Below are 57671 nucleotides of genomic sequence, written 5' to 3' on the forward strand. Positions count from 1 at the left end.
CAGTCCGCAACGCCGCCGCCGCCTCATCGACCAGGTCGATCGCCTTGTCCGGCAGGAAACGGTCGGCGATGTATTTATCCGATAATACCGCAGCGGCAACCAATGCACTGTCGCGAATCTGCACGCCGTGATGCACTTCATAACGCTCTTTCAGACCGCGCAGAATGGAAATGGTGTCCTCCACCGACGGCGGTTCGACCAGCACGGCCTGAAACCGGCGTTCCAGCGCCGCATCCTTTTCGATGTATTTCCGGTATTCATCCAGCGTCGTCGCGCCGATGCAATGCAATTCGCCGCGCGCCAGCATCGGCTTCAACAGGTTGCCGGCATCCATCGAGCCCTCCGACGCGCCGGCGCCGACCACGGTATGCAATTCGTCGATGAACAAAATCACGCTGCCTTCCGCCGCAACGACCTCTTTCAACACCGCTTTCAGCCGCTCTTCAAATTCGCCGCGGTACTTCGCTCCGGCGATCAACGCTCCCATATCCAACGCGATCAGCCGACGGTTGCGCAAGCTTTCCGGCACATCGCCGCGGATGATCCGGCGCGCCAACCCTTCGACGATCGCCGTCTTGCCGACGCCGGGTTCACCGATCAATACCGGGTTGTTCTTCGTCCGGCGGGAGAGGATCTGCACCACCCGGCGGATTTCCTCGTCACGACCGATTACCGGATCGAGCTTATCCTGTGCCGCCAGCAAAGTCATATCCCGGCCGTATTTTTCCAGCGCTTCAAACGTCGCTTCCGGATCAGCGCTGGTCACCCGCTGGTTGCCGCGGATGGTCTGCAGCATCTGCAGCACGTTTTCGACGGTGATCTTCTGATCTTTCAAAATTTCGGCCGCCTTGCCGCCCCCATCCAGCAACGCCAGGAAGAGATGTTCGACACTGATGTATTCATCGTGCATCTCCTCCGCCTTTTTCGCCGCCACAATCAGCAACTGACTGAATTCACGGGAATTGTAGATTTCACCATTACCGGAAACTTTCGGCAAACTCTCCACCGCCTGATCAATTTTCGCCGTCAGGGCGCTCCGGTTGACATTCAGCCGGTCCAGCAACGAACCGACCAGGCCGTCCGGCTGTTTGACCAAGGCGGACAAGACGTGCAGATTATTCAATTCCGGGTTGCCGTTTTCAATCGCCTGATTGTGCGCGGCCATCAACGCCTCCCGGGAACGCGTCGTAAATTTTTCCATATTCATAGTTTATCAGCTCCTTTCAAGCCAGCCTCTTCTTTTTTCCCATTCCAAATCCTGATTGCCGTCCGGCGATTCGGCAGCCGCCGGACGGCAATCAAAACTTGAAACGGGCTTCCACCATATCGGCGGAAGCCCAATGCCATCCGGGAAATTGCCTCATCATTCCACTTTGATCCGATGAATCTTGGCGGACTCCGATTTCGGCAGATGAATTTCCAACACGCCCTCGTCAATTTTGGCGGTAATGCCGGACACGTCGATCTCATCGGAAATCTGGAACCTGCGTTTGAAACGCAGTCCGCGCCCTTCACGGGTCAGGATGCTGTCCGCCGTCGCCGTCAACATATGATCCTTGACGTCGAGCGCGACACTCTCCTTGACGACGCCCGGCACATCCATCAGCACCTTGACGCCGCCGCCCTGTTCGATGATATCGACCAACGGCGTCGTTTCAGCATATTCCTGCGGCATCGCCGTCACTTCCACGTCCTTCTCCACTGCCACATCCTTCTCTTCGGCCGGTTTCTGTTTTTCCGTCATCATAACACCTCCATATTCCGTCAATGCTTTATTGATTGATCTTGATCGTCATCGGTTTTTCTTCTTCCTGGCGCGGCAGGGTCACCGTCAAAATGCCGTCGGCATATTTGGCGCTCACTTCCGCCGCCTTGACCCGGCTCGGCAACTTCACCGTCTCTTCGAAACGGCCGCAGGCGCGTTCACGATGCAGATATCTTTCGTTGTCGGAAAGCTCTTCGCACTGCCGCTCCGCCTTGACCGTCAGAAAATCACCGACTACCGACACGTCGATTTCAGCCGCCTTGTAGCCGGGCAATACAAATTTCGCCACCGTGGAATCTTCATTCTCGTCCAGCGTAATCCGCGGATAGCTGACCAGACGGCGATTGACGCTGTCGCCCAGTTCGTCCAGCAGCCCCCAGAACCCTTTCTGCAATTCGTTCACGGTTCTCCACGGCGTCAGGACACCCCAGTTGTCATTCAATTTAGCCAACATAAAACACCTCCAATTTGTTTACCGTCATAAACGGATGATTGATGATTGCTTCCGCTGAGAAATTCAGCAGAACCTGTGCCAATTTTTCAAAACAATGAAAAATCGAGACAATCCGACCGGGTTCGCCGGAAAATTCACCATTTATAAAGGATACCTTCGCAATTCTCTTCTGATCTACAATCTAAAACACTTTTTCTCCATTGTCAAATGGAATTGCCGAAAAATCAGACAGTGACATTTTGTCACTATTAAAAGCACTTCAATACAGTGACATTTTGTCTCTTTCAGTTTCAGAACTTGCCGCTTCAGCCGCGGCGTGATATAGTATCGCCGAACTCATTGCGGAGAGAATTCGAACTATGACAATCGCAGTATTAAAAGAGCTGCTGCGGAGTTGGCGCTCCATCAAAACCAACAAATGTACGGTATTGACGGTGTTTCTCGTCGTCTTTCTGCTGGGAGAAGCGCTGCCGCTGTCGACCGCGTTCAAGGGAACGATGGAGATGCTGTTCTTCATCGGCATGCTGCTGGCTCCCTACTTCGTCAGCCACAGCCGGAAAATTTTCATCGCCACCGTCATTGCCGGCATCCTGCTGCTGGTCCCCAAGCTGCTGGTATCATTTCATCTCGTTTCGTTCAATTCCGCCGAACAGCATCATTACGCTTTTTTCTGCCTGGGGGTTCTGACGCTGTTCGAACTGCTGCTGACGGCGTTTCTGATGGTTTCCTCGCTGCGGCATCGCGAACAACTGGTCTTGATTCCGAGCTGCCTGCTGGCCTTCCTGCTGGTGGCGGTGATGTTCGGTGATGTCTACTTCCTGCTGAACGCCCTGTTGCCGGGCGCCTTTCTGTTCAACGGCCAGCCGTTTCCGCCGACGGCGAACGATTTGTTCTATTTCAGCATGATCACGCTGACCACCTGCGGTTTCGGCGACATCACGCCGCTGCATCCGCTGGTGCGTTCCCTGGCCGGCCTGGAAGCGGTTTGCGGCGTCATGTTCGTCGCGCTGTTCATCGGCCGGTTGATCGGCGGAAAAACCGGGCGCTGGTGACCTTTTCTCCGGGAATCCGGCTTCCGGCGATTGCATTTCAAATGATTTCGGATAAATTTATTCTGTCTTTTCGGATTCCGGCAGCGGAATGCCGCCAAAAGCAGTTGCATGATTGCAGAAATCTAACCTACGAGGATGCCAGAAAAAGCATGGAAACGATACGATCCATTTCAGTCCGGCTCGGCAATTGTCTGCTCCTGAGTCTGTACTTCTGTTTCGGGGCGATTGCCGAAGAAGCAACCCCGCCTTCCCGGCCGGCGGCGGCGCCGATCACCAGTGAAGAACTGATGCAGAAGATGGATGCGGCAATCTTCCACGATCCGTCGCAGCCGATCCGGTCCGCCGATCTGTTGATCGCCGGCGATTATCTGATTTTTATCAAATACCAGGATGGCAAATCCCGGATGAATATCGCCGACGAGGCGATTGTCATCCATGACGGCAAGCAGTGCACCGTCAACGGCCAGCCGTCCGCCAACAATCAAACCCTGCTGGACCAGTTGATCTTCCGCTTCCGGCCTTTGCCGGAATTGCTGTCCGGCCTGACCGTGACGGTGAAACCGGAATTGCTGGAGCGCGACGGCCGGAAATTCTATGAACTGAGCGCCGCCTTCCCGACCGGCGACGATCTCGTCGTCACCTTCGAAGTGGATACCGCCACCTACCTGCCGGATCAAGTCATCATTGCCACGCCGAATTACAGCAGCACGGTGACGTTGAACGACTATCGCTGGGCCGGTCGGGGCGAGGTGAAATTGCCGGGACGGACGGCGACGCCCGATTCCACGTCGCTGTTGCTGCAGGCCACTTTCGACGAACCGTTGCCGGAGTGGTATTTCCAAAACGATGCCGTTCCGCCGAAAGCGGCAACCAGCCTGGCCATGCTGGAAGCATTGATGGAGCGGCACCTGCCGGGCCGGAAACTACCGGACGGTTATCTGGACCTGATTCCTTATTATCCGGAAGTCAATCCGGGACTGCGCATCGTCAACGAAGGCGGAAATTTGACGATGTACAGCATTCAGAATGACAATTTGACGCCGTTCACCGGTCAACAGGATTTTCTGCCGCACGTCATCCTGGGAATGGCGGCGCCAAGCGAACTGTATCCGGAACTCCAACTCGATCCGGAACCGGTCCTGATCAACGATGTTTACTGTTACAAACTGTCGATTTCCGAAGCGGAAGACCATGCCATCTATCTGGCCTGCGACAACGCGCTGCCGCTGCGGGAACACTCCAGCATGATCCGGAACAACGTTTTCTATCACCGGCAGGCCGGCCTCACGCTGCCGGCCTTCACCGTCATCACCGACGAGATCACCCTTTATCCGTTCCGCAATGTCTGGCAGCCGGCACGGCCGGCCATTACGATGCCGGCCGCGCCCTGACCGGCGACCGGAAATTACAGGCGCAATTCGTCCCACAAAGCCTGCAGCTTCTGGACGGACACTTTTTCCAGCGTCCGCACCTCCGGCGCGAACTGCGCCAAACGGAGTTCCTGCAGCGCCAGAAAAAAACAGACCAACTGCGGCGAGCGCTCCGGATGTTCGACTCCGAGCGCCGCCAGATGAAAACGTTCGATCAACGGCTCCAGCGGCTCCAGTTTCGCGTCGTCCTTGTGCGGCGCACTGTTGATCCGTCCGGCCCGCAGCCAGGCGCCGCGCAAATAACGCGGATAGCGCTCCAGCGCAACTTCACAGCGCAGAAAGCCCGGACGAAACAGGAATTTCAACTGGCGGAGCAGATCCCGGCAAACGCCCGGCGTGGTACGTTCCATCTTCCTGATCAGCGCCATCAGCGGCGCATATTGCTCGTGCAGCGCCACCAGCATTTCCTGATGTTTCATCGCCGCGGCCCCAAGCCGTTCCCGGGCCAGTTCCCGGCGCGTCCGGTACGCCTCGCCGGAACGGATCGACCAGAGGTCACGGCCGCCGAAAGCGGTGGAAATCGACCAGTCCAGCAAATCGTCCAGATAGTTTTTCCCGGGATCCGCTGCAAAAAAATCCAACCGCAAGGCCGGCGGCAATTTAAAATCACGCCTGATAAATTTGATCAGATTGGCCTGCTGCAATTTGAACAACCGGACAATTCCCGCCCGGTGCATTTCCTGCGCCTCGGCCAGATCCAGAAACAATTGCCGGCCGACCGCCGTTTCCTCGTCAACCACCGCCGGATAAGCCAGCCGTTCGGCATCCGGCGGCAGGGACACGCTCTCCGGCATCGCGGCGCCCGGCCAATCGTCACAACCGGACAACACCCACATACCGACGCCGGCGACCGCCGCACTCAAACGCGAACCGCACCGGGCCGCCGCCGGCACTTCATCGTGTATCGCCACCACCCGGCCTTCCCGATTCAGCTCCGCCACCCGCAACGTCAAATACTGCGGCAGTCGTTCCGGCGAAAACTCCCGTTCCAGCACCGGACGGCCGACCCGCGCTTCAAGAAATTCGCTCAGGGTGGTCAACAAACCGGCGCCCGGACGCAATTTTCCCTGCCGCCAGACGGCGATGTATTCCCGGGCGCACCCGGCCAACGGCATACAGCGCTGCCGCAGCTCCTTGGGCAGCGATTTGAGCAGCAACTCCACTTTTTCCGGCAGATAGCCCGGCACGCCGTACTCCAGTGCGGCGGCATCGAGCAAATTCAATTCCGCCGTCGGCACCAGCAGTAAAACACCGTCCTCCTTCTCGCCGGGTTCAAACGCATAACGCAGCCGGAAGCGGTGCCCGGCAAAGGTCATTTCATCCGGATACTCTTCCGGCAGAACCGGACGCAACTGCACCTGCATCGCCGCCGCGTCCGGCATAACCAAACGCCGCGCCAGTTCCGGGTCGGCATCCAGCGCCTCCTCCAACGCTTTGATCGAACAGATTTCCGGTCCCAACAGTCCGGCCAAATGCTCGTACATCGCTTCGGTATCCAAAATCGTCCCCGGCCGCCGCACTTTGATTTCCAGCGCATTCAGGCGCTCCAGCAAACGGCGGTGCCGCTTGAGCACCCGATGATCAGAGTGATAATCGCCGGTCAGCAAGCCTTCCCGGAGGAACACTTCCCGCGCTTCGGCCGGCCGTAATTTGCCGTAATGCACCCGGCGCCCATTGTGGACCAGCAAACCGCCGAACGTCACCTGCTCTCTGGCATAGACAAAACCGCTGGCCGGATCGAACTGCACGTTGCTATAAACCGGCGTACACAAGTGCGGCGCCGCCTGTTCGATGAATTCCGGTTTGATCACCGCGTTCTGCCGGGCATAAATCCGGGTGGTTTCCACCAGCGCGAAGGTGACGATCCAGGCCGGCACCGGCTTCTGTTTGAACAACGCCGAACCGGGAAACAGGTAGAATTTCCGGCCGCCGGTCCCGCGGTAATAAAGGTATTCGCGATCGAAACAGCCGACATTGCGCGGAATGCCGGCCAGGATGGACAGATGGATCAAATCCGCCGAAATCCGCTCGAAAACCACTTTCTCGGCCGCCGCTTTCCAGCGGCACTCCCGGACCGCGTCGGTCAGGTCGCCAACCAGGTTGAACCATTCCCGGATCCGGTTGTAATTGAGAAAATTGCGCCGGCACAGCCGGCGCAATCCACCATATGACAGGCCGCCGCGCAACTCCTGCTGCAGAAAATTCCACAATTTCAAAATGCCCAGAAAATCGGACCGCTCGTCCCGCCACTGCCGATGGGCCTGATCGGCCGCCTGCTGCTGGTCGGCCGGCCGTTCGCGCGGATCGAGAATACTCAGAAAAGCGACGATGACGATCATTTCCGGCAACACCTTGCGTTTCTCCGCTTCCAGAATCATTCTGGCCAACTGCGGATCGATCGGCAAACCGGCAATCGTCCAGCCGTTTCTGGTAATCCGGCCATGGTCGTCGATCGCGCCGATATCCTCCAGCGTCCGCACCCCGTCCCGGATCAGATTGGCCGGCGGCGGGTCGAGAAACGGAAACTTCTCAATCCGCGGCAACCCCAGCAGCGCCATCTGCAGAATGACGCCGGCCAGCGAAGTCCGGCGGATTTCCGGATCGGTATACGGCACACTGCGCTGCAGCACCTCTTCCGAATACAGATAGACGCAAATCCCTTCGCCGACCCGGCCGCAGCGGCCGCGGCGCTGCCGGGCGCTGGCCTGCGAAATCTGCTCAATCTGCAGCTCTTGGATCTGGGTGCGCGGATTGTAGCGGCTGATGCGCGCCAGGCCGGAGTCGACGACATAATGAATGCGCGGAATGGTCACGGAAGTTTCCGCCACGTTCGTCGCCAGAATGATCCGGCGCTGCCGGCCGGGCGAAAAAATCTTCTGCTGGTCGCCCATGCTCAACCGGGCGTACAGCGGCAGCACTTCAGTATTCGGATAACGCCGGCCACTCAACACATCGACGGCATCGCGAATCTCCCGTTCACCCGGCAGAAAAACCAGAATATCGCCGCTGCGGTCGAGCTCGCTGACAAACTCCACCGCCCGGGCGACCTGTCCGGACAACTCCTCATCCTCCTCCGGCGGCAGAAAACAATCCTCGACCGGATAAGTGCGCCCTTCGACGGTCACCACCGGCGCCCGGTTGAAAAAATCTGAAAAATGACCGGCGTCCAGCGTCGCCGAGGAGATCACCACCTTCAAGTCCCGGCGGCGGCGCAGCAGATCCTTCAAATAACCCAGAATAAAATCGATGTTCAAGCTGCGTTCATGCACTTCATCGATGATCAAAGTATCGTATTGCAGCAAATCCGGGTCGTGACGCGTTTCGGCCAGCAGAATGCCGTCGGTCATGAACTTGATCACCGTCGCTTCGCCGGTACGGTCGTCGAAACGCACCTGGGAACCGACTTCCCGCCCCAGTTCCACCTGCAGTTCGGCAGCCACCCGCCGCGCCATCGCCGTCGCGGCCAGCCGGCGCGGCTGCGTGCAGCCGATCCGTCCGGCCCGGCCACGCCCCAATTCCAGCGCGATTTTGGGCAACTGCGTCGTTTTACCGGAACCGGTACTGCCGCAGACAATCACCACCGGCGAACATTCCAGCGCCTCCTTGATTTCGGCGACCTTGGCCGTCAGCGGCAATTCCGGCGGATACGCCACCGGCAACCGGTCGGCATACTGCCCGAGATTACGTTCGACCGCCTGCTGCAGCCGCCGGACGATCGCCTCACGAAGCGACGGTGCCGCCTCGCCGCGCCGCAACTGCGCCCGGTACTGCTTCAAATCCCGTTCCAGCCGACGCCGGTCAACCAAACGAATCCGGTCGAACTGACCGGAGATTTCCCGCTCAAATAAAAAATGTTCCGTCCTGTCGTCGTCCATACCGGCTCCAACCATCGTTTCTTCAATCGAGCCATTACTATAAATGGTAAAACCGTCTTGTGCAATACCGCCGGCCTCCATCATACACAAAGGGTGCCGCGAAAACATCCTTCCGCGGCACCCTTAACTTCCAGGAAAATCAATTCCGCTTATTTGGCAGCCTTCTCATTCTTCTGGAGCACTCCGGCCTCCAACAGCTTGTCGATCAGCTGCTGCATGGAGTTGAAAGCATTCAAAAAGCCCTGCGGCGGCATGATGATGCGCTCGTTGATTTCGGCAGTCGGCTGTTCATTCTCCTTCGGCTGCAGCGTCACGAAATCGAAACGAACCATGCCGCCCGCGAAATGAATCTGTCCAATGCCGTCTGCGTAAATTTCTTTCTTGCTCATCAATTTCTTCTCACTTTCTTTACTGATTAACCATCCGTATCATTTCATACGAACCCAAAAACATCCACCAAGGGAAAGCCCTCCCGAACCAAGCGATGCGTTATATTATATATAACACCATGCTTTCAACTTGCAACAGCAAAACGGAAAACTTTTCGCAAATATTTCTTTCATGCCGGACCGGACTTGCCTTCCCTCATTTCAGCTTCGCCCCGCTGGCCGGATCGATCAGATAAAACTCCTCATAATGCAGCGCCGGATCAGCCCGGAAACTCAACGTGTTCTCATAACGCTCCTCCAGTTCGTGAAGCAGCGAAGCATCCTCATTTTTCAACCGGTCCAGCACCTCCGGATGCATCAGCACCCGCACCGCCATCCCCTTGTGCCGGCCGTTCTTCATCAGCGCATTCAACTGCCGCTGAATTTCAACGCTCATCGACATCGCCGACTTGACCCGGCCGGAACCGTGGCAATACGGGCACGGGTCGTACACGGTATCCTTGACGCTCTCATGTTCGCGCTGCCGGGTCATCTCCATCAAACCGAGTTTGCTCAGCGGCAGCACTTTCGTCTTGGCCCGGTCATCCTTGACCAGTTTTTTCATATATTTGAACAACTCTTCCCGGTCTTTCATCGACCGCATGTCGATGAAGTCCAGCACCACCAGTCCGCCGATGTTGCGCAGCCGCAACTGCCGGGCAATCTCCTCAGCCGCTTCCAGATTGGTCTGCAGAATGATTTCCGGCTGGTCGCCGTTGCGCTTGCCGCGGCCGGTGTTGACGTCGATGGCGATCAGCGCCTCAGTCTCGTCAATGCAGATATAACCGCCGCTCGGCAACTGCACTTCCCGGCGAAAGACGTCGGCCAACTGGGTTTTGACCCTGTAATGGTCGAAAATCGGCTCCGCCCGGTCGTAACGGCTCACCTTAGCCGCCATCCGCCCGCCGCCGAATTTCTTCAGCGCGTTGTAAATATCGCGATAGGCATCGGGATCGTCGACGATGATCTGGGCGATGTCCTCGGTCATGAAATCCCGCACCGTCCGTTCGATCAGATTCGGTTCGGCGTACACCAGCGTCGGCGCCCGGCGTTTGTTGACCGCCTCTTCCGCCCGGCGCCAATAGTCCAGCAGCAAATCCAGATCGCGCTTGAAAAAAATGCTCTTGCGCCCTTCACCAACCGTCCGGCAGATCAGGCCGATCCCTTCCGGCACCTCCAGCGAGGCGAGAATCTTCCGCAGCCGGGACCGCTCCTGTTCATTGTCGATTTTGGTCGACAAACCGATGTGGTCGGAATACGGCAGCAGCACCAGATAGCGGCCGGCAATCGAGATATTGGTCGTCACCCGGGCGCCCTTGGTCCCGATCGGTCCCTTGACGACCTGCACCAGCAGCTCCGTCCCGTTCGGAAACAATTCCGGAATGTCCTGCACGGTCATCTTGTGCTGGCGGCGTTTCTCCCTGGCGCGAATCTGGGAAGCGCGCGCCGAATCATTCTCGCCGCCGCGCCGGGAAGCGTTGTTCCGGCCGGTCTTTTTGACCACCTCTTCATGGCCGACTTTGGCGGATTTCTCCAACAGTTCGTCCCCGCCCGGCAGCATGTCCCAATAGTGCAGAAACGCATTCTTGCCGGCGCCGATATCGACGAACGCCGCCTGCAAAGTCGGTTCCAGATTGATAATCCGGCCGAGATAAATCGAACCGACCCGCGGATCGTCCTCCTCGCGTTCCAACTGGTATTCTTCCAGCCGGCCATTGCTCAACTGCGCAAACCGGCGTTCCAGTTTCTCGCAATTGAGAATAATCGTCTTCTTCGTGGGTGTCACCATGATTCATTCACTCTATAATAAATTGTTAACAGCAAAGCACCCACCGGCAGTCCCCATGCCGCCGGCCTCCAGTGCTTTATTTTTCTATTCCACCATCACTTCGGCCCGATCCAGCCGGCAGCCGTTCAAAAACGCGGTCGCCGGCATCGCCTTGCGGCCGGTCGGCACGATTTCGAGCAGCTCCAAAGCGCCTTCTCCGCAGGCGACAATCCAGCCGCGTTTGGGATCCGCCAGCAGAATTTCGCCCGGCCGGCCGCCGTCGAGCGACAGGACATTCGCCCGCCGCACCGTAATCGTCAGCGGTCCCTCCTCCAGCAGCAGATTGAAATGAGCGCCCGGCCACGGATGATACGCCCGCAGCAGCGCTTCGATGTCGGCGGCGGAACGGCGCCAATCGATCAGGCCGTCGGATTTTTTGATTTTTTTGGTCTTGCTGGCCGCCGCCTCTTCCTGCGCCCGCGGCGGATAAGTGCCGTCGACAATGCCGCACAAGGTCGTTTCCAATTCGCCGGCCGCCAGCAGCCCCAGTTGGAATTCCAGCGCATCGGCCGACTCATTGCCCCGCAATTCCAACGGCAGAATCCGAAAGACGTCGCCGGTATCCAGGCCGCGGTTCATCCGCATGTAAGCAATTCCGGTCATGGCATCGCGATTGGCAATCGCCGCCGCGATCGGCGACGCGCCGCGGTATTTCGGCAGCAGCGAAGCATGCACGTTGACGCAGCCATATTCCGGCAGGTTCAAAAGCTCGTCGCGCAAAATCTGGCCGAACGAGACGACCAGCACGATGTCCGGCGCCAGTCCGCGCAGCCGGGCGATAAATTCCGGCGCATTGACATTCTCGATCCGTTCCGCCCCCACCTGGGCCAGGTCCGCCGCCTTGCCGACCGGCGTGGAGATCAGTTGGCGCCGCCGTCCCGCCTGCCGGTCCGGCTGCGTGGCGACGCCGAGCAAATCCAGCGACGGCGCCGCGATCAGCGCGTAAAGGATCGGCACGGCGATCTCACCGGAACCGAGAAAGAACACCCTCAATTTATCGCTCATTTTTATCAGAAAAATCTCTTTACTTATTAGAAAATCGAACTAGAATATATCGCGTGAACGATTATTTTTCCAACCCGGTTCATTTTTAATCAACAAGAAGCGACCAAAATGACCAAAACAGCCATCGCCATCGGCGGCAATACCGGAAATGTCGCCGCCACGTTCGCCGCCGCCATGCGGCTTTTGACCGAAGCCGGTTTGCGGCAACTGCGCCATTCCAACTGGCTGCGAACCGCGCCGGTCGATTGCGCGCCGGGAACCGCCGATTTTCTGAACGGCGCGCTGACCGGCGACTGGCCGGGCGACGCCCGAACGCTGCTGCGCTGCTGCCAAGCGATCGAAGAACGCTGCGGCCGGCCGGCCGAACACGGCGTCAATCAGCCGCGCACGCTCGATCTGGACTTGATTCTGTTCGGTGAGGAGTGCTGTCACAGCGACGAACTGACGCTGCCCCACCCCCGGGCCCGTCAACGCCGTTTCGTGCTGGCGCCGCTGGCGGAAATCGCCGCCGACTGGCGCTTCCCGGACAGTGGCGAAAGCGTCGCCGCCTGCCTGGCCAGGCTGCCGGCGGAATCGGCATGATCCCGCAACCGTTCAGCGCTCCCATTTCCGGAAAATCGGATCGTCCGGCCGGAAAAAGAGCCGCCAGACGCCTCGCGGCCGCCAACGGCCGCCATGCCGGCGGGCGACCGGAATTTCCCGCCAGAACAACAGAGCATCCTCGCCGAATTTCCGGCAGACCAGCGGCCGGAAACTGCACTTGAGCCAGCCGAACGGCGCCGCCGTTCCCCACCACCGCCGCTTCCAGCCGGCCAGCGTCAGCCGGCACCGCCGCCGGCAGCGATTCCAATGAAACTGGCGCATCCCGGCCGGACCGTTCCGCATCCGCCGCTGGCGACGACCGCGCTGAAAGGCCTCAACACGGCCGAAATAGTTTTCCGCCGCCACCGGTTCCGCATCGACGCAATCGTTGTTGTCCCCCTGGGTCACCGCGCCATCCGGCCGCCAGCCGACGATCCGGTGGACAATCTGCTTGCCGGCCGTATTCCGGAAACAAATCACATCGCCGCACCGCAGTCGCTCGAACGGCACCGTAGCCAGAACAAGCACATCACCCGGCCGGAAAACCCGGCGCATGCTGTTCCCGCAATAGTGATAGCCTCCGGCCGGCCGGCCGGCCTTCACCGGAAATCCGTTCATCGCAGTTTCCAGCGCCGGATGTTTTCACGGGCATAAAACCCCGGACAGAGTTTGACGAACCAGAGGAAGAAACAGTACCACCACGGATACAACAAGCTGCGGCGGCCGCGCGTCCAGGCCCGCCAGACCCGTTCGGCAAATTCCGCCGCACTGGCCGCCGCATTGCCGGGCGTCTCCGGCACCGGCCGGCAACTGTGCGAACGCGAGGAAAATCCGGTGCTGATCCGGCCGGGGTAAACGGTCATGACCCGCAACCCATGCACCGACTCCTCCACCGCCAGCGTCCGGGAAAAAGCGGTCAGCGCAAACTTGGCGGCGCTGTACGCTCCCATGCAGGGCACCCAGGCCAATCCGGCCACCGAGGCGATGTTGATGACGCCGCCCCCCCTGGCCCGCAACGCCGGCAGCAGCGCTTTGGTCAGAGCGACCGGCGCGAAAAAGTCCACCTCCATCAGCCGCCGCAAGGCCGCCGAATCCAACTCGTCCCAGGTGGCGTAAGCGCCGATACCGGCATTGTTGATCAAAAGATCGACGGTGAAATTCCGCCGCTGCAACTCCGCCGCCAACGCCGCCGCGCCATCGGGGTCGCTCAAGTCGGCCGGCAGAAAACAATCCAGCGCGTCCGGATCCGCCGGCTCCCGCCGCGCCGCGCCGATGACCCGCCAGCCATCGCGGCGGAACCGGGCCGCCAGCGCCGCTCCCAGGCCGCTGGTGGCTCCGGTGATCAAAACAGTTTTTCCTTCCGGCATTTCGACAATTCCTCAAATATTCAACGTGATAATTTCGTTGACATAACAATAAACCAGCACGCCGGCCGTCAGCAAAAGCAGAAACACCGCCACCGCCAGGCAGGAGGCCAACAAATTGCGGCCGATGAACAAAAAGGTTTTCTGCAGCGGATTGGCGTTGGCCGCTTTCGGCGCGAAACCGCCCATGAAAGCGGTAATGTCCTCCCGCAGTTCATCGACGCTCTGGTAACGATTTTCCTGATAACGCTCCATCGCTTTCAGGCAGATCGCTTCCAGCGCCGCCGGGATCGGCCGCACCGGGTTTTCCAGTTCGCTCGGCGTCTTGATATTGCCGCGGATGGTCGCCTTGAGCACCTCCTGCACCTCCTGCCCGGCCAACGGCGTTTCAAACGTCAGCATCGCATAGAGGATGCAACCCAACGCATAGATATCGGTGCGCTGGTCCTTCTGGCGATTGCGGCCGGCCGCCTGCTCCGGCGCCATATAACCGGGCGTTCCCCGGGCCACGCCGTCCCGGGTCTGGCCGGCGCTGAGTTTGCCAGAGCGGCACGCCGGCGCCGCGCTGTCCAATTCCGGCGCCTCGATCGGCTTGGCCAAGCCCCAATCCAGCACCTGCACTTCGCCGAATTCGCCGACATGGATATTTTCCGGCTTCAAATCCAGATGGATAATCTGCTGGGAGTGGGCAAAACCGATCGCATTGCAGATCCGCAAATAAATCCGGAGCAATTTGGAAATATCATATTCCGCCAGCGTCTCCTCGTCGCGCTGCCGCAATTTGCGCAGAATCGTCGCCATCGTCCGGCCCTGCAGGTATTTCATCGTAAAATAAGGCGCGCCGCCGGTATCGACGCCGAAATCGTGCACCGGGACGATATTCGGGTGTTCCAGCCGGGCGGTGATCTTCGCTTCCTGGACGAAACGCAAAATGTCCTGCACCTTGCGCTCCCGGTAATCCGGCATGATCGCCAGCGCCACTTCGCGCAACGTATCGCTATCGTAGACAAGCAGCACCGATTTCATGCCGCCGAAGCCGATCGTCCGCAGGAACTTATAGCGATCGCGCGGTTTCACCGGCAAATCCCGCAGCACGTCCCGCACCGACAATGCCGCCGAATCGGCCGGCGGCGCCAGCTCCTCCAGCGTCACCGTGCGGGTCGACTGCACCGGCTCCATGATCTGTGTTTTTGACGCATCGTCCTGCATCGCTCAATCCTGCCTTCTATCCGTTTCCCTCCGGCCCGAAAGCATCCCGGAGACGAACTGTCACCGGCGGCAACCCGTTTCCTCTTTCGCGACCGCAACCGGTGACCGGCGTTTGCCGTTATTTGGCGGCGGCTTTTTTTCTGGCGCCTTTCAAGGTCAACACCGGCGATTTTTCGCCGCGCACGACCGCGCCGTCGATGGCGCAGCTTTCAACATCCTGCCGCGACGGCACCTCATACATGATTTCCAGCATCAACTCTTCCAGCAGCGAACGCAATCCGCGTGCGCCGGTGCCGCGCTGCACCGCCTTTTCCGCCAACTCGTCAATCGCGTCGCCGGTGAAGGTCAGCTTGACATTCTCCATCGCCATCAGTTTCTGGTACTGTTTGATCAACGCATTGCGCGGTTCGGTCAAAATCCGCTTCAAATCATCCTTTTTCAACGGCGACAGATAGCTGATCACCGGCAACCGGCCGATGAATTCCGGAATCAGGCCGAAACGGATCAGGTCCTCCGGTTCGTAAAAAGCCAACGGGTTGTCGGCGGCATCTTCCGCCGGCCCGATGCCGGAACCGCTTTCCGGGTCCACCAGCCGCTTGAAGCCGAGCACCTGCTTGCCGATCCGGCGCTGGATAATTTTGTCCAATCCGATAAAAGCGCCGCCGCAAATGAAAAGAATGTTGGATGTATCGACCTGCAGATACTCCTGCTGCGGATGTTTGCGGCCGCCCTTCGGCGGCACGTTGGCCACCGTCCCTTCGATGATTTTCAACAGCGCCTGCTGCACGCCTTCGCCGGACACGTCGCGGGTGATGGAAACATTTTCCGTCTTGCGGGCAATCTTGTCGATCTCGTCGACATAGATGATGCCGATCTGGGCGCGTTCAATGTCGTAATCGGCCGCCTGCACCAGCCGCAGGATGATATTTTCGACATCCTCGCCGACATAACCGGCCTCGGTCAGCGTCGTCGCGTCGCAGATGCAGAACGGCACATCCAGCAGACGCGCCAGCGTCTGGGCCAGCAGCGTCTTGCCGGAGCCGGTCGGGCCCAACAGCAAAACATTGCTCTTGTCCAGCATCACCTCACCGTCCTCCGCCTCGACGGCTTCCCGCTCCAGCAGCCGGCTCTGCAGCCGTTTGTAATGGTTGTGCACCGCGACCGCCAGCACCTTTTTGGCATGCTCCTGGCCGATGACGAATTTATCCAGCTCCTGCTTGATCGCCGCCGGATTCGGGACGATCAACTGGCGCACGGTATCTTCGATGACCGTATTGTTCTTTTTGTCGCGCCGGCTGCGGTTCTTGCCGTAAATCATATCCACACACGCATCGACACAATGCTGACAGATCAACGAACCGTCCTGGCCGGCCACCACCTGCCCGGCGCCGGGCTCCTGAACCGGCCGGCCGCAGAAGGAACAGACCGGGCCTTGCTTATTATTGGCCATAAATCAACAATTCCAATTTATTTGACATTATTCTTCACGACACCATCGACGATGCCGTATTTCACCGCCTCTTCGGCCGACATGAAGAAATCCCGTTCGGTGTCTTTCTCCACTTTCTTCAACGGCTGCTTCGTATGGCCGGCGATGATCGCATTGAGCATCTGCCGCAGCCGCAGGATCTCTTTGGCCTGGATATCGATATCCGCCGCCGTTCCCTGGGCGCCGCCCCACGGCTGATGAATCATGATCCGGGAATTGGGCAAGGCATACCGTTTGCCGGCGGCGCCGGCGCACAACAGCACCGCGCCCATGCTGGCGCACTGGCCGAGGCAATAAGTTTTGACATCGCAGGAAAGAATTTGCATCGTGTCGTAAATTGCCAGCCCGGCCGTCACCGAGCCGCCGGGACTGTTGATATACAGATCGATGTCTTTTTTCGGATCTTCCGCCTGCAGGAACAGCAATTGGGCGATGATCAGGTTGGCGACATCGTCGTCGACCGGCGTCCCCAGCAGAATAATGCGGTCCTTCAACAACCGCGAATAGATATCGTAACCGCGTTCGCCCTGCCCGGTCTGTTCGACCACCATCGGCACCAACATGGAATTCTTGCTCATTGTCAGCCTCTAAAATTATATTTCAATTTGACCAATCCTCCGCCGGAATGCGCTCCAGTGGCCGCCCGACGTCACGTTTTCTCCTCGAAAAAGCCGTCTTGCACGGCATAACGGCCCGTCACTAAACATATAGCAACGGGCCGTCGAGATCAAGCGTCGAACCGGTTTTTTCCGGCGATTTCAAAAGCACGCCCCATCCCGGCGAAATGCCGCGGGCCGATACCGCTTTTGACACCTGAGGTAATCCGCCGCTTCAGTTGGCGGAAACATCCGCCTTGGCGGCGAGGAACTCCCACACTTTACCGTTCAGGATATCGAGTTGCAGCTCATCCATACCGCCGGATTTTTCCAGCATTTTCCGGAAATCCTTTTCCTTGTATCCGTAATAACGGCTCATATTGCGAATCTGCATGTCGACATCATTGCGGGTGACGACAATCTTCTCCGCCTGGGCAATTTTGCGGAAGATAAAGGTACGGCGCAATTTTTCCGCCGCCTGTTTCTCGGCCTCCTGCTTGTGCTGGTCCAGCTCGGCCTTGAACTGTTCGCCGTCCGCTTCGGTTTTCACCTTTTCCTGCGCCATCGACCGCAGAATCTTTTCACTTTCATTCTGCAGGACGCCGGCCGGGATGGTGAACTCCGGCACCTGCGCATTCAATACTTCGTAAACTTTCTCCAGCACTTTGCCGTGCCGGGTGTTCTGCGCTTCATTTTCCATCGATTTCTTCAACGATTCACGCAGTTCCTCGATCGAATCGACTTTGACCTTCTCGCACAATTCGGCGTCCGACAACGGCTGACGGCGCTGGATGCCGTTGACTTTCACCGTATACTGCACCGTCCTGCCGGCCAGCTCGGAATCGCGCCAATCGGCCGGATAGGTGGAGGCAAAGGTATATTCTTTGCCGACTTCCGCCCCGGTCAGCGCAGCGATGGCGCCCGGCAGAAATTCCGGCTCATTGAGCCACAGCCAGTTCTCGTCGGATTTGACCTGGCGCTGCAGCGCCGGCGATGCCCCTTCCGGCAACTCGAAATCGCTGGTATAGCTGACTTTCAGCATATCCTCGGCCTGGGCCGGACCTTCGATCTCGGCATAATTGCCGTACATCTTGCGATAATAATCCAGCCGTTCCTCGACGGCGGCCTCTTCCACCTTTTCCTCCGGCACCACCACCCGCAGCCCGACGTATTCGCCGGTCGAAACCTCCGGCGCCAGGTCCGCCTGCAGCGTGAACTTGAATTCGGCATCCAGTTTGAGCTCTTCCGGCGTATCCGCCATCGAACAGGCGACGATTTCCAAAGATTTGTCGGCGGATAATTTGTCGAATGCGGCACTGACCAGCCGGCGTCCCAGCTCTTCCTTGACTTCCGACGCATAACGCTGCATGATCATCGACGCCGGCGCTTTGCCTTTGCGAAAGCCGGGCAGCGACACCATGCCGGCAATCTGCCGGGCCGTCTTGGCTGCTTCCGCCTTGATCGCCTCGGCAGCGATGGTGAATTCAAATTTCTTCTGGCACGGCGCGACGTCAGCCGCCACCATCGTCAGGATATCGGAAGTGCTGTTAGCCATCTTTGTAAGAAATCCTTTCAAAATCAAAATGTTCTCAATAAATTTCAAAAAGTCTAAATAGCTAATTTACAATGAATTTTCCGATTTTCAAACTGCTTTTACGCTCCCAGCCAAACTTTTCGCTAAAAACCGATTAAAATCCCGACGCCGGACAGCCGCAACGGAACCGCTTTCCGTTCGATTGGCACGAAATAAAAAGGAACCCGTTCCGGGGCAGGAACGGATTCCTTTCGCAAAAGAGAGAAACCAGGAAATACACCTGTTGAAAGAGACCGGCAACGGTAAAATTTTGTTCCGGGCAATGCCGGCAAATTCATGAAGAAAATATTTTTTCCGCAATCCGGCATCCCGCGGGCCGGAAATAAAAGATCCCCGTTCCCCTGGGAAGGGAAACGGGGTCACGGGAAAAAGGGAAACGAAAAAGAACACATCTGTGAAGATAGACTGTTGAAAATCGTTTTTGTTCCATGTCAATGGGCAAAAAAAATCTTTTTCCTGCCGAAATAACGCCATGAGCAAGCTTTTTGCCTCGACAGCTCACGCCGCAAGCGCCCGCACGGGCCGGGCACGGGCCAACCGGCGAAATCCGCCGGCCGCGCATTTCAAGGCTGGCCTGACAACGACCCCCAAAAACCTGCGTTCAGTACGGAATAAGGCGATTTCACCCTTTGCCGCGCCAAAAAGCCGGCGGAAACGCGCTTTCTCCCGGTTGAAAGTCGACGGCAGTCCATTTATATTTTATACGGATGCACCCCGGACAACCCGGGACGGCATCTTCGGCAATTGGAAAGGCAATCTTGGGATGAAATTATGAAAACTGGCGGACGGATGGCTCTTTACCGGCAATGGGCACTGCTGCTGCTGGCCGGGGTCCTGATCGGCTGGTGGCTGTTGCCGTCCGGTCAAATGGACCGGGAACAGCTCTATGAACTATGGTGCCAGGACAACCTGCGGGAAATCGGCCGCCGACTGACTAATTATGCCGCCGACCATCAAGGTCAATATCCGGCGGACCTGGAATCCCTTGCCCTGCCAACCGACCTCTCTCACTGTCCCGCCAGCCGCGATCACGCCACGGCTGCGAGTTACCGTTACCGGCCGCCGCGGCCGGTAACGGCGGCGATGACGGCGGCCGCCGCTCTTCCGGTCGTCATCGAAACGCCCGGCCGCCATGAAGGCGTCGTCCACATTCTTTTCCTGGACGGCCATGTCGAATCGCGGCCGGCCGCCGAACCGGCGCTGCTGCCGGAACAATTGGGCCTTCAATACGATTATAAACCGGAATTGCGACAAATGCGGTTCAGCCAGTTGCTACAATCCCCGGCTTGTCCTCAACAATCATGCAAAGGAAAGGCAAAATGACGGAAACAAAAGCTCCCGAACGGTCGACAAAAAAGAAATGGTGGCTTTTAGGCATAGGCTGCGGCTGCAGTTTGCTGTTGCTTCTGCTGGTCTCCCTCTTCTGCGTCCTGCTGCCCGCTTTGACCAAAGCCAGGAATGCGGCGGAAAAAATCAGGTGTAAAAATCGACTCATCCAATTAAATAACAGCCTGGCGGAATATGCCGCCGCCAATGACGGTTATCTGCCGGACCGGGCCGGCCAAGCCGGCCTGCGGCAATTGCCCCCGAATGACCAATTGCCGGGCAACCGGCTGGAATGTAAAATTCACGGCTACCGCGGCTATTTCCGGTATCCCGGTCCCCTGGATGATTACAATGCCCCACAGTGGCTCCAGTGCCCGTTGCTGATCGAACTGCCGAACGGCACCCAAACGCTGAATGTTATTTTGCTGAACGGCAACGTCCGGCAAATTCCGGTATCTGAAATCGATAATTTTCTGGAAGCGGTCAACTATCTCAATTCGGAATTCCATTACGAAGCAAACGTGCTCGAACACCTTCAAGCGGAAGCCGGACAATTGGATGCCGCAATGGCCGGGACCGATAACGGGAAAAAGATCGAATCAGGAAAAGGTGAAATATGACGGAGGAAGGGACGCCTGAACCGGCAGGAAAAGGAAGATTGTGGTTTCGCCGTTCAAAACATAACCGATCATCCTGACGTTATCTTCGGAAATAATTGCCCGGTTTCCAGTCGGCCGAAATATTAAAATCAACACAGGAGAAAAAATATGAGTAAATGGATAGCAATCTGTTGTGGCGTATTGATGTCGTCCGCCGTACTGGCGGCCGTCAATACCCGGGAGGAAAGCCGGAAATTTCAACAGTTCGAGCTGAAAGTGCCGGACGTCACGCTGGCGATGCTCTATCCGGATTATTGGATCAACCTGCTGAAAGACCCGGATCTGCTGTTGATGACCGAAGCGGAAATCACGACTTACAACCGCCGGCAGTTCGCCGCCGTTCCGACCCTGGTCGAGTTGAACGATTACCCGGAGACGCTGGAAGGAACCAAACTGCTGGAAGCGATCGACTCGATCAGCTCCACCGACGGCAAAGAGTTGACGCCGGAAGTGGCCAGACAGTTGACCGAAGCCGCCAACCGCCGGGGCATCCATCAGCAGAATCCGGTCCGCTGGGGGTTGATTGTCAACCGCAGCAATGTCCGGACCTTTCCGACCCGGCAATCCTATGTCAATCCGGAAATGGATTCGGAAGTCGATCTGTTTCAGGAAACCTGCCTTTTCATCGGCGAACCGGTGGCCATTTTGCACACCTCCGGCGACGGGCAATGGTTCCTGGTGCAGTCTTACAACTATCTCGGCTGGATTCCGGTCCTCGACGTCGCCGTCGGCGACCGGCAGACCGTACTGAACTATAAAAACGCCGAAGACGTCCTGGTCGTGACCGGCGCCAAGGTGGAAACCGCCATGGTGCCGGACGACGAACAATTGTCGTTGCGCTGCCTGGAGATGGGCAGCCGTTATCCGCTGAGCGACGAAGTGCCGGATTCGGTCAACGGCATGTCGCCCTATTCCGGTTTCGTCATCCGGCTGCCGGTGCGCAATGCCGACGGTACGCTGCAATTGAACGATGCGCTGGTCAGCCGCAGCGCCGACGTCAATATCGGTTATCTGCCTTACACCCGGCGCGAGCTGATCCGGCAACTGTTCAAATTCCTCGGCGAACGTTACGGCTGGGGCCACGGCAATCTGGCGCGCGATTGTTCCGGCTATGTCAACGATGTGTTCAAGGTCTTCGGCCTGGTGCTGCCCCGCAACGGCGGCGAACAGCAGAACGACGCGATCGGCCTGACCTTCGATTTCGGCAAGCTGAACCTTGAGGAACGGGTGGCACTGTTGAAGACCATGCTGCCCGGCGACGTGCTGTTCACCCCCGGACACGTGATGGTTTATCTGGGCACCAGTGCCGACGGCGAACCGTTCATGATCCACGACACCATCGGCATCGCTTTCATGCGGGATGATGTCCGGCAATCGCTCGAACTGCGCGGCGTTTCCGTCACGCCGGTCGTACCGTTGCTGGCCGGCAAACGGCACTATCTGGAATTTTTCCAGACCGGCCGGCGCTTCGTGCTGCCGGATGCAGCCGGAGAAAACCGTCAATGAACCTCAAAACCATCCGCATCGGCCAGCTCTCCGTTCCACTGGTCACTCCGTTCAAAACCGCCCTGCGAAGCGTGGAAGCCGTCGAAGACATCGTCGTCATGATCGAGAGCGACAACGGCCTGGTCGGCTTCGGCGAGGCGCCGCCGACCGCCGTCATCACCGGCGACACGCACGATGCCATTCTCGGCGCCATCCGGCTGCTCGGCAGCCAACTGCTCGGCCGGCCGCTGGAAAACTTCAATTCGCTGTTGAAAATCGTCCGGCACAACCTGGTGCACAACACCAGCGGCAAGGCGGCGCTGGAAATCGCCCTGTACGACCTGTTCGCCCAATACCTCGGCATGCCGCTGTACCAATTCCTCGGCGGCGGGCCGAATGTCCTGAAAACCGATCTGACGATCAGCGTCGACCGGATCGACAAGATGGTGGCCGACAGCCGGAAAGCGGTTGCCGCCGGCTTCGATGCCTTGAAGATCAAAGTCGGTAAAAATCTCGACGAAGACCTGGAACGGCTGCAGGCGATTCACGCCGCCGTCGGCGACGGCGTCAAATTATCGCTCGACGCCAACCAGGGCTGGACGGTCAAAGAAACGCTGTACGCCGTCGGCCGGATCGAGCGGGCCGGCATTCCGCTGGACTTCATCGAACAGCCGGTCAAGGCGCACGACCTGGACGGGCTGCGGCTGATAACCGAGCGGTCGTCGATACCGATTCTGGCCGACGAAGCGGTTTTTTCGGCACGGGACGCCATCGAAATACTGGAACGGCACGCCGCCGATCTGATCAACATCAAGCTGATGAAAACCGGCGGTTTATCGACTGCACTGCAGATCGCCGGCCTGGCTGAACTGTATCACACCGAGTGCATGATGGGCTGCATGCTCGAATCCGGCATCAGCGTCACCGCGGCGGCGCATCTGGCGGCGGCCAGAAGTGATGTCATCACCAGGATCGACCTGGACGGGCCGGCGCTGTGCAGCAAAAATCCGCTGACCGGCGGCATCGTCATGAACGGGCCGAAAATTGTCCTGCCGGACGCGCCGGGCTTGGGCATCGCCGCGGTGAAGAATTTTCAGGAACTTGCGGAACTCAAATAAAATCCGGGGTCTCCCGGCAAACCGCCATCAGAAAGGACTGGATGTTTTCATGAACTGGGAAAAATTGACCGCCAGAGAATTTGAACAGGGTGTCAAGGATTGCGAAGGAGTCTGCCTGCTGCCGATCGGTGTTCTGGAGCGTCATGGCGATCACCTGCCGCTCGGCCAGGATGTCATCACCATTCACGAACAGTGCGTCCGTGCCGCCGAGCTGGAACCGGCGATGGTCTTTCCGTTCTATTTCCTCGGCAAGATCGCCGAAGGACGGCATCTGCCGGGAACGATCGCGCTGAAATGCGAATTGCTGATCCCGGTGCTGGAAAATATCTGCGACGAAATCAGCCGCAACGGCCTCAAGAAGATCATCATCTGCAACGGGCACGGCGGCAACGGCGCTTTCCTGGCGTTCTTCCTGGACATGATGCTGGAAAAATCCAAGGATTACATGATCTACAATACCTTTCCCTATGCGCCGGCAGTCGAAGCCCGTGCCGAACTGATCCGGGCCAAAGTGGACGGACACGGCGGCGAGGTGGAAACCAGCATGACCATGGATATCGCCCCGGAACTGGTCAAAGAGCCGCGACCAGCCGATTTCGGTCTGCCGCTCGGCCGTCTGGCGGCGTTTCAGAAACTGCGCATCCGGACGACGGTCGACTGGTATGCCGACCATCCGTGGCACCTGGCCGCCGACCAGACGCCCGGCAGCGCCGAAAAAGGCCGGCAAATCAACCGGGCACTGGCCGAATATCTGGCCGACGTCATCCGGTTGGTCAAGCGCGACGACACCCCAATCGAACTGTACCGGAAATGCCTGGCCCAGCAACAGGCGCCCCGTTGCGATTTTCCGGCCTGATGCCGCCCGGCTCTCGCCGGATCGTTATATCATTCCAGCCAATACAACTGCAAGTCGAACGGCTGCAGTTTCACTTCGATCGGTTCGCCGGCTTTGCCGACCGCTTCCCGGCGGCCATCTTCGAACAGGCGGAACACGGTCCGGCCGGCGAACGCCGCGCCATAGCGAACCGGGTCCAGAACAAACGAAGTTTCCGTCGCAGTACCGGAAATTTCGGCAATCGCCGCCAACAGCGCCTGCCGGTCCCCAGCGGCCCGGACCGTCCCGTAATGGGAAGCGAACCTGCCCGGCGTCGGCGGCCGGCAATAGTCGCCGTTGCGGTGAAAGACGACTTCGATTTCTTCCGGCGGTTCGACAAACCGCACCTCATCGACCAATACGCCGTCGCGCAGTACCTCGGCCGCCAGCGCCCGCAACGCGACCACCCGGTCGACGTAATCCCGCCTCCGCCGGATTTCGCCGTCCGGTTCCCGGCCGGTTCCATGCAGCCAGCGCAGCCAGCCGGGCTGGATATCCCACAGCAGGCAACGGCTCAACAGGGCGGCAAAGGACGGCAGGTCATCCTCCGGTTCCGCCGGCGAACAGAAATAACGGGCATACTGGCCGTAGACCGCCGGCAGTGACGGAAAATCATTGTCCCACACCGCCATCCAGAGCAGGAAAGCATCGAAACTGTCCAGATAAGGTTCCGCGCCGTTTTCGGTGGCGAAATAGACCTTTCCCTCATACTGTTCCGCCAGCGGCTGAAACATTGCGCGATAAGCCTGCTGCCACCAGCCGCCGCCGCCCAGCGGATGGCCGTGCGCGGCATCGTAGCACAGCACCGGAGCCGCCGCCGCGACCTGATCGACATAGACGCCTTTGACGCCATATTCTTCGACCAGCGTCTTCACCGCCCGGCCGATTTTCCGGCGATACGCTTCCGAAGTCGGACACATCGCCGCCAGGACCGTGCCGGAGCCGTAATCTTCAAGCTGAACCGTGCCGTCGGCATGTTTCGCAGCGCCGGGTTCTCCTTCCTGCCGGTAATTTTCCAGCGCGGTATCCCACAGCCGCCCGTTGATATAGGGCACGACAAAATCGCCGTCGCGCTGCATCGCTTCCACCGCTTCCCGGAAACCGGGCTGCGGCGGAAAAAAATCCGGATAATGCTGATCGAAATGGTAAATGTTCCAATTGTACCAGTGGACGGCCAGCGGCCGTTCCTGCCGGCCGGCTTCCGCGATGAAGTTGCGGCTGATCGGTTCCGGCGGTCCGTCGAGATTCAGCCACAGGGCAATGTTGTCGGCGCCCGGCGGCAAAGTGCGGTCGCACCATTTGCCGCGCCGCGCCCAGACTTGTTCCGTCGCCCAGTCGCGATAAATACCGCAGCACTCCCACGGCGACCGGGCCGGCGCCAACACTACCGGATAAGCCGGGAACGATGATTGTCCCGGCAGCGTCGTATTGATGCCGTAATTCCAGATCCACAGCGAGCGCGCCTCATCAAGCTGGAAAAATTTCCGCGCCGCCGTGCCATCGTGCAGGCCCAGGTAGAGACCGCCGGTCCGGCCGAACACCCCGAAAAATTGCAGTTGCGATTCACAGGACGGATAAACGCCCTGCAGCGGTTCGACGGTCAGCCGGCTTCCCAGCGTGCCGCGCGGAAACAACAGCCGTTGTTGCTCCGCCGGCCGGACGGCATTGCGGACGGCCGGAAAAATCAGACAATTGAAGGTATAGGCGTCGGAATGAAGCTCCGGCCGAATCGTCAGGACCGCCCGGCCGGACGGGTCGAAGGCCGCGTCCACCGTGACATCGAGCGCGTCCGGCACATCGTCGAGCGCGATATGCTCCCATTTCAGCCGCAATGTTCCGCCGTCCCGCTCCACCGAACAGCTTGCCGGAGTCAGGTTGTTGACGACCGCCGCCACCCGGGCCTCGCCGGGCGGCGTCACCTCCAACTGCCACAACAGCGCCTTTTCCGGTTCCGCCGGTACGAAAAAACTCTCTTTCGCCGCACAGTCTTCGACGCCGAGCAATCCCATGCCTCTTTCCGGCGCATTGAACCGCAACTGCAATCGTTCATTGCCGAATTCGACCGGCGCCGCCGGCGCCCAACTGCCGGAACCGGCCAGCATCGCGGCCAGCAGCATCTTTTTCCAACGATTTTTCATTCCGTTCAAACCTTTCCGGCCGCCGTCCGCTTCACAGCCAGTCCGGCCACCAGAGTTTGCCGGTCCCGAGGTTGTACGGCGCCCAGTGGATGCTGTCCCAATCCAGGCTGCCGTAATGGACGGATTCGGCATGGCCGTCGAGCATGACGGCGTTGGCCTTCTGGTTATGGCGGGCGGTAATCGGATAAGCGCCGGCGGCGGCGTTCTGCGGCCAAACGCCGCTGTCGCATTTCAGGAAGCAGGATTCCCCGCTGCCGCGCTGCGCCACCGCCACCGAAGTCGGCAATGTATCGCCGCACCAGATCAAAGTCGCCATGCCGCCGAAGGAATCGAATTCGGAAAGCTTGTGCGGCGTCAGCCACGGATCAGTCCAAGCGGTCGTGCCGAAACTGTTGAGATTGACTCCGTAACCGAACTCCTTCTCCTGCAGCAACTGATCGCGGTCCCGAGCCGACGCTTCCGCGCCGGGGCAGTTGAACAACGCAAATCCATAACCGTAACTGTCGATCAATTCCTGCCCGTAAATCCGTTGGCCGCCGGCATTGTCCCAGGCGTCGACGCCGGTAACCGAGGCCGGCATCGTCCAATCGTCATTGTCATTCTGGTAAAAGGCGTGGCCGAGACCGAGCTGTTTTAAGTTACTGATGCATTTGATGCTCTGCGCCGCCGCCTTGGCTTTGCCCAGCGCCGGCAACAACATGCTGGCCAGAATGGCGATGATCGCGATAACGACCAACAGTTCGATAAGTGTAAATTTTTTTCGCATGATTTCCTCCTGCTTTTGGGTTGTTTTCATATTTTATCGGTATTTTTTCAAACTCTTTCCGGGTAAATAACGGTATAATTGCATTCGGCCGTCTTCAAAATCTTTCAAGCGCCGCATCATCAGTGAACCGACCAGTTCGGCCATCTCCTGAATATCCACTTCGTAACGCGCCAGTTCGCGGCAGGGAAAATCCAGCGACGCCTGGAGGTTGCAGACATTGACGCAGAGCGGCCAGTATTCCAGCGCCACGTCCTGCAGCCGAACCAGTTCGGCAAAGAAGTGCTGCGCGATGAAATCGTCGCACACCATCAACCCGTCCGGACGCTGTGCCGCCGGCATCGCCAGCAACTGCCGCGCCAGGTTGCAGCCGCCTTCCAGTTTGGCGTCTTCCAGAATGCCGGCGGCCGGCTGCTGCGGCCGGTAATGCCGCAGAAGCGCCTCAAGCTGCCGCTTGCTCTCCTGAAAAAGCGCGCCGATAACGACGGCCGGGCGGCGGCAGCCGGCTTCGTGCAGCGTTTGCAGTCCATCGTCCACCAGCGAAAGAAGATCGATCACCGTCCCGCAGGCGGAATTGGAGGACGACCCCAGAAAACAGACCGGAATGCCGGCAGCCTCCAGCTGTCCGAGCGTCGCATCCGATACATTGTGCAGGGTGATGATTCCCTGCAGCAATCCCTGCTGCAAACTCTCCTGCAAACCCGGGAAATCCATGATCTCGGCATCGGTCATCCGGCTGCCCTCGAACGGAAATTCGGTGCAACTGCAGCCGTTCCGCCGCAGGTAAATCTGCAGATATTTCGAACAGAGCCAGTTGAAGGAATGCACCCGGTCCTGCATCTGGCCGATGATGCCGACCGAACTGGCCATATGCCCGGCCGGCCGCGGCGTTCTGACAAAAATGCCCACCCGGCGGCGCGCCTCCAGCACCCCTTCCTTTTCCAGCGCCTGCACCGCCCGGGTCACCGTCGCCGCCCCGACCTGAAACATCCGGCACAGTTCCGCCTGGGAAGGCATCCGTTCCCCGGCCTCCAGCCGCTCGTTCCAGAGGTACTGGACGATCGCCTGTTTGACCACTTCGGTCTGTCTGCCCAAATTGTTGCCGAATACCATAGGAATCCTTCGCTCATTGTAAACTATATTTTGTTCAGAGATAATTATAGTATATTTTTCATCAAAAGTCAACCCCCGCGGCCAAAAATCTTGAAAAAAGCGTTCATTTTATCCGATCGGCCGGTTTGCACATCCCGGCCCGGACATTTATATTCTTACCGGAGAGAACAATTGCGGCAATCGTTTTGTCGTTCTAATTGCTTTATGACAACGCCGGAGGAGGAAACAACAGCCAATGGAACCCAAGCAGCCGAAAACCTTTCAATGGATGCTGGACCCGCCGGCTTTGCCGTTGACGATCCCCGATGATCCGGCGGCGCGGCAAACCGCCTGGCAGGCAGTCAAAAGCGGCAGCGGCGGCAATTTCTGCACGCACCGGTTGAAGAGGGTCAAGCCGTCGCAACTGGAGTTCAAAATCAGCCCCGCCGCGTTGCTGTTCGGCGGGCTTCCGGTCCTGATCGGCCTCTTTTTCGGCGTTCTGTGGGGGTATTATCTGTGCAACAGCAGCGACTGGCTCTCGTTGCTGCCGCTGTTCTTCAGCCTGTTCATCATCGCGCTGGGGCTGTTTCTGCTGTGGCTGGAAATGCGGCCGATCGTCTTCGACGCCGAGGCCAAACAATACTGGGCGGACCGGCGCCGGCAACCGGCCGCCAGCAGGGAATGTCACCGCGACCGCGCCGCATTCGAAACCATCCGGGCGCTGCAGATCCTGCCCAAATTCATCAGCAACAGCCGGAATGCCTATTACAGTTATGAGCTCAATCTGGTATTGAACAACGGCCGGCGGCTGAATATCGTCGACCACGGCCGGCTGAAACCGCTGCGCCAGGACGCCGCCGCCCTGGCCACTTTCCTCGCGGTTCCGCTCTGGGACGGCACCCGCACCGGCGGGCCCGATTCCCGGACCGCAAGCGAATTCGCCGGCTGATGATTCCCCAGTGAAGCGGCGAAGTCCGGTTTTCAACGCTTAAAACGTCTGTTTCGCGGCCGGGAAATTTTCCCGCTCATAAACGCATTTCCCCTGAAAATATGTTTGTTCAACGCTCACCTCTTTCAGTCTCTGCGGATCGATGGCGAGCAGATCATCACTGCAAATCACAAAATCGGCGCTCTTCCCAACCGAAACACTGCCGATCCGGTCCGCTGCCCCGAGCTGCCTGGCGCCGTTGATCGTATAAGCGTCGATGCAGTCCCCGACTTCGATTCCTTCACTGTTCGGCGGAGCGATCGTCTCATCGGTTCGGCGATTGACCGCAACCCACATATTGAAGAACGGATTCACCCCGACCGGACCGTCCGAAGCGGGAAAATCGCTGCCGAAAGTCAACGTCACTCCGCCTTTGAGCAAGGAGGCCAGCGGCACCTGACGCAGGTAGCGTTCCCGGCCGAGCACCTCCTCGGTATATTGGTCATGGATCAGCCAGCACGGCGTCGTCTGATAAAAAACGTCATCCTGTTCGATAAAACGCCGGACGCCGTCGGCCGGCAGGACCTAGACGTGGCAAATGGTTTTGGTGCCTTCGATTCCGCCCAGCGCTTCATAGAAGTCCAACGCCTCGGCAATGGCGGCGTCCCCGATCGCATGATTGTGAACATTGAATCCGTGCCCGGTGGCCAGTTTGCCCGCCGGCAGCATATCTTTGAGGCGAATCAGCGCTCCGCCGTGTCCTTCCGCCGGCGGCAGGTAATCTTCGGCCATCCACGCAGTCTGCACTTCCAAAGTTCCATCGCCGATGATTTTCAGCGTATCGGCATGGATCAGCTCGGAAGTGAATTCCCGCCGATTTTCCATCATCACTTCAAGCATATTTTCCGGCGTGTCCATCGGCGGACCGAAATAAAAATAGCTGGTGAAGAAGCGCATCGTCAGCTCCCCATTCCGCTCCATTTCACGCAGCGCCTGAAGCCCGACCTGTTCCCGGATGGCGCCGAATCCCGCTTCGAAAACGGCAGTGACGCCATTCTGGGCAAAGAGCGCCAAAACTTCTTTCAACCCCATCCGGATATATTCCGGCGAAAAAATTCCCAGCTCGCGCAGCAAATTGAATGACGCGGTGGTTTCAACCACAAAACCGGTCGGATTGCCGCGTTCGTCGCGTTCGAAATAGCTGCCGCCCGGAACCGGGTCGGGAGTATCCCTGGTCAATTTTGCCAGTTTCATCGCTTTGCTGTTGATCCACAGCGCATGGCCGTCGCTGCTGAAAATGACGGCGGGACGGTCCGGAATGATCCGGTCGAGGTCGACGGCCCGGACCGGCCGGCAGTTCGTTCCGAAACCGAAACCCAGGACAAAAGGAAGTCCGCGGTGGTCGGCGTCGTTGGCTTTTTCTTTCAAACAGGCCAGGGTCTCCGCCAAATCGGCCTCGGGAGGCACGGTAATCGGCTCCAGGGCAATCAATGCCGAAGTCAAAACCGGGTGACAATGCGAATCGACGATTCCCGGAATCACCCGTTTTCCGGCCAGATCGACGCCCCGGCCATATTCCAGGGCTCCCCGGTCATCGCCGACATAAATGAATTTGCCGTCCCGCACCACGAAAGCGGTGGCCGACGGATTCTCCCGGTCGGCGGTATAAACTTTGCCGTTATAATAAACAGCCGTGGAAACCTCCGAAGATACCACGGAATGACAACCGGCCAGCGCTCCGGCCACTCCCAAAGCGGATGTCATCAGCAAGGTCTGTAATTTGGGCGGCCGCAACAATCGATTCTCCTTCATTCCCGACGTTCTCCTCTAAAAAAGCATTTTATTCCACTTGGGCGGATTCGGCTTCATGAAGCTCCCCGGCCCGGTCCACACTCAAGTCGGCAGCGGCGAAAGCGTCGGATTCCCGCGGCAGAATCATGCGGAAATCGTAAATCTCGGCCAATTCCAGCCTGCCGCTGTCCAGTTCGAAATCCAGGACATGCCCGCCCTGCTGCCGGCCGGCGGAGATAAAATGCAGGTGCCAGCCCGGTACGTTGATGCCTTTGACATAGGCGGGCAGCCGGAAGCCGACCAGATCGCCGCTTATCCTGCCGAGTTCGAATTCCGGCTGATGCCTGGTCACTTCGACCAGCGGCCGGTACGGCTTTTGCTGGGCCGGAACCGAACGGGTCCGCATCCGTCGAAATTCGCCCCGGAGATGAATGGCGACCATGCCATTCCGGTTGGGCGCCTGCCGGTCAAGCCGATCGAGCAAAACGCCCAAAGACACCGGCTCCGGCAATTCGACGACTTTTTCCGGCCGGAAATCGACCACAGCGGCGAACGGCGTGGTCTGGTCATCGCCGGGCAGATATACGTTGCCGTCGGCGCGGATCTGATAGACGACGCCGTCCAGCATCAGCATTTCGCCGTCCAGCTTGTCCAGCGTGCCGATTCCCAGCGTGCCATATTGCTTCAAAGCGCCGATTGTCGCCGAACCGTCGTAAACGCCGGCCAGCAGCGAATCAATCGTGGCGATCTGCGTAATCCGGGCATCGGAGCCCGCACAACCGGCCAGTAAAATGACCAAAACAGCCCAGCACACCCCCGCCGTCCAAATCCGTTTCATCGTCTTCTCCTCCCCGCCAGCTTGGACAATTATCCCGATTCAGCAACTCTCCCCACAACAGTAAAGTATCGCCGGAAGTATCTGTTGTCAAACCAGGAAGCCGGATTGGCGGCTCAACCGGCCGCCGCCGAGTGTTCCCTCCGGACGATCGGTCGCGCCAAATGAGGACCGGCCGGGCGGCGGCGGGGAAAACGTTCCCGGGGCGACTTCACGGAAATTCTCCGGCGCTCCGGGAAGCCGTTCCGGATCAGAATTGCAACAGCCGGTAAGCCTCGGCGTGGATTTTTTCAATATTTTCCGGCGTCGGCTCTTCGAGCATGATACGCGGCGCGTCGACCAGGAAGCGTTCCATGTCTTCGCGGGTTTCCCTGGACAACTCCAGCGCCGCCAGCGCGTGCCGGATCAGCCGGTAAAGTTCGCCATCCTCGATCCCCTCGCGCCAGGACTCCCAGTTCCGGGTCGGAATCGCCCGGCCGCGGTAATCGCGGAACACCACCGCCGCATCCGGCCAGGTGTAGACTTCGGTCCGGTCGAAGTCATCCCACGGATCGCCCACCGGGAAATAAGCCGACCAGAACCCCAGTCCGTCGAGGTCTTTGGCGATGGCCAGCCAGCCGAACCGCCGGAACACCGGCACAAAGGCGGATTCGTCGCGCGCATGCTGCACTGCGCAGTTGTTGTAGAACCACAGCGGTTTGCCGGTCGAGCGCAGAAAAGCCTCGACTTCCGGGTCCTCGTAATGGCGTGAATACGGCATCCAGACATCCACGTACGGCGCCAGCTTGCGGAAGGTGCCGTCCAGCGTAGTCGGCATGTTGCCCTCCGGCCAATGAGCCGGCGGATTGGCGATCAGCCGGGCATCGGGTTTGACCGCGCGGATGGCGCGGGCCACCGCGACCCATTTGTCGGCGGTCCGGTCGAAGGGTTCGTCGAGGATTTCCACCAGAATGCGCTCCTCCGGCATTCCTTCGGCCAGATATTTCCCGTAATACTTTTCCAGCCCGGCCGCCACCACGGCGTTCAACTGTTTCGGATTGGTCGTCGACAGCGCCGCCAAATCGTCCTGAACGCCCCACAGGCCGGCGGTGGAGAGAAAATTATTGAACACATAATCGCGGAAGCCCTCATTGACGGTCGAATAATGCAGCTTGTCGTCTTCCGCTTCGGCGCCGCCGTAGGTCATCACCTGCCGCGACGGATGGCGGGGCAGGAAACCGCCCAATATCCGGACGGCGATTTCCGGCGCGGCCAGCAGCCGGCCGTCCTCGCCGGAGAGGGTGACGGTAGCGGTGTAATCGCCCGGTTCCGGAGTGCTTTCCCCAACGAAGGCGGCAATCCGCAGCCAGAGCCGCACCTGACGACCCGGCGGCAGGGTGATTTCCGGGTAATTCCGGTAAATTTCCTGATCCAGAAACGACGGCGGCAGTTTTTCGCCGAATCCCCGGAGCTGGTCGGCGGCGAAAAGATTCAACAGCGCGTCGCCATGCTCGCGGGTTTTGATCGGCGTCACCACCAGCAGATCGCATTTCGCCGTATTTTCCGGCAATGTGCTCGCCGCCGCGACCCGGAAAGTCACCGGCGCGTCGGAGCGGTTGCTTATGCCGATCATCTTTTGTTCGATATCGCCGCGCAGCATCGGCATCGTCCAGTTTCCGAGCAGGGGTGCGTCGGGCACGCCAAGCGTGCCGCCTTTGGTGTCGCGCCAGGGGTTTTCACTCCAGACGACCAGGTCGCCGGCCGCAATCACTGCCGGCGAATCCGGCAGCGGCTGAATTTCGGGCGCGGCCGCCCGGCGTTCTTCCGGCACGAAATCGCCGGCCGGACCGCCGTAAACCTCCAATTCTCCGAGCTGGCTCCAGGTGCCGCCCGGCCGGAGGAATTTCACCTGCAGCGCAGTGGTGGCGACGTTCAATTCATCATAACGCAATACCTCGGCCGCCTGGCCGTTGAATTTTTCCGCTCGCCACTCCCCAGGCACGGCAAGCACCACCGGAATGGAGAAATTTCCAGCGGCGTCGGCGGCAAACACTTCAATCCGGTCGGCATCGGCATATTCCGGAAACGCCGCCGGCGCGGCGCGGAAAGCCGCGACACCGGTGATCCGTTTGGCCTCGGGCCAGCGCAGGGTGATTTCGTCGCCCCAGCCGGCCGGTTTTTCCAGATAAATCGAACCGGGCAGCGTATGGTCGCGATCCAGCCGGCCGTCACGGATCAGTTCCACCCGGTCGGGATTGGCGCGGGATGAAATTTCCGCGTCGGCGGCAAGGTTGACCGTTTCGGCGGCGCCGGCGCCGGACAGCATGGAACAACTGAGGCAGGAGAGCAGGAAACGTTTCATTCTCATCGGAGGCTCCAGATTGTTTTCTTCGGTTGTAAAACGCTTGGGAAACGCCGCCGGACCTCGACTGAACCGGTTCAATTCCGGCCGGCGGCCCGCTTCACCCAGCAGTCATTCGATCAGCAAAGCGGCATCGTGCGGCGGCAGCGTCAAAGTTCCGGCAATCCTGCCGAGATCCTGCAGCACTTCATTGGCGGTATGGGCGAATCCCAGCTCCGCCAGCGAATACTGCATCGCCTCGTTGGAATCGTTGAAAATCGCCGCCGCCCGGCGCCCGCGGCAGGTACCGAGGAAAACCTGCGGCCAGGAATCCGGCTTCCACTGGTGCGGACACGGCCCGTGCAGCCGGAAATGAACCGCTTTTTTCAACAGCGCCAGCCGGTCCGGCGCGATCGTGTTGAGGTTGTCGCTGGTGACCGAAATGCCGGTCAGAATGCCGGTCAGCACCGAAAGCCGCGCTTCGCCGACCGTATAGAAGGCGTTGTCCTGCCGCGCCATCAATACATCCGGGTCCGCCCGGAACCAGCGGTCGATCATCCACCAGTTGGTCAAAGTCGAATGCAGCGCGTTGACGATACTCGGCGCCCCGGTATTGACGACGCTGTTGTTCGGCTGATGCTGCGGTTCCCAACAGCGGGCGGTATCCGGACTGACCCGGCAGTGATCGACGAAACCGAGGCAGGGCATGAACGGCGCCCCGCAGCCGAGCAGCGTGCAATCCGGCACCGCTTCGCGGATCGCCTGCATTCCCTGCCGGAACGCGCTGACCGGCGTCGAATCCGGATCGCGGCGGCGGCCGTCCGGCAGGGCAAAACCGAGGCCATCGAGTTTGAACAGCGTAAAGCCCCAGTTCCGGAAGGTCCGGAACACATTTTGAAGGTGTGCCTGCACCTGCGGCTGGGTCGCGTCGAGGCAGGCCCAATAGTTGTCCGGCGGCGGCGACCAGCCGTTGAAAACCAGCGGCTGATTCCGAATGTCCTGGACAAACCAGTCCGGGTGTTCCCGGAAAATCCGGCTCGCCGACGAGGCCAGAAACGGCATCAGCCAGATCCCGCCGGTCATGCCGGCTCCTCGAATCCGCTTGCCGATCTCGGCCAGCGGCGTCGGCCAGGAGCTGTCCTGGTCGAGCCAGTCGCCCTGAAACGTTTGATAGCCGTCGTCGATCTGCACATACTGGGCCGGATATTCGGCGCGCTTCTGTTCATCGCCGAGCGCGGCGAGGTTGTCCAGCAGATCGCGTTCGGTCACATCGGCATAATAGTAATACCAGGTGCAGTAGCCGGTCACATTTTCCGCCGCCCGAATCGGCGCCACCTGCATCGCCCGCGCCGAAAGGTCGGCATAGCGCTGCAGCAATAGCCGCCAGTCGTCGCCGGTCAGGACGACGACTTTCTCCGGCTCCTCGTCCGGCCGGATATTCGGCTGTTTCAGCAGGATGGAGTGAAAACGGCCGCGTTTGACCAGCGAAAAATAACTGAGCGACCGGAAGGCCGTCAAAGCGCCGGCCAGCACGAACTGCTTTGAATTCTCATCGCCGACGACGATGACATCCTCACTGAAGTATTCCCCGTCGAACGCCGGCGGCGCGAACAGACTCGACGAGGAGGCCAGCGGCACCATGTTGTTGGCCGACCGGTACATAAACGCCGCTTCCGGCGGCAGATTCAACGACAATACGGCCTGATAACAAGGCTGCGGCTTCCGCCATACGGTTTCTTCCATTTTCAATTTCTTCCATCCTTACACTTGTCGCTAATATGATCGATTCGATCCGGCCCGGTTGCGACGCCGGGCCCGGAACTGTCTTCAACGCAACGCATCGAGCAGGAACTGCCGGCGGGCCTCGAAGACGCTGGACGACGCGCTCCGGTTCAGCACGTCCGGATTTTCCAGGCTGGCCAGCACGGTTTCCAATTCCGCCGTCCTGCCGGCCCGGCGCAGCGCGTAAAGCAGCAGATAATCTTCAAACCCTTCGCGCATCTGTTCCGATTCGATGGTAATGACCGGACCGGTAATGCCGGGGTAGACCACCTCGTAATCCATTTCACCGCTGTCCAGGTCGTTCCAGGCGTCTTCGCGAGGCGCGAAATAGGAGTAATATCCCCAGCCGTCCAGCCCGGCTTTGAACGACTTCCACGGCATGATCCGCCCCGGGCAGGGATGGATGTAGAAGCTGTTGAAGCGGCGCGGCGCGTCCCACAGTTCGCGCAGCTTCGGGTAATCCTTGCCGTTGAAGCCGAAGTAAATGCCTTCGATCGGCACCGAGAGGTCGACGTATTCGTTGTACCAGCCCTTGAACTGGTTGTAGATATCCTCCTCGGAACGGAAGCCGTTGCCGCCCCAGCAGCAGGGATCGGCGTACAAATTGAGCTCCGGGTCGAACTCCTTGATCGTTTTCATGATCTCGCGCATCAGATCGGTGCCGGGGCCGACGCCCGGTTCGTCCCACAATTCCAGAAAGAACTGGTCCTTCCGGTAACCGGCCGCCAGCATCTTATCCCGGATGTCGCCGACCAGGGAACGGATTTCCGCCTTGTGCTCCTCGTTGAAATCGGCGGCCGGCAGGGAAGCGGTATAGCCGAGATGGGCATATTTCGAAGAAACCACGAAGAGATATTTCAGGTCGGGAATCTTCTTCTCCAGCGCCCGGACTTTTTCCGGATGCTCCAGCGGATTGGTCTGGACGATATTGATGCCGCTGTCCAGCCAGTACTGTGCCTCATTGTCCTCGTAAACCGTGCTGCGCAGCACCGAACTCTGACCGGTCGGCGAACTCCAGTTGTTATAGCAGTAATCCCCCGGGCGTTCCAGCGCGATGTCGCACACTTCCACCGTGATCGGCAGCGAGACTCCGCCGGCCTGCAATGTCCCGGTATATTTGCCCGGTTTCGCCGCGGCAGAGCGCACCCGCAGCGTGACGATTTCACTGCCGCCGGGCCGCAGCGTCAAGGTCGGAAACTGTTCGATCTCCGCGGCGTTAAGCACATATTGACGCAACAGGCCGCTGCCGGGGAAATTGCTCTCCAGGAAGAGCGGCCGCACCGCGACGCCGCGACGCCGCTGGACGACGCCGGCGACACCGAGCTCCGCCTGCAGTTCCGGCGCCGGTTTACCGTCGTCAGCGACAAATCCGGAAAACGAAAGCGTCAGTTGCCGGGCGGCATCGGGTGACGGATTGGTCAGGGTATAAGCGATGTTCTCCACCTCGTCCGGCACCATCGTCACTTGCCGGGAAGCATTCAGATCCGCCGTCGGCAGCACCGGCGCGGTAATCCACTCCGACTCCATCGGCGTCGGCGCGGCGATCACCTCGGCGTCGGCCAGCCCGCCCAGCCGTTTCCGCCACCGTTCGAGCGTCTCACGGCTGAAACTGCTGTCCTTGAGCAGCGGGAAGGAGAAATAGGTCTCCGGCGTCAGCTCATGCTGTTCCGCCTCCAGCACGGCGAAAAGCATCGGCACGTGCAGCTCCGGCACCGCCGGGTAACAACTGATCCGGTCGGTATCGCCGTAACGGTGGTGGCGGGCCAGGTTGATCGGCCAGCGGAACGCTTCGAAATCCCCCTTCTCGCACATCGCCGCCAGCGGGATGCGCAGGATGCCGTACCAGCGGTCCTCCTGCCGGATGACGCCGCACTCCGGTTCGAATTTTCCCTCGCCCTTCACCGGATCGATGACGGCGGAGGTATCGAGCAACACTTTGCCGTCACTGGTCAAGCCGAAGTGATAATACCGCCGCTGGTCCAGATCGAAACGGTTGATGTAAACTTCCACCAGATCGTCCTGCCAGGAACCTTGCGGCCGGGCCAGCCGGTCGAAAGCCGGTTCCATGTTTTCAAAGACGATATACAAGCCATCGGCGCCGAGCGCCATATACGCATTGGTCTCCAAATCGACAGCGTCGCTGTTCAATTCGGTCATTTTGAAAACGCCGAATTCCTTCAGCGCCTCCGGATCGAACTGTCCGACCGAAAATTTCCGGTCGAGCACCGGCACCGCACATTTCTGCTTGCCGAGCGAAGCGACCTGCGGCAAAATGCCGGTCGGACCTTCCGGCCGACGGTATTCGGCCTCGCCCCAGAGCAAAGTTTCAAAGACTTCCAGCGCGGCTTTGCCGGTATTGGCCATCGCGAAATAACTGCCGCGGCTCCCTTCCGGCAAGGCAATCCGGTAGAACTGTTTGCCCCGGCCGTGCTGGACGAAGGAGCGCAGCTTCCGCCAATCCTGTCCGTTGTCGCTGGTGAAAAAGGTCAATTCAAACGGCATTCCGTTGAACGGCGCCGCCGCTTCGATATCGATTTCGGCAAAATCGGCCGCCGCCGGGAACTTCCAGACCGCCATCGCGTCCTCACTCCGCGCCGGCATGACCAGACCGGTCTCCAGATTGCCGTCAACGATCGCGTCAGCGGCCTTGCCGATCGAACTGTCACTCTGAAAGACCGGCTGCGTAAAAGCGACCAACGCCCCGCTCGGCTGCTGATAACTGCCCCACACGCCGCGGTTGCCGCTGATCAGTCTGCCCGGCAGCGCGTCGGCGGCAACCCTGGAACCGTCCGGAAAGAGGTAAGCGGCTTCCCCTCCGGCCGGTTCCGGCGACTGGACGACCGCGTCGAGCGTCCAGTCCGCCGCCGTTCCGCCGCTGCCGACGATGCGCAATTTGGCCTCCGGCACCAAGAACATATCCGCTTCCGGTTTGCCCTGATCGTCGGGCAGCCCCTGCAGCAGCAGACCGAAATTGTTCCGCGAACCGTCGCGCCAGGCTTTGACCAGCCCGGTGACGTCCAGCACCAGCGGCTGCTGCCAGTCGAACCGCCAATCGGCCTGCAATTCCGGCTCGGCGTCGATGACGCCGGGCAGCGTGAACAGCGTTTTGGTAAATTTATTCCAATAACGGTTGATCGGAAAGATCCCGAGCTTCAAAACACCGTCGCGCCCCTCCTTGCCCCAATCGAGCGGATCGCCGGCACGCAACAGCAGCTCCGCCTTTTCCACCTGGCTGCCGACCGGCATTTCGGACAGGTCGAACCGGAGCGTCAGAATTTGCGGCCCGCCGTCGAACGCCGCCGTTCCCCCCAGCCGCGGCGTGGCATCAATCCAGCCGCTCTGCAACGCCACCCGCTGCGGCGCCGCCGTTATTTCCACCGCATCGGCATAACCGCAAACCGCCGCCAAGCCGGTCAGCAATCCGCCGAAAGAGACGATCAATTTCTGGTGCTTCATATAAAATCATCCTCAGTTGGTCGATCGGAATTTCTTTTTTCGCCATTCAAAAAAAATATCATAAAATTTGCAATCACATATTATGGTTCAACTATTTTAAAAGCTCCGCTTTTTTTCCTCCGCTATTTTCAGCCTTTCCGCACCCGGGCGGTACTGCCGCAGCGTTCGAAGCGCATCGGCACGACGGGAGCCGTCGCCGCCGGCGCCGTTTTCTCGATGTGCGAGATCAGCGTCAGGCACAATTTCCGGGCCAGCTCGGTAAAGTCGAAACCGATTTCGGTCAGCGCCGGGATGATGTTCTTCGCCCACACGGTGTTGTCGAAGCCGGCGATGCTCAAATCCTCCGGGTAACCGAGCCGGTGTTCCCGCAGGTAACTGATGCCGCCGATCGCCAGGTTGTCGGCCGCATAGAAGATCGCCGTGGTATCCGGATAACGCTCCAGCAGCTCCTGGGTCAGCTCATAACCGAGCCGCGAGGTGTCGTCATTCTTGCCGGCGATCCGAATCCGGTCGAAATTGTAATCCGGCAGCAGTTCGCGGGCAATCTGCGTCCAGCAGGCCGTCTTGTCCCAATCGCTCGGATTGCAGGCGCTGATCATGCCGATCCGGGTATGGCCCAGCGCCAGAAAATGCTCGAACAACTGCCGAATCGCATCGGCGAATTCGACTTTGACCAGAATGCCATTTTTCGCCCGGCAATCATTCCAGTAGTAAATCGTCGGCACGTCGAACTGACGATTGTACGCCTCATAGAAAGCATCTTCGAATGTACCGATCAGGATGACGCCGTCGACCCGTTTGGCCATGCCGTTGAAATTGAACCTCCCGGCGGTCGAATCGACATACATCACGTGGGTGAAATATTTCGATTGCGACACCTCTTCAAACAGCGCCAGCAGCAAATCGTGCATCCATAAATTGCTCTGTTTGCAGCGCGCTTCGACGATGATGCCGATACAGTTGATCTTCATCGAACGCACCGCCTGCGCATAGGGATTCGGCTGATAATTGAGCTCGCGGATCGCATCCTGCACCCGGTTGTAAATGTCCGGCTTGCAGGTGCCCCCGTTCAAAATCTTCGAAACCGTACCGACGCTGACCGCGGCTTTTTCCGCCACTTCCTTGATTGTCACCTTCCCGCCCGCTCCGGCCATGATTCGAACCCTTTTCAAACGTTGTCGCCCTATTGATCCAAAACGCTGTCATTCCGTCCGCCCGGTCAGACCGACGGCTTCCCGACTGCTCCGAAAAAATGAAACAAAATGAATCGTTTCACGTTTCAAATTATAATTATAGCAGAAAAACCGTTTTTTGTCAATAGTCACGAAAAATTTTTTTACTTTATTCAAGGTTCTTTTCGGCAAGTTTGCGGCCCCGCCGGCAATCGGAAATTTTCGGTCCGCCCCCAACCGGAGGCGAACCAAAATCACACAGTTTACGGAATGTAGAAGAACTGCCCGAAGTACCAATCATTCTCGTTAGCCGCCGTCCACTTGCTGGTATCCGGGACCATATACATGCCCATTTTACCTTTATTCGGCTTGGCTCTTTCGACATGGCCATCCACTCCGGAGAACAAGGCAGCCTGGCCACCATGATCACGCAGCATAGTCGCACTGGTGCCGTACAAAGATGAGCACCTCTCGCCCCAGGTACTTACGCCATCGGCTCCCATCGGAATGTAGCTTTCCATCATCATTACCGTTTGACTCGGTGACTCCGCCTTGGATAATTTACCTCCAATCCCCTTCATCCAGTCGCTAGTAATCAAACCACGGCCGTTCACAGCATAGTTGGTCTCACCGAATTCACTCAATCCCCAATCCAGCAAATGTTCGACATACCCTATCCCCGCCTTGTAAGTGCTGGATTCATCCGTAGCCATATAAGTGGTGTTGCTCGGACACTTGAAGAGATCATAGCCCATGCCATAGTCATTGATCAATGAATTCATCCAGTATCTGCTACCGTAAAACATGCCCCAGCCTTGTCCTTCGCCAGTCCCACTCCAACCGGCCTTTTCGATCGGAACATAATCATTTTCATCCGTCGAATAAAGGATGACGCCAAGCGCCAACTGCTTCATGTTGTTGGTACATTTGATGATTTGCGCCGCCTGCTTGGCTTTGCCGAGGGCCGGCAGCAACATGCTGGCCAGAATTGCAATGATGGCGATGACCACGAGCAATTCAATCAACGTGAATTTTCTTGTCTGTTTCATGATCCGTTCTCTTCCTTGTTTTTGGGGTTATCGATTGTTCCCGTTCACTTATTCTTGCGCTGCTTCCACAGCGTTCCAACCGCATCTGCACCACCGGCGCTTTGCCGGTGTCAGTTCCTTCGATCCGGCCGATCAGCGTCAAACAGAGTTTGCACGCCAATTCGGTGAAATCGAAACCGATTCCGGTCAATGCCGGGATGACATTCTTGGCCCACACCGTATTGTCGAAACCGGCCAGGCTCAAATCCTCCGGAAAACGCAGCTTGCGCTGCCGCAAATAACTGATGCCGCCGATCGCCAGATTGTCGGCCGCATAGAAAATCGCCGTGGTATCCGGATAACGTTCCAGCAGCTCCCGGGTCGACTCGTAACCGAGCTGCGAGGTGTCGTTGCCGCTGGCGGCGATCCGGATACGGCCGCGATCGTAATTTGGCAGCAGTTCATCGGCTATCGCCGCCCAGCAATCCGCTTTGTCCAGGTCGCTCGGGTTGTTGGCGCTGATCATGGCGATCCGGGTATGGCCCAGCGCCAGGAAATGCTCAAACAACTGGCGGATCGCATTGGAGAATTCCACCTTCACCAAGATGCCGTTCCGGGCCGGACATTCATTCCAGTAATAGATCGTCGGCACGTCGAACTGACGGTTGTACGCCTCATAGAACGGCGCTTCAAAGGTGCCGATCAGAATAATGCCGTTCACCCGCTTGGCCATGCCGTTGAAATCGAACTTCCCGGCGGTCGAGTCGACATACATCACATGGGTGAAATATTTCGACTGCGACACCTCCTCGAACAACGCCAGCAACAAATCGTGCATCCACAGATTATTCTCCCGGCAGCGCGCCTCGACGATGATGCCGATGCAGTTGATCTTCATCGAACGCACCGCCTGCGCATAAGGATTCGGCTGGTAATTGAGCTCGCGGATCGCGCTCTCCACCCGGTCGTGGATCTCCGGCTTGCAATTGCCGCCGTTCAGGACTTTCGAAACCGTACCAACACTGACCGCAGCTTTGGTCGCTACTTCCCTGATCGTGATGCTGTTGTTGGTTCCGGGCATAATTATGAATCCTTCCGCGAATCGTTTCATTTAACTTTTTCTTCCTTCTCCCATTCAATCGAGCGGGACGGAAGACGCTTGTCAGGAAAAGAAAAAATGAATCGTTTCATTCTATGAGAGTATTATAGCAAAAAAAATCTTTTTTGTCAATACCTTTCGTAAAAATTTTGTTTTTTTTTCCAATTTTTCTTTCTTTTTCTTTCTTTTCCAGAGGAGTCCCTGCCCGCCGCGTGACCGGATTTCCACTGTTAACGACCATCTTTCCAGTCCGATGGTTCCACCGGTCAAATCGGAAAATTTCTTTGCCGCCGTTGATTTTTTCGATTTTCCGGCCAATCCGGTTGCTTTTTTCATTTTATATGTTAAATAGTAATTTATATATATAATAAAAGGAGTCGCCATGGCACCCAACGACTGGACTGCATTCACCAGTGAAAACGGACGAACGGAACGATTTTTTACCGCCAATTCCGGCGGCGGCCGGAATTTCACCGCCGAAGCCGAAGCGTTGTGGGACGCCTATCGGCGTGCGGCGCCTTCAGCCAATGCCGTCTGGCTGCGGTTCCATCTGAGCGATCCCACCAATCAAGTCCCGCTGCTGCGCCGGTTGCTGCCCGACGCCGCCACCGCCGTTTCCATGGTCGGCCAGGCGCCGGCCGACGGCAGCCGGATCGGCCTGGAAGCATATCATATCGACGGCGCCGAACCGGTCAGGGATGAAGATGACGCCACCCTGGTTGCCCTTCAAACCTACCGGCTGCTTTTCTTCAACCGCCATTTTCACGCCGAAAGCGGCAGCGCCGCCCAGACTGCCGCCGAATTTCATCACGCCGAGCAAATCCTGGCCCGCCACGGCGGTACGCTGGAGAACAATCTGCAGCGCACCTGGCTCTATTGCCGTGACATCGACAACAATTACGCCGGACTGGTCAGCGCCCGCCGCGAACTTTTCGAGCGGCACGGCTTGCGCGCCGACACTCATTTCATCGCCAGCACCGGCATCGAAGGCAGCGCCGAGGCCCCTTCCCGGCTGGTCAGGATGGACTCTTTCGCCCTGTTCGGCCACCGGCCGGAACAGGTCGTCTACCTGGAAGCCCCGGACCATCTGTCGCCGACTCATATCTACGGCGTCACCTTCGAACGCGGCACCCGTCTGGTTTTCGGCGACCGGTCGCATTACTATCTCTCCGGGACAGCCAGCATCGACCGCGACGGCCTGATCGTCCACGAAGGCAACGTCGCCAGCCAGGCCGGTCGGGCCATCGAAAATCTGGCCGCCCTGCTTGAGCACGGCGGCGCCGGACTCGGCGACCTCAAACAACTGCTCGTCTACCTGCGCGACCCGGCCGATCTGGCGGCGGTCGAAACGGTACTGGCCAAGGAACTGCCGGACGCCCTGCCGCGGCTGATCGTCCGCGGCGCCGTCTGCCGGCCCGGCTGGCTGGTCGAACTCGAAGGCATCGCCATCAACCGGCGCGGCGATGAACGCTTCGCCGCCTTCCGGTAATTTTTTCCGGAAAAATAGCGAATACATTTGCATTCACTGTTTTTTAAATGTAAAATATCATTATAAAAATAAAAAACACGGATCTCAACAGCGATGGAAGTCATATTGCAAAACGAAGGAAAAGCGAAAAAACGGGAGGCGACTTACGCCGTCCCGGCGGCCGAAGCACTGCTCGAACTGGTCGAATATTTGTCGAACCATCCGGAAGGCTGCGGCGTATCGGAACTGGCGCGGCGTCTGAACCTGTCGACCAACCTGACCTTCCGGATCATGAAATGTCTGCTGGAGCGCGGCTATGTCGAAGCGGACGAAAACGTCGTCTACCGCCTGAGCGCCCGCTGGCTGAGCCTGGGCGCGCTGGTGGCGAACAATTTCAGCCTGACCCGGCTGGCCCGTTCTTACCTGGAGGAACTGTGCCAGACGCTGGAATTCAGTTGCCTGCTGCAGACGCTGGAAAAGGACCACATGCTGGTCCGCGACGCGGTGGCGCCGTCCAAAGCCTTCTACCTGCAGGTCACTTCCGGCGTCCAGTTGGCCATCGGCGGCAACGCCTTCGCCAAGGCGGTGCTGGCTTACAGCACGCCGGAGGTGCAGCGGGAAATCATCGCCGGGCTGACCTCCCGGCCGCAATTCTCGCCGGACGCCTTTCTGGCCGAACTGGAACAGGCGCGCCGCGAAAAGCTGGCTTATGACTGGGAAGAATATACCAAAGGGATTTTCTGTATCGCTTCTCCGGTATTTTCGACCGGCGATCTGGTGGTCGGCGCCATCGGTGCCACCGGTCTGGTATCCCACCTGTCGGCCGAAAAATGCCGGACGGTGGAAGCGCAGGTGCGCAATCAGGCGGCCAATCTGTCCCGGGCGATCGGCGGCAATGGCGGCTTGACCGCCGGACGGCCAGGCCTGAATTATCGATAAGACAAATTCATTTTTATAACTACACAGGTGCAAAGATGCGAAACGGATTGCTGACGCGAGGGATTCTCTGGCTGGGAACGCTGCTGTTTCCAGCGCTGCCGCCGCTCCAGGCGGCACACGATCTGGCCAAACAGCCGCTGACGGTGGCGGCCGACGATGCCTTCAGTACCCTGCCGCTGCTGGTGGAAACGCAATTCACGCTGCCGCCGGCGGATTCCTATCAAATTATCGTCGCCAACCAGAACAAAGCCCAGCCGTGGCACTGGGAAATCTACACGACGCCGAGCGGTGAACTGGAAGTCTACCTGCCGGGTTTCCAGCCGGCGGTCATCGCCGCCGGCATCCCGGTCGCCGACGGCCGGGAACACGCCGCCGCCATGCGGTTGACGGCGCAAGGAATCGTCCTCTCCGTCGATGGCCGGGAAGTCAAACGCCTTGACTGGCAAAGCACGCCCCAAGCCGCGCCGGCATCCGTCGAACCGCTGCAGATCGGCAAAGTCGAAGGCCTCGGCTGCGCCGGTTCGATCCGTTCGTTGCGGATCAGCAATCCGGTCGACCAAACCGTCGTCGCCGCGTGGGACTTCGACCGCCAGCCAATCAACGGCGGTTATGCCGACCTCTCCGGCAACGGCCGGAACGCTTTGTCCGGCAGCGCGTCGGTCCCGGCCGGCAGCGGCGCCGATCTGGAGCAGGAGACTTTCCAGCTCGGTTTTTCGCCGGAGTACAACACCTTTCCGCTGACGGCGGACATGGTCATGCAGTTGCGTTATGCCGATTCCTTCCGCATCCTCTGCGCCAACCAGTCCAAAGGCTCCCCGACCCACTGGGAAGTGTACACCAACAATGGTTTTCTGGAGGCTTACATGCCAGGTTTCTCGCCGGAAGTGCTCTACACGCCGGCCAAAATCGACGACGGCCAATGGCACCGCACCACCTTCATTCTCGAAGAAGACCGCGCCCGCTTGTTCGTCGACGGCATTCAGGTGGCCGATCAGGCGCTGCAGCGCAAAGATCCGGCCGCTTCGCCGACGCAGGAACCGCTCTATCTGGGCCGGATCGTCGAAGCCTCCAACGCCTTTCCGGGCCGGGTCGACCAGTTCCGGCTGCTGCGGGGCGCCGTCACGCCGGACGGCCCGGCCAACGGCGGCCTGCCGGACAGCGACGCCGCGTTCGCGGCCTGGGAATTCGACGATTCGGAGACCCGGGAATTTCCCAACCGCTGTCCGGATGGTCCGGCCGCCCAACGCAGTCTGGTGATCGGCGAACTCAAGCCGGCCTACGTGCCGATGGCCGCCATCCCGGACACCGCGCCGCTGCGGCAGGAAGCGGCCGACTGGCTCCAGGCCAACCGGCTTTCCGCTGAACTGCTGCCGGAATTGAAGGCCCGGGATGAAGTCTGGAACTGGTGGGCCTTCCAATACCGCTACTACGGCCGGCTGGATTACGACGCCGAACGCTACATCGGCCACCTGCTGGAAGATCCTTCCTACCTCAAACGGATCAGCAGTCAGGTTTTCGATCCCAACGCCCTGATTCAACCGGACGACCGCGGCCCGGCCGGCACCGTCCTGCGCCAGACCCGTGCCCTGCTCGAACAACTGCGGCACGACAACCCGGACCGGACCGAACGGTATGACGCGCTGGACGCCAAACTCCGGCAACTGTCGGCGGCGCTGTCGGCGGCATCCACCGAAGAGGCCGCCGGCGCCGGCGCGTATTTCGCCGCCTGCGCCCTGCGGCGGGAAGCGGTTTACAGCAATCCGCTGCTGAACGAAAGGGCCGACCTGCTCGGCGTCAGCCGCGGATTATGGGAGGGCTCGGTCCGCGACGGCTTCACGTCCGACGATGTCGGCGGCCACTTCGTCAACCAGTATTTCGGCAGCAACGCCATCCCCGGCGGCGGCCTCTACCGGATCAAAAACTGGCAGAACGGCAACAAGCCGGTCATCGAAAATATCCTGAAGGATTCCGTCGTCCGGAACGGCCGCTTCCAGGGCCGCAAACTGGATTTCGGCGCCTTCGCCACTCCGGACGTCTCCTGGGACGGCAAAAAAATCGCGTTCGCCTGGACGCCGAACCAGTACCACGCCTTCAATATCTTCTCCTGGAATACCTGTTTCCATATTTTCACCGTCAATGCCGACGGCAGCGAACTCACGCAACTGACCGACGGCGCCTACAACGATTTCGATCCGTGTTTCCTGCCCAACGGCCGGCTCGCCTTCGTATCCGAGCGGCGCGGCGGTTATATCCGCTGTTTCGGCGATTACATCCGCGTCCCCAATTACACGTTGTTCAGCATGAAGCAGGACGGCAGCGACATCGTGCCGATGAGCTATTTCGAAACCGCCGAATGGAATCCGACGATCAACAACGACGGCATGCTCGTCTATACCCGCTGGGATTACACCGACCGCGAAAACTGCATCGGCGGCCGCTTCTGGATCGCCAACCCGGACGGCACCAATCCGCGGGCGCCGCACGGCAACTATCCCTATCCGTGGTATTCCTGGGAAGGCAACGAGGAGGATTTCAAACAGCGTTTCCCCGATCTGCCTTACACCGGCTGGGGCAGCCGGGCCGGCGCGCCGCTGGTCGAAATGGGCATCCGGCAGATTCCCGGTTCAGACCGTTACATCTTCACCGCCTCGCCGCATCACGGCCAGAACTTCGGTTCGCTGGCCATCCTCAACCTCAACGAACCGGATGACGGCAACCACAGCCAGATCAAACGCCTCACCCCGTACGAGCCTTATCCCGAAACCGAAATAAGCGCCCGGCTGCATTACAAATTCGGCCAACCGTGGCCGTTGAGCGAAGATTTCTACCTGGCCAACTGCTGGGAAAATCTCGTCGTCGTCGACCGCTACGGCAACAATGAACTGCTCTGCGACCTCCGGGAAACCGAAGCCGCTCCGGATGACCGTTTCCGGCTGATCGAACCGATGCCGCTGGCCGCCCGGCCGCTGCCGCCGGTGATTCCGACCCACACCTACCAGGGTGAACGCCGGTCGCCGGACGCCCCCAAGGCGACCATCGCGGTGATGAACGTTTACGATACCGACCAGCCGCTGCCGGAGAATACCAAAGTCAAATATCTGCGCGTCACCCAGAATGTCTTGAAAACCAATCATGCGATGGGAATTCCGATGATCGGCAACGAACAGGAAAATACGCCGCGGATTCCGCTGGGCATCGTTCCGGTCGAGGAGGACGGCAGTGTCTATTTCGAAGCGCCGGTGGCCAAGGAACTGATCTTCCAACTGCTCGACGCAGAGCAGAAAGCGATCCATTCGATGCGGTCGACCGCCTTCGTCTTCCCCGGCGAACAGCTCTCCTGCCAGGGCTGCCATGAACCGACCGGCACCGCGCCCAACACGATGGAAGTGCCGCTGGCGCTGCAGCGGCCGCCGTCAAAGCTGGTGCCGGAACTTACGCCGATCGAACCGATCAGTTTTTACCGTCAGGTCAAACCGCTGCTGGAAAAAGCCGGCATTTCCGAGCTGCAACAGTGGACCGATGCGGCCAACGGACTGGATTATTTCGCATTGCGGGACTATAGTTTCTGGTTTTCCGGCGGCATGGCGACGTCGATGATCGGCGATTATCCCGGCATTCACGGCGGCTCCCGGACCATTCCCGGCCATTTCGGCGCCCGGCGGGCGAAATTGTCCGAATGGCTCGACCAGCCGGAAGCCAGGGCGAAATTGACCGACGCGGAACGCCGTATCGTCAACTTGTGGCTCGACAGCAATTCGCTGCGGCTGGGAGCATTCTTCCGAGAACAGGAACAACTGGAGGGAAAATTGATTCTGCCGATTCTCGATGTCGATCCCGACAACCTGCAGGGGACGGAAACGTCCGGCGCGCCGCTGCAGAAAAATTTCTGGCACGAAAACCATTACGGACCGTACCCGGTGCTGGTTTCCAGCCATACCCGCGATGCGGTGTTCATGCTGGATAAAAGCGGTCAAATCGTCTGGGAGTACCAAATTCCGCATCCGCAGGATGTCTGGATGCTGCCCAACGGCAACATTCTGATCGCCGCCCAGCACGCCGTCCGGGAAATCACCCGCGACAAGGAGCTGGTCTGGGAGTACAAAGTCGAAGCGCCGAATGAAATTCCGAGCGTTCAGCCGCTCGGGGACGGCAAAACCCTGATCGGCATCGTCGGCCAATGTCGCCTGGTCGAAGTCGACCGCGGCAGAGAGCTGCACTCGATCCAACTGTCGACGACGGTTGCCGAACCGCACGCCCAGTTCCGGATGTGCCGGAAGACGCCGGAAGGCACTTACCTGGTGCCGTTCACCGCCGAAGGGGCGCTGCGCGAATACGATTCGGCCGGGCGGGTCATCCGGGAATTTCCGCCGCTGCCGATGCCGGTCTGCGCGGTCCGCCTTCCCAGCGGCAACACGCTGGTGACCGCCGACGGCCGGGTCGTCGAATATGACCGCAACACCCGCATCGTCTGGGAAATCCGCCCGAAGTACGACACGCCGGACCTCAATCTGGCGGTACCGGCCGGCGTCCAGCGGCTGCCCAACGGCAACACCGTCGTCTGCAACTGGAACGCACAGGCGACGCCGGATAAACGCGCCGCCCACATCTTCGAGATCACCCCGGACAAGCGGGTGGTCTGGGAAGTGGAATCCGACCAATTCGGCCAGATCGCCCAGTGCCAGATCCTGACCGAAGATTACCAGCCGCGGCAGGATATCAACTGGCGATGAAAATGCGCGGTTCATTTCTGCCGGCCGTGCTGCTGTTCGCCGCCTGGTGCTCGATGGCCGATTATCCGGCCCCCAACGCGCTGACGGCGGCGCCGGACGGCCTCTGGGTCGCCGAAGAGCATACCGCCTTGCTGCGCCGCCTCGATCCGGAGACCCTGGAACCGGCCGGAGCCGCCATCGAACTGGAACAACCGCCAACCGGTCTGGTTTCCTCCGCCGGCAGGCTCTACGTCACCGCCGGTTTGACGACCGGCGAACTGCTGGAAGTCGATCCGGAGCGCCGGCAAATTCTCCGCCGGCTCGCCATCGGCCATTCCCCGCAGTCGCCGGCTATCTCGGCGGACGGTCGGACGCTTTATTTTGCCAACCGTTTCAGCGGCCAGGTCGGCGCGGTCGATTTGAAAGAATTTTCCTTGCGCTGGCGGAGCCCGGCCGGCCGGGAACCGGTCGCCGTCGTGCCGGATGCCGCCAATCGAAAGGTTTACGCCGCCAACCATCTGCCGATCGGGCCGGCCAACGGTACCACCCACCAGGCGGCCGTCTTCGTGCTCGACGCGGCGGACGGTGCCGTCCTCAAACACATTCCGCTGGCCAACGGCGCCCAGGGCATTCGCGGCGCCGCGCTCAGTCCGGACGGCGCCTGGCTGATCGTCACCCACGTGGTCAGCCACTACAAGCTGCCGACCACCCAAATCGACCGCGGCTGGATCAACACCAACGCCATCAGCCTGATCCGGACCGGCGACGACAGGCGGCTTGCCACCGTGCTGCTCGACGACGTCAACCGCGGCGCCGCCAATCCGTGGGCAGCCGTCTTTTCCGCCGACGGCGCGCAACTGCTGGTGTCGGCTGCCGGCAGCCATGAGCTGTTCCTGATCGATTTTCCGGGCCTGCTGGCCAAGCTGGCCGCAACTCCGGCCGAAAATCAGTTGAGTTACCTGAACAAACTGCGTACCCGGCTGCCGCTGCCGGTCAACGGCCCGCGCGCCCTGACGATCGCCGGCAACCGGGCGTTCGTCGCCGGTTACTACTCCGACAATATCGCGCTCATTTCCCTCGGCGGCCGGCCGCGGGTTCTCGCCAGCCGGGAGCTGCCCGGCGCCGACGCCGGCGATCCCCGCCGGCTGGGGGAAAAGTATTTCAACGATGCCCGGCTCTGCCGGGAAAACTGGCAGAGTTGCGCCAGTTGCCATCCGGACGCCCGGGTCGACGCCCTCAACTGGGACATGCTCAACGACGGCATCGGCAATCCGAAAAATACCAAAACGATGTTCCTCTCCCACCGGACGCCGCCAGTGATGTCGCTCGGCATCCGCCCGGACGCCGAAACGGCGGTGCGCGCCGGATTCCGCCACATCGAATTCAATGAACCGGTCGAAGAATATTGTCAGGCGATCGATCTATACCTGGCGCAAATGCCGCCGGTGCCGAGTCCGTTCCTGAACAGCGAGGAAATCACCGGCATCGCGTCCGACGATCCGGGTTGCCTGCAGTGCCACACGCCGGACCGGGGCGCGTTGAGCGCCGCCGCCCAACGCGGCAAAGCGATCTTCGCCGGCAAAGGCGGCTGTATCGCCTGCCATCCCCATCCGCTGTTCACCGATCTCGAATTGTACGACGTCGGCACCACCACCGGCAGCGATATCGGCCGGCCGGTGCGGACGCCCAGCCTGGTTGAAGTCTGGCGGACCGCTCCCTATCTGCACGACGGGCGAGCCGCCACACTGGAGGAAGCCGTCACCAAATACAACCCGGGCGACCGCCGCGGCACGACTTCCGGCCTGACTCCGGAAGAGGTGCGCGACCTGGTCTCCTACCTGGAGTCACTGTAAAGATGATCCGCCGTTTGCAATGGGCCATCGTTTCCATTTCGGCATTGCTGCTGCTGCTCATCGCCGCGGCATTCCCCTGGCGCGGCGTCCCGGAACTCTACCGTTCCGGCGTCTTCCTGCTCGTCGCCGCCATTACCGCCTTGTCGGCGGCGGCCATCTGGTGGCGGCCGGCCTTCCGTCATCGCGGCGGCGTCCTGCTGTTGCACCTGGCAATAGCACTGATCGCCGTCGGCGCGTTGATCGGCGTTTTCTTCGGCCGCCAGGTTCGTTTTTTCATGCTGGCGGAAGCGGATGCTCCGCTGGCCGACTTCCTGCCGCCGGAAAACGGCCGACCCGCCATTCCGCTGCCCTTCTCTTTCGGCGCCGGGCGGCCGGAAGTGGATTATTACGATCCGGATTACCTCCTTTACCGGCGGCACCCGGACGATCCCAACCGCATGGCGCTGGCCGGGCGGCCGCATTGGCGCGGTGAAACGCTGTATCTGGACAACCGGCAAAACTGGCCGCGGACGACGCTGCTGGCGCCGGACGGCAGCTTTCTGCCGCATCTGAACGTCGGCGAGGACGGTATCCTGATGCGCCAGGACCCGCAGCCGAGCGAATACCGGGTGGCGATCCGTTACCATCATCCGGCCGCGCCGGAAGAGCGGCAAGCCGTCCTGAAAGTCAATGAACCGGTCACCATCGACCGCTGGCGGTTCTATCTGATGAGCTGCGGCACCTCCGCCCGCGGCCGTTATGTCGAGTTGCTGGCCAGACAGGATCCCGGCCGGCTCGTCGTCGCCGCCGGCCTGTGGCTGCTGCTGGCGGCTCCCTTCTGGCTTCTCGTCGACCAATGGAGAAAACAATGATGATCATCTGGTATTTGAAATTGCTTGCGGCCGGCGCGTTGACTGCTTTTCTGCTGGCCGCGGCACTGCAATGCCAGCAACGGCTCCGGGCGGCGCGGTATTGCTTCGGCGGCGGTTTTTGCTGCTGCCTGGCGCTGTTCCTCTGGCAATGGCTCCGGCTCGGCGAACCGCCATTCGGCAATATGTTCCAGGTGTTGAGCTTCCTGCCACTGGTATTGCCGCCGCTCTACGTCCTGGAGTACCGCCACGGCGACCGGCTGCTGCTGCTGCCCTTTGCGCTGGTCGGCGCAATCGCGCTCACCGGCGTGTTGTTCATGGACCCGGACCTCTCCTGGCGACGGGCGCCGGCCCTGCAATCGCTCTGGTTCGTTCCGCATGTCGCTAGTTATATCCTCTCCTACGCGCTGGCTGCCGTCGCGGCAATGGTCACCTTGACCGCCTTCCGCCGCCGGGAGCGCGCTTCGGCCGCCGAACGTCTCAGCCGGCTGGCCTTCGCGTTCATGACCTTCGGACTGGTTTCCGGCGCGTTGTGGGCAGAAGCGGCCTGGGGCAGCTACTGGAGCTGGGATATCAAGGAAAGCTGGTCGCTGATCACCTGGCTGCTTTACGCCACCTATTTCCATCTCCGAAAGCAGCCGGGCGGCCGGCGGGCGGCCAACTGGTGCAACCTGATCGCTTTCGCCGCGCTGCTGGTAACGTTTTTAGTCGTCAACCTGCTGCCGAAAATCGATTCGCTGCACAGCTACGCGCAATAGGGAAACGCTCATGAAACAAAAATTTACCCTGCTGGAACTGTTGACGGTCATCGCCGTCATCGCCATCCTTGCCGCCATGCTGCTGCCGGCGCTGTCGAAAGCCAAACGGGTTGCGCTGACCCAGCATTGCATCAACAATTTGAAACAAATCGGTCTGGCGCTTGAATTGTACGCCGCCGACCACGACGACCGGATTCCCAATATCAACGGCGAATATATGGGCAGCAGCATCAACCTGATCCGCATGTACGGCGGCCTGCCGTTCGGTTTGGGAAAATTACTCCCCGACTACGGACTCTCGCCATTGCAATTGGGCTGCCTGCAACACGATCCGATGACGCCGGAAGCGGTCAAACAGGGCTGGGACGGCAGCGGCGCCGTTTTAAGCGCCTATCTCTACCGGGAAACGCAGGCCGGTTTCCACGGCCGCAAGCATGCCGACGGAAACGCCGGGAAAGCGCTGGTCATGGACTTCTCATTCCGGTCCGCAGCCTTGAGCCATTCCGCCCACGGTTTCCAATCGACCAATCTGCTCTACAACGACGGCCATGCCGTCACCCGGCACAACACCGCCACGCCATTCGAACGTTATACCGCCAGCGGCGACAGCGGAGCGATGACGCCGCCGGACTGCACTCTGCTCTGGGAACGGGCCGATCAGGAGCCCTGATTTCCGGCGGCTCTCCTCCCCGCCAAGTCCTTCCGCACAAAAGATGATGTTTCCGCGATTTTCATCGGCTGACTGCCGAATCCAACCTCTTTGCCGCAGCATATCCGTCGCGCTCCTGCATTTTCCTCCGACGAGTCATAAAACCCACTCCCGGAAAAGGAAAGTTGCAGGAACAACCCAGGGGATAACATACAAAAAGGCCGGACGGGAAATCCGTCCGGCCGATCATGCCATCCCAACTCACTGATAAGTCGGGAACGATGGGATACTGGTCTGGACCTGATCGTCCGGGAAATAGGCCGAGCCATCCGGATTGACCAGCTTGCAGGTCAGGAAGATCAGCAAATTGGTCTTCTTGCCGGAAGAACCTTTCGACTGGAAGAAGCGTCCGATCAACGGCACATCGCCCAGGATCGGAATCTTGTCATCGATCGTCGTAACTTCATCTTTGATGATACCGCCGAGCGCAACCGTCTCGCCGTCCTTGATCGAAATCAGCGTATCGATCAACCGCTCCGCCACGACCGGCTCCCGCAACAGATTGAGGACCGGGAAATTATCATCTCCGGACTCTTCGTAGTCGAAAGTCGTCCAACCGACGAAAGTACGCACCGTCGGTTTGACCCGCAGCGTGATCAACTTGCGGGCGATATCCACTTCCGGCGTCACCAGCATCTGAATACCGAACTGCTCCGCCTCATCGAAGACCGGCACCGGACTGATGTAGGTGTAAGTATTCATCGAATTGTTGTTGTTATCGTTGGTATTGCTGTCGCTGGTACTGAACGACGCCTCGTCATACTCGTCCGGGAAATACATTTCTTTGACCATCCGGATCAGCGCGGGCTGACCATTCAGCGTCAGGATGCGCGGTGAAAAGAGCATGTCCTCCGAATTCAACTGATTCAAAGCCCGGACCGAGAAAGAAAAATCAAATCCGTTGACGCTGCGGTTATAGGTGAAGATATCGTCGCTTTCCGGATCGAGACTGTTCAGCGTATTGTCATTCTCATCGAATTCCAATTTGCCGTCCCGATTGCCGACCGTATTATAACCAATCAGTTCTCCTTCTTCATCATAGATCGGAGTCGTGGATACCGGATTGTTGGCAATCGCATAATTGAAGCCGAGCTCCTGCAAATCGTTCTGCGTCACTTCGACAAATTTCGCCTGAATTTCCACCATCGGTTCCTTGATCGACAGATCGGTTTGAATGATCCGGTCGATCTTCTGCAGGTTCTCCCGGGTGTTGGTGACAATCAAGCGGCTGATGCGCTGGTCGAAAACAATACGGGACCCCAGCGGGAAGGTTACGCCGTAACCTTTGAAAAATTCCGCCAGCACCGGGCCGACTTCACCGTCGCCGTAGGAAATCAACACTTCACGGTTCAGCGGGAAGATCTGCGTTTCCATCTCATCGAGGGCATAGTCCTCGGAGGCGATTACCACCGAATATTTCTCCACCCGGTATTTCAAGTTCAACGTCTGGCACAGCACTTTGATCGCTTCGCCGAGGCTCTTGTCATTCAAGACGAAATTGACCGACGGATATTCCGGTTCTTCCGGTTCGACCGCCATCGGGTTATAGGCATACGAATCGTAATTCGCCGCATCCCCATAGCCGCCCTGGCCCATCGTCCCCATGCCTCCCTGCATACCGGGGCCATAGCCGCCCGGGCCCATCGCACCCATGCCTCCTTGCATGCCGGGACCATAGCCGCCCGGGCCCATCGCGCCCATGCCCGGCTGCATGCCGGGATTCATGCCGCCCGGATTCATGCCCGGCATACCGGGAGTATAACCGCCAGGGCCGCTCGGACTCATGCCCGGCTGCATACCGGGATTCATGCCCGGCGGATATTGGCCCATCCCCGGCCGCATCATGCCGCCCGGGCCCATCATCATGCCGTTCTGATTGGCGTCCTGCGCCGCCTTCGCCATTTTTTCCATCTGCTGGCGCAAATGATGTTTCTGCAAATCGAACATCAGGAAAATATTGATGCCCTTGCCTTCCGGGTCATTTTCCTTGCTCAATTCGACGATATACCGGATGGCGGCCGGCAATTTCAAATCTTCGCAATTGACTTCCGGAATGATGATGTTGTCCAGCTTCTGCTGGAGCGTCATCTCGCCGTCGGGCGTTTTGAAAATCGGCGCTTCGATCAACGTTCCACCGTCGAAATTGGTCAACGAATCCAACGGCGTCACCCCGTTCCAGGTCGCTTCCGCAATCATCTCTTTGTGAACGATGCCATAACGCCGGTCGGCAGCTTTGGCCAGCAGCAAATTGCAGGCGCCCAAACCGGTCGTCGCTTCCGTATTGTAGACGTCGATCCGCAGTACCCGCTCATAAGCATCGCGGGCCCGGGCATATTCTTTTGCCTGAAAAAGTTTATTGGCCCGCGCCAACTCAATGCCGATGGTGTATTCACGATTTTCCTTGTCCGGAATCAAATCGGCTTCTTTCACCTCGGTGCGCCGGGCAACGGCCGCTTTCTCTTTTTCATACTGAGCGATCTTCGCATCCATCTTGGCTTTGCTGGCCGGGTAAACCTCGGCCGCCTTTTTGCACAGCTCGATGGCTTTGTCGTAATCTTCCGCCAATGACAGCTCTTCCGCCTGGTCGGCGATATTCTCAGACATATAGAAATAAGACTGGGCAATCTGATCGCGGCAATCACTCAATTTCTTTTTGAAAAGAGTGGAACCGCCGTCGCTGAGCTCCCGCAAGATTTTCACCGCCTCAAGATACTGGTCAATCGCCGCCTGGTAATCTCCCTTGCGAAACGCCTCATGACCAGCACGCATGAAGCTGTCGGCGTTGGCCGCCAGCTCCTCCTTGTCGATGACCGTCGTACTGATCTGCCGATTGATGTCCTCGACGACATCCTCCTGCGCCTGCGCTCCCGTCGGCGCAAACAATGCCGCACAACAACAAGAAAGTACAGACACTTTCAAATAATTGTTATCTATTCTAAATACCATTATTAGCCTCCGGCATGTGATGTGTTAACGATATAAATCCGGCAATCCGGGTTGAATGTTACGACGAATCGGCATGCCTTCGGCATTGATCAAGCGAGCCGTAACGAACACCAGCAGATTCCGCCGTTCCGTCATCGTCATCTGGCTGCTGAAGAAGCGGCCGAAGAAAGGCACATCGCCCAGAACCGGCCAGCGGTCATCGCGCGCCATATTCCGGTCATCGATCATACCGCCGAGTACAATGGTTTCCCCATCATAGACACGGACGTTGGTTTCCAGATCGCGAATCGTAAATTCCGGCATCCACAAATTGAATTGCTTCTTATAATACGGAATCGCCTGGCTCCGCCAATCCGTAACCACCGTGCCACCATTGGAAACGCCCAGATAACCGGCTTCCATCGTCACCAGGTAATTGGAATTGTCGTGACCGACATAGGCGATGACGCTCGGACGCAGGTAAAGAGAAATCGTATAATTGTCCGGATTGACGACCGCTTTCACATAGAACTTGATACCGGTATCCTGTGACTCAAGATCCGGCACCGGCTCGGTGATCACGATCGTCGAATCATCCACATCCAGCTCCGGCGTATCCCAGTCGATCGGGAAATACTGCGACTCCACCAGTTCGATTGCGCCGACATCCCCGCTGGTCACCACCAGTTTCGGGGAGGACAGCACCTCCGCCCGTGAATTCTGGGCGATCGCATTGACCGACAACGACAAATTCACATTGGAATCGTTGCCAAACAGCGATTCACCGAAGTTCGGGAATATTTTCAAATTATTGATCACTCTATAACTGGATGGAGAAGAACCGGAGGCGTTGGCGCCATCTCCTTTGCTGTAATGCCGCAACGGATTGTTCGGATTGCTGATATCCCAGGTCGAATCCGGATTT

General features: G+C 59.2%; 44 protein-coding genes and 1 pseudogene (2 of these 45 only partly in view). 17 read left to right on the forward strand and 28 right to left on the reverse strand.

Annotated elements, in window-relative coordinates:
• The 3 genes from clpB to HWX74_RS04830 form a co-directional block, all read right to left on the reverse strand.
• Window positions 1–1207, reverse strand: the 5' portion of a protein-coding gene (gene clpB / locus HWX74_RS04820; RefSeq protein ID WP_176012467.1) for an ATP-dependent chaperone ClpB. The gene continues 1367 nt to the left of window position 1, outside the view; the window shows 1207 of its 2574 coding nt (coding positions 1–1207); its start codon is at window positions 1205–1207; its stop codon lies beyond the left edge, outside the window.
• Between the two features lie 156 nt (window positions 1208–1363).
• Window positions 1364–1747, reverse strand: a complete 384-nt coding sequence (locus HWX74_RS04825; protein WP_176012468.1) for an Hsp20/alpha crystallin family protein — start codon at window positions 1745–1747, stop codon at window positions 1364–1366.
• A gap of 25 nt (window positions 1748–1772) precedes the next feature.
• Window positions 1773–2219 (reverse strand): Hsp20/alpha crystallin family protein, encoded by a 447-nt coding sequence (locus HWX74_RS04830; RefSeq protein ID WP_176012469.1) that lies wholly within the window; start codon window positions 2217–2219, stop codon window positions 1773–1775.
• 359 nt (window positions 2220–2578) lie between these two features.
• Between HWX74_RS04830 and HWX74_RS04835 the strand changes: the two genes are divergently transcribed.
• Window positions 2579–3271 (forward strand): potassium channel family protein, encoded by a 693-nt coding sequence (locus HWX74_RS04835; protein WP_176012470.1) that lies wholly within the window; start codon window positions 2579–2581, stop codon window positions 3269–3271.
• Between the two features lie 149 nt (window positions 3272–3420).
• Window positions 3421–4662: a hypothetical protein gene (locus tag HWX74_RS04840; RefSeq protein ID WP_176012471.1), complete on the forward strand. Its 1242-nt coding sequence runs from the start codon at window positions 3421–3423 to the stop codon at window positions 4660–4662.
• A gap of 14 nt (window positions 4663–4676) precedes the next feature.
• Here HWX74_RS04840 and hrpA read toward each other — a convergent pair whose 3' ends face one another.
• The 4 genes from hrpA to fmt form a co-directional block, all read right to left on the reverse strand.
• Window positions 4677–8591, reverse strand: coding sequence for an ATP-dependent RNA helicase HrpA (gene hrpA / locus HWX74_RS04845; protein ID WP_176012472.1), 3915 nt, complete (start codon window positions 8589–8591; stop codon window positions 4677–4679).
• 134 nt (window positions 8592–8725) lie between these two features.
• Window positions 8726–8965, reverse strand: coding sequence for a hypothetical protein (locus HWX74_RS04850; RefSeq protein ID WP_176012473.1), 240 nt, complete (start codon window positions 8963–8965; stop codon window positions 8726–8728).
• 196 nt (window positions 8966–9161) lie between these two features.
• Complete coding sequence (locus HWX74_RS04855) at window positions 9162–10793, reverse strand: Rne/Rng family ribonuclease (RefSeq protein WP_176012474.1); 1632 nt, start codon at window positions 10791–10793, stop codon at window positions 9162–9164.
• 84 nt (window positions 10794–10877) lie between these two features.
• Window positions 10878–11837: a methionyl-tRNA formyltransferase gene (fmt, locus tag HWX74_RS04860; RefSeq protein ID WP_176012475.1), complete on the reverse strand. Its 960-nt coding sequence runs from the start codon at window positions 11835–11837 to the stop codon at window positions 10878–10880.
• A gap of 108 nt (window positions 11838–11945) precedes the next feature.
• Between fmt and folK the strand changes: the two genes are divergently transcribed.
• Complete coding sequence (gene folK / locus HWX74_RS04865) at window positions 11946–12419, forward strand: 2-amino-4-hydroxy-6-hydroxymethyldihydropteridine diphosphokinase (RefSeq protein ID WP_176012476.1); 474 nt, start codon at window positions 11946–11948, stop codon at window positions 12417–12419.
• A 12-nt stretch (window positions 12420–12431) separates the two neighbouring features.
• Here the strand turns inward: folK and HWX74_RS04870 are convergent, their stop codons facing one another.
• The 7 genes from HWX74_RS04870 to HWX74_RS04900 form a co-directional block, all read right to left on the reverse strand.
• Window positions 12432–13037 carry a signal peptidase I gene (locus HWX74_RS04870; protein ID WP_176012477.1) on the reverse strand — a complete coding sequence of 202 codons (606 nt, stop codon included), beginning with the start codon at window positions 13035–13037 and terminating at the stop codon, window positions 12432–12434.
• Complete coding sequence (locus HWX74_RS04875) at window positions 13034–13786, reverse strand: SDR family oxidoreductase (protein ID WP_176012478.1); 753 nt, start codon at window positions 13784–13786, stop codon at window positions 13034–13036. Before HWX74_RS04875 ends, HWX74_RS04870 begins: the two co-directional genes overlap by 4 nt.
• 12 nt (window positions 13787–13798) lie before the next feature.
• Window positions 13799–14992 (reverse strand): serine/threonine-protein kinase, encoded by a 1194-nt coding sequence (locus HWX74_RS04880; RefSeq protein ID WP_176012479.1) that lies wholly within the window; start codon window positions 14990–14992, stop codon window positions 13799–13801.
• A gap of 118 nt (window positions 14993–15110) precedes the next feature.
• On the reverse strand, window positions 15111–16442 hold the full coding sequence (clpX, locus tag HWX74_RS04885; protein WP_176012480.1) for an ATP-dependent Clp protease ATP-binding subunit ClpX: 1332 nt from the start codon (window positions 16440–16442) through the stop codon (window positions 15111–15113).
• Window positions 16443–16459: 17 nt separating this feature from the next.
• Window positions 16460–17044 carry an ATP-dependent Clp endopeptidase proteolytic subunit ClpP gene (gene clpP / locus HWX74_RS04890; RefSeq protein WP_176014535.1) on the reverse strand — a complete coding sequence of 195 codons (585 nt, stop codon included), beginning with the start codon at window positions 17042–17044 and terminating at the stop codon, window positions 16460–16462.
• 268 nt (window positions 17045–17312) lie between these two features.
• Window positions 17313–18632 (reverse strand): trigger factor, encoded by a 1320-nt coding sequence (gene tig / locus HWX74_RS04895; protein WP_176012481.1) that lies wholly within the window; start codon window positions 18630–18632, stop codon window positions 17313–17315.
• A gap of 87 nt (window positions 18633–18719) precedes the next feature.
• Window positions 18720–19145 (reverse strand): hypothetical protein, encoded by a 426-nt coding sequence (locus HWX74_RS04900; protein WP_176012482.1) that lies wholly within the window; start codon window positions 19143–19145, stop codon window positions 18720–18722.
• On the opposite strand from HWX74_RS04900, the gene HWX74_RS04905 reads away from it, so the two are divergent.
• The 6 genes from HWX74_RS04905 to HWX74_RS04930 all read left to right on the forward strand — a co-directional run bounded on the left by HWX74_RS04905 (window position 19144) and on the right by HWX74_RS04930 (window position 24115).
• On the forward strand, window positions 19144–19446 hold the full coding sequence (locus tag HWX74_RS04905) for a hypothetical protein (RefSeq protein WP_176012483.1): 303 nt from the start codon (window positions 19144–19146) through the stop codon (window positions 19444–19446). The two genes, HWX74_RS04900 and HWX74_RS04905, sit on opposite strands and share 2 nt — an antisense overlap.
• A complete protein-coding gene (locus tag HWX74_RS04910; protein ID WP_176012484.1) occupies window positions 19443–19994 on the forward strand; it encodes an H-X9-DG-CTERM domain-containing protein in 552 nt (183 codons plus the stop codon). The genes HWX74_RS04905 and HWX74_RS04910 overlap by 4 nt, the downstream gene beginning before the upstream one ends.
• Entirely contained in the window at window positions 19991–20617 is a 627-nt protein-coding gene (locus tag HWX74_RS04915) for a hypothetical protein (RefSeq protein ID WP_176012485.1), read from the forward strand. Before HWX74_RS04910 ends, HWX74_RS04915 begins: the two co-directional genes overlap by 4 nt.
• Window positions 20618–20764: 147 nt before the next feature.
• Window positions 20765–22162, forward strand: coding sequence for an SH3 domain-containing protein (locus tag HWX74_RS04920; RefSeq protein ID WP_176012486.1), 1398 nt, complete (start codon window positions 20765–20767; stop codon window positions 22160–22162).
• On the forward strand, window positions 22159–23259 hold the full coding sequence (locus tag HWX74_RS04925; RefSeq protein WP_176012487.1) for a dipeptide epimerase: 1101 nt from the start codon (window positions 22159–22161) through the stop codon (window positions 23257–23259). Before HWX74_RS04920 ends, HWX74_RS04925 begins: the two co-directional genes overlap by 4 nt.
• Window positions 23260–23308: 49 nt before the next feature.
• Window positions 23309–24115 carry a creatininase family protein gene (locus HWX74_RS04930; RefSeq protein ID WP_176012488.1) on the forward strand — a complete coding sequence of 269 codons (807 nt, stop codon included), beginning with the start codon at window positions 23309–23311 and terminating at the stop codon, window positions 24113–24115.
• 29 nt (window positions 24116–24144) lie between these two features.
• Here HWX74_RS04930 and HWX74_RS04935 read toward each other — a convergent pair whose 3' ends face one another.
• The 3 genes from HWX74_RS04935 to HWX74_RS04945 are packed head-to-tail and all read right to left on the reverse strand — an operon-like array spanning window position 24145 to window position 28147.
• Window positions 24145–26271, reverse strand: a complete 2127-nt coding sequence (locus HWX74_RS04935) for a DUF6259 domain-containing protein (protein ID WP_176012489.1) — start codon at window positions 26269–26271, stop codon at window positions 24145–24147.
• A 31-nt stretch (window positions 26272–26302) separates the two neighbouring features.
• Window positions 26303–27037, reverse strand: a complete 735-nt coding sequence (locus tag HWX74_RS04940; protein WP_217704852.1) for a type II secretion system protein — start codon at window positions 27035–27037, stop codon at window positions 26303–26305.
• A gap of 33 nt (window positions 27038–27070) precedes the next feature.
• A complete protein-coding gene (locus HWX74_RS04945; protein ID WP_176012491.1) occupies window positions 27071–28147 on the reverse strand; it encodes a GntR family transcriptional regulator in 1077 nt (358 codons plus the stop codon).
• A gap of 235 nt (window positions 28148–28382) precedes the next feature.
• Here HWX74_RS04945 and HWX74_RS04950 point away from each other — a divergent pair, with 235 nt between their 5' ends.
• Window positions 28383–29075, forward strand: a complete 693-nt coding sequence (locus HWX74_RS04950; RefSeq protein ID WP_176012492.1) for a hypothetical protein — start codon at window positions 28383–28385, stop codon at window positions 29073–29075.
• A gap of 39 nt (window positions 29076–29114) precedes the next feature.
• On the opposite strand, the pseudogene HWX74_RS04960 reads toward HWX74_RS04950, so the two are convergent.
• From HWX74_RS04960 to HWX74_RS05000, 9 genes and pseudogenes are all read right to left on the reverse strand, one after another.
• Window positions 29115–30866 (reverse strand): annotated as a pseudogene (locus HWX74_RS04960) (amidohydrolase).
• 28 nt (window positions 30867–30894) lie between these two features.
• Window positions 30895–31683, reverse strand: a complete 789-nt coding sequence (gene budA / locus HWX74_RS04965) for an acetolactate decarboxylase (protein WP_176012494.1) — start codon at window positions 31681–31683, stop codon at window positions 30895–30897.
• 247 nt (window positions 31684–31930) lie between these two features.
• Window positions 31931–34027: a hypothetical protein gene (locus tag HWX74_RS04970; protein WP_176012495.1), complete on the reverse strand. Its 2097-nt coding sequence runs from the start codon at window positions 34025–34027 to the stop codon at window positions 31931–31933.
• 105 nt (window positions 34028–34132) lie between these two features.
• Entirely contained in the window at window positions 34133–35743 is a 1611-nt protein-coding gene (locus tag HWX74_RS04975) for an alpha-galactosidase (RefSeq protein ID WP_176012496.1), read from the reverse strand.
• An 84-nt stretch (window positions 35744–35827) separates the two neighbouring features.
• Window positions 35828–39238: a DNRLRE domain-containing protein gene (locus tag HWX74_RS04980; RefSeq protein WP_176012497.1), complete on the reverse strand. Its 3411-nt coding sequence runs from the start codon at window positions 39236–39238 to the stop codon at window positions 35828–35830.
• Between the two features lie 128 nt (window positions 39239–39366).
• Complete coding sequence (locus HWX74_RS04985) at window positions 39367–40371, reverse strand: LacI family DNA-binding transcriptional regulator (RefSeq protein ID WP_176012498.1); 1005 nt, start codon at window positions 40369–40371, stop codon at window positions 39367–39369.
• Between the two features lie 302 nt (window positions 40372–40673).
• Window positions 40674–41459 (reverse strand): type II secretion system protein, encoded by a 786-nt coding sequence (locus HWX74_RS04990; protein WP_176012499.1) that lies wholly within the window; start codon window positions 41457–41459, stop codon window positions 40674–40676.
• Window positions 41428–42519 (reverse strand): LacI family DNA-binding transcriptional regulator, encoded by a 1092-nt coding sequence (locus HWX74_RS04995; protein ID WP_176012500.1) that lies wholly within the window; start codon window positions 42517–42519, stop codon window positions 41428–41430. Before HWX74_RS04995 ends, HWX74_RS04990 begins: the two co-directional genes overlap by 32 nt.
• A gap of 111 nt (window positions 42520–42630) precedes the next feature.
• Window positions 42631–42873: a hypothetical protein gene (locus HWX74_RS05000; protein WP_176012501.1), complete on the reverse strand. Its 243-nt coding sequence runs from the start codon at window positions 42871–42873 to the stop codon at window positions 42631–42633.
• Between the two features lie 46 nt (window positions 42874–42919).
• On the opposite strand from HWX74_RS05000, the gene HWX74_RS05005 reads away from it, so the two are divergent.
• From HWX74_RS05005 to HWX74_RS05035, 7 genes are all read left to right on the forward strand, one after another.
• Window positions 42920–44026 carry a Rid family hydrolase gene (locus tag HWX74_RS05005; protein WP_176012502.1) on the forward strand — a complete coding sequence of 369 codons (1107 nt, stop codon included), beginning with the start codon at window positions 42920–42922 and terminating at the stop codon, window positions 44024–44026.
• A 93-nt stretch (window positions 44027–44119) separates the two neighbouring features.
• Window positions 44120–44944: an IclR family transcriptional regulator gene (locus tag HWX74_RS05010; protein ID WP_176012503.1), complete on the forward strand. Its 825-nt coding sequence runs from the start codon at window positions 44120–44122 to the stop codon at window positions 44942–44944.
• Window positions 44945–44979: 35 nt separating this feature from the next.
• Window positions 44980–49674 carry a LamG-like jellyroll fold domain-containing protein gene (locus tag HWX74_RS05015; protein WP_176012504.1) on the forward strand — a complete coding sequence of 1565 codons (4695 nt, stop codon included), beginning with the start codon at window positions 44980–44982 and terminating at the stop codon, window positions 49672–49674.
• Window positions 49671–51506 carry a cell surface protein gene (locus tag HWX74_RS05020; RefSeq protein ID WP_176012505.1) on the forward strand — a complete coding sequence of 612 codons (1836 nt, stop codon included), beginning with the start codon at window positions 49671–49673 and terminating at the stop codon, window positions 51504–51506. Before HWX74_RS05015 ends, HWX74_RS05020 begins: the two co-directional genes overlap by 4 nt.
• 2 nt (window positions 51507–51508) lie before the next feature.
• Window positions 51509–52357: a cytochrome c biogenesis protein ResB gene (locus tag HWX74_RS05025; protein ID WP_176012506.1), complete on the forward strand. Its 849-nt coding sequence runs from the start codon at window positions 51509–51511 to the stop codon at window positions 52355–52357.
• The gene (gene ccsA, locus HWX74_RS05030) at window positions 52354–53112 is read left to right on the forward strand and encodes a cytochrome c biogenesis protein CcsA (protein ID WP_176012507.1); all 759 of its coding nucleotides are present in this window, start codon (window positions 52354–52356) and stop codon (window positions 53110–53112) included. Before HWX74_RS05025 ends, ccsA begins: the two co-directional genes overlap by 4 nt.
• A gap of 10 nt (window positions 53113–53122) precedes the next feature.
• The gene (locus tag HWX74_RS05035) at window positions 53123–53782 is read left to right on the forward strand and encodes a type II secretion system protein (protein WP_176012508.1); all 660 of its coding nucleotides are present in this window, start codon (window positions 53123–53125) and stop codon (window positions 53780–53782) included.
• A 240-nt stretch (window positions 53783–54022) separates the two neighbouring features.
• Here the strand turns inward: HWX74_RS05035 and HWX74_RS05040 are convergent, their stop codons facing one another.
• Together HWX74_RS05040 and HWX74_RS05045 are read right to left on the reverse strand one after the other, a co-directional pair.
• A complete protein-coding gene (locus HWX74_RS05040; RefSeq protein WP_176012509.1) occupies window positions 54023–56734 on the reverse strand; it encodes a hypothetical protein in 2712 nt (903 codons plus the stop codon).
• Between the two features lie 57 nt (window positions 56735–56791).
• On the reverse strand, window positions 56792–57671 hold the final stretch of the coding sequence (locus tag HWX74_RS05045) for a hypothetical protein (RefSeq protein WP_176012510.1). It continues 2213 nt past the right edge of the window; only the last 880 of its 3093 coding nucleotides appear in the window; its start codon lies beyond the right edge, outside the window — the gene reads right to left on this strand; its stop codon occupies window positions 56792–56794.

The organism is Victivallis sp. Marseille-Q1083 (assembly GCF_903645315.1).
GTDB lineage: Bacteria > Verrucomicrobiota > Lentisphaeria > Victivallales > Victivallaceae > UMGS1518.

Bases quoted from the DNA above. Each gene is read 5' to 3' on its own strand.
- HWX74_RS04920 (WP_176012486.1), top strand. From the start codon at position 20,765: ATGAGTAAATGGATAGCAATCTGTTGTGGCGTATTGATGTCGTCCGCC.
- clpP (WP_176014535.1), bottom strand. From the start codon at position 17,044: ATGTTGGTGCCGATGGTGGTCGAACAGACCGGGCAGGGCGAACGCGGT.
- HWX74_RS04945 (WP_176012491.1), bottom strand. From the start codon at position 28,147: ATGGTATTCGGCAACAATTTGGGCAGACAGACCGAAGTGGTCAAACAG.
- HWX74_RS05005 (WP_176012502.1), top strand. From the start codon at position 42,920: ATGGCACCCAACGACTGGACTGCATTCACCAGTGAAAACGGACGAACG.
- hrpA (WP_176012472.1), bottom strand. From the start codon at position 8,591: ATGGTTGGAGCCGGTATGGACGACGACAGGACGGAACATTTTTTATTT.
- HWX74_RS04830 (WP_176012469.1), bottom strand. From the start codon at position 2,219: ATGTTGGCTAAATTGAATGACAACTGGGGTGTCCTGACGCCGTGGAGA.
- HWX74_RS04905 (WP_176012483.1), top strand. From the start codon at position 19,144: ATGAGCAAGCTTTTTGCCTCGACAGCTCACGCCGCAAGCGCCCGCACG.
- HWX74_RS04930 (WP_176012488.1), top strand. From the start codon at position 23,309: ATGAACTGGGAAAAATTGACCGCCAGAGAATTTGAACAGGGTGTCAAG.
- HWX74_RS05010 (WP_176012503.1), top strand. From the start codon at position 44,120: ATGGAAGTCATATTGCAAAACGAAGGAAAAGCGAAAAAACGGGAGGCG.
- HWX74_RS04970 (WP_176012495.1), bottom strand. From the start codon at position 34,027: ATGAGAATGAAACGTTTCCTGCTCTCCTGCCTCAGTTGTTCCATGCTG.
- ccsA (WP_176012507.1), top strand. From the start codon at position 52,354: ATGATGATCATCTGGTATTTGAAATTGCTTGCGGCCGGCGCGTTGACT.
- HWX74_RS05020 (WP_176012505.1), top strand. From the start codon at position 49,671: ATGAAAATGCGCGGTTCATTTCTGCCGGCCGTGCTGCTGTTCGCCGCC.
- HWX74_RS05025 (WP_176012506.1), top strand. From the start codon at position 51,509: ATGATCCGCCGTTTGCAATGGGCCATCGTTTCCATTTCGGCATTGCTG.
- HWX74_RS05000 (WP_176012501.1), bottom strand. From the start codon at position 42,873: ATGAAAAAAGCAACCGGATTGGCCGGAAAATCGAAAAAATCAACGGCG.
- HWX74_RS04850 (WP_176012473.1), bottom strand. From the start codon at position 8,965: ATGAGCAAGAAAGAAATTTACGCAGACGGCATTGGACAGATTCATTTC.
- HWX74_RS04975 (WP_176012496.1), bottom strand. From the start codon at position 35,743: ATGGAAGAAACCGTATGGCGGAAGCCGCAGCCTTGTTATCAGGCCGTA.
- HWX74_RS05035 (WP_176012508.1), top strand. From the start codon at position 53,123: ATGAAACAAAAATTTACCCTGCTGGAACTGTTGACGGTCATCGCCGTC.
- HWX74_RS04835 (WP_176012470.1), top strand. From the start codon at position 2,579: ATGACAATCGCAGTATTAAAAGAGCTGCTGCGGAGTTGGCGCTCCATC.
- HWX74_RS04925 (WP_176012487.1), top strand. From the start codon at position 22,159: ATGAACCTCAAAACCATCCGCATCGGCCAGCTCTCCGTTCCACTGGTC.
- HWX74_RS04940 (WP_217704852.1), bottom strand. From the start codon at position 27,037: ATGCGAAAAAAATTTACACTTATCGAACTGTTGGTCGTTATCGCGATC.
- HWX74_RS04995 (WP_176012500.1), bottom strand. From the start codon at position 42,519: ATGCCCGGAACCAACAACAGCATCACGATCAGGGAAGTAGCGACCAAA.
- HWX74_RS05015 (WP_176012504.1), top strand. From the start codon at position 44,980: ATGCGAAACGGATTGCTGACGCGAGGGATTCTCTGGCTGGGAACGCTG.
- HWX74_RS04935 (WP_176012489.1), bottom strand. From the start codon at position 26,271: ATGAAAAATCGTTGGAAAAAGATGCTGCTGGCCGCGATGCTGGCCGGT.
- HWX74_RS04910 (WP_176012484.1), top strand. From the start codon at position 19,443: ATGAAAACTGGCGGACGGATGGCTCTTTACCGGCAATGGGCACTGCTG.
- folK (WP_176012476.1), top strand. From the start codon at position 11,946: ATGACCAAAACAGCCATCGCCATCGGCGGCAATACCGGAAATGTCGCC.
- HWX74_RS04855 (WP_176012474.1), bottom strand. From the start codon at position 10,793: ATGGTGACACCCACGAAGAAGACGATTATTCTCAATTGCGAGAAACTG.
- HWX74_RS04825 (WP_176012468.1), bottom strand. From the start codon at position 1,747: ATGATGACGGAAAAACAGAAACCGGCCGAAGAGAAGGATGTGGCAGTG.
- budA (WP_176012494.1), bottom strand. From the start codon at position 31,683: ATGAAACGGATTTGGACGGCGGGGGTGTGCTGGGCTGTTTTGGTCATT.
- HWX74_RS04840 (WP_176012471.1), top strand. From the start codon at position 3,421: ATGGAAACGATACGATCCATTTCAGTCCGGCTCGGCAATTGTCTGCTC.
- HWX74_RS04875 (WP_176012478.1), bottom strand. From the start codon at position 13,786: ATGCCGGAAGGAAAAACTGTTTTGATCACCGGAGCCACCAGCGGCCTG.
- HWX74_RS04950 (WP_176012492.1), top strand. From the start codon at position 28,383: ATGGAACCCAAGCAGCCGAAAACCTTTCAATGGATGCTGGACCCGCCG.
- tig (WP_176012481.1), bottom strand. From the start codon at position 18,632: ATGGCTAACAGCACTTCCGATATCCTGACGATGGTGGCGGCTGACGTC.
- HWX74_RS04870 (WP_176012477.1), bottom strand. From the start codon at position 13,037: ATGAACGGATTTCCGGTGAAGGCCGGCCGGCCGGCCGGAGGCTATCAC.
- HWX74_RS04915 (WP_176012485.1), top strand. From the start codon at position 19,991: ATGACGGAAACAAAAGCTCCCGAACGGTCGACAAAAAAGAAATGGTGG.
- HWX74_RS04880 (WP_176012479.1), bottom strand. From the start codon at position 14,992: ATGCAGGACGATGCGTCAAAAACACAGATCATGGAGCCGGTGCAGTCG.
- clpX (WP_176012480.1), bottom strand. From the start codon at position 16,442: ATGGCCAATAATAAGCAAGGCCCGGTCTGTTCCTTCTGCGGCCGGCCG.
- HWX74_RS04980 (WP_176012497.1), bottom strand. From the start codon at position 39,238: ATGAAGCACCAGAAATTGATCGTCTCTTTCGGCGGATTGCTGACCGGC.
- HWX74_RS04900 (WP_176012482.1), bottom strand. From the start codon at position 19,145: ATGGCGTTATTTCGGCAGGAAAAAGATTTTTTTTGCCCATTGACATGG.
- fmt (WP_176012475.1), bottom strand. From the start codon at position 11,837: ATGAGCGATAAATTGAGGGTGTTCTTTCTCGGTTCCGGTGAGATCGCC.
- HWX74_RS04990 (WP_176012499.1), bottom strand. From the start codon at position 41,459: ATGAAACAGACAAGAAAATTCACGTTGATTGAATTGCTCGTGGTCATC.